This window comes from Variovorax jilinensis (assembly GCF_030316885.1).
GTDB lineage: Bacteria > Pseudomonadota > Gammaproteobacteria > Burkholderiales > Burkholderiaceae_C > Variovorax > Variovorax jilinensis.
The window spans coordinates 836663-891691 of sequence record NZ_JASZYQ010000002.1; the positions used below are offsets into that span (position 1 = coordinate 836663).

General features: G+C 69.5%; 57 protein-coding genes (2 of these 57 only partly in view). 28 read left to right on the forward strand and 29 right to left on the reverse strand.

Annotated elements, in window-relative coordinates; genetic code table 11:
- Positions 1–450: the start of an RNA polymerase sigma factor gene (locus QTH87_RS11080; protein WP_286608957.1), read on the reverse strand. It extends 843 nt beyond the left edge of the window; only the first 450 of its 1293 coding nucleotides appear in the window; it begins with the start codon at positions 448–450; the stop codon falls past the left edge of the window.
- Positions 447–800 (reverse strand): YciI family protein, encoded by a 354-nt coding sequence (locus QTH87_RS11085; protein WP_286608958.1) that lies wholly within the window; start codon positions 798–800, stop codon positions 447–449. The genes QTH87_RS11080 and QTH87_RS11085 overlap by 4 nt, the downstream gene beginning before the upstream one ends.
- A gap of 127 nt (positions 801–927) precedes the next feature.
- Here QTH87_RS11085 and QTH87_RS11090 point away from each other — a divergent pair, with 127 nt between their 5' ends.
- A complete protein-coding gene (locus QTH87_RS11090; RefSeq protein ID WP_286608959.1) occupies positions 928–1893 on the forward strand; it encodes a threo-3-hydroxy-L-aspartate ammonia-lyase in 966 nt (321 codons plus the stop codon).
- Here the strand turns inward: QTH87_RS11090 and QTH87_RS11095 are convergent.
- The 5 genes from QTH87_RS11095 to mutL all read right to left on the reverse strand — a co-directional run bounded on the left by QTH87_RS11095 (position 1866) and on the right by mutL (position 7808).
- Positions 1866–2540 carry an ABC transporter ATP-binding protein gene (locus tag QTH87_RS11095; RefSeq protein WP_286608960.1) on the reverse strand — a complete coding sequence of 225 codons (675 nt, stop codon included), beginning with the start codon at positions 2538–2540 and terminating at the stop codon, positions 1866–1868. The two genes, QTH87_RS11090 and QTH87_RS11095, sit on opposite strands and share 28 nt — an antisense overlap.
- A complete protein-coding gene (gene miaA / locus QTH87_RS11100) occupies positions 2537–3502 on the reverse strand; it encodes a tRNA (adenosine(37)-N6)-dimethylallyltransferase MiaA (RefSeq protein ID WP_444812768.1) in 966 nt (321 codons plus the stop codon). The genes QTH87_RS11095 and miaA overlap by 4 nt, the downstream gene beginning before the upstream one ends.
- Positions 3477–4727: a multidrug effflux MFS transporter gene (locus QTH87_RS11105; RefSeq protein ID WP_286608962.1), complete on the reverse strand. Its 1251-nt coding sequence runs from the start codon at positions 4725–4727 to the stop codon at positions 3477–3479. Before QTH87_RS11105 ends, miaA begins: the two co-directional genes overlap by 26 nt.
- Before the next feature lie 40 nt (positions 4728–4767).
- On the reverse strand, positions 4768–5673 hold the full coding sequence (locus QTH87_RS11110; protein WP_286608963.1) for an alpha/beta hydrolase: 906 nt from the start codon (positions 5671–5673) through the stop codon (positions 4768–4770).
- A 194-nt stretch (positions 5674–5867) separates the two neighbouring features.
- Positions 5868–7808 carry a DNA mismatch repair endonuclease MutL gene (gene mutL / locus QTH87_RS11115; RefSeq protein ID WP_286608964.1) on the reverse strand — a complete coding sequence of 647 codons (1941 nt, stop codon included), beginning with the start codon at positions 7806–7808 and terminating at the stop codon, positions 5868–5870.
- A 48-nt stretch (positions 7809–7856) separates the two neighbouring features.
- Between mutL and QTH87_RS11120 the strand changes: the two genes are divergently transcribed.
- The gene (locus tag QTH87_RS11120) at positions 7857–8504 is read left to right on the forward strand and encodes a DedA family protein (RefSeq protein ID WP_286608965.1); all 648 of its coding nucleotides are present in this window, start codon (positions 7857–7859) and stop codon (positions 8502–8504) included.
- A 13-nt stretch (positions 8505–8517) separates the two neighbouring features.
- Here the strand turns inward: QTH87_RS11120 and QTH87_RS11125 are convergent, their stop codons facing one another.
- The 3 genes from QTH87_RS11125 to QTH87_RS11135 form a co-directional block, all read right to left on the reverse strand.
- Positions 8518–9882: an alpha/beta fold hydrolase gene (locus QTH87_RS11125; protein ID WP_286608966.1), complete on the reverse strand. Its 1365-nt coding sequence runs from the start codon at positions 9880–9882 to the stop codon at positions 8518–8520.
- A 93-nt stretch (positions 9883–9975) separates the two neighbouring features.
- Positions 9976–10260: a YMGG-like glycine zipper-containing protein gene (locus tag QTH87_RS11130; protein ID WP_286608967.1), complete on the reverse strand. Its 285-nt coding sequence runs from the start codon at positions 10258–10260 to the stop codon at positions 9976–9978.
- A 135-nt stretch (positions 10261–10395) separates the two neighbouring features.
- Entirely contained in the window at positions 10396–11310 is a 915-nt protein-coding gene (locus tag QTH87_RS11135) for a LysR family transcriptional regulator (protein ID WP_286608968.1), read from the reverse strand.
- 81 nt (positions 11311–11391) lie between these two features.
- On the opposite strand from QTH87_RS11135, the gene QTH87_RS11140 reads away from it, so the two are divergent.
- Genes QTH87_RS11140 through QTH87_RS11150 form a run of 3 tightly spaced genes read left to right on the forward strand, consistent with a single transcriptional unit; the run spans position 11392 to position 14164 of the window.
- Positions 11392–12780, forward strand: coding sequence for an acyclic terpene utilization AtuA family protein (locus tag QTH87_RS11140; RefSeq protein ID WP_286608969.1), 1389 nt, complete (start codon positions 11392–11394; stop codon positions 12778–12780).
- On the forward strand, positions 12777–13142 hold the full coding sequence (locus QTH87_RS11145) for an AtuA-related protein (protein ID WP_286608970.1): 366 nt from the start codon (positions 12777–12779) through the stop codon (positions 13140–13142). Before QTH87_RS11140 ends, QTH87_RS11145 begins: the two co-directional genes overlap by 4 nt.
- 56 nt (positions 13143–13198) lie before the next feature.
- Entirely contained in the window at positions 13199–14164 is a 966-nt protein-coding gene (locus QTH87_RS11150; protein ID WP_286608971.1) for a Bug family tripartite tricarboxylate transporter substrate binding protein, read from the forward strand.
- Between the two features lie 74 nt (positions 14165–14238).
- Here QTH87_RS11150 and QTH87_RS11155 read toward each other — a convergent pair whose 3' ends face one another.
- Together QTH87_RS11155 and tsaE are read right to left on the reverse strand one after the other, a co-directional pair.
- A complete protein-coding gene (locus QTH87_RS11155) occupies positions 14239–15729 on the reverse strand; it encodes an N-acetylmuramoyl-L-alanine amidase (protein ID WP_286608972.1) in 1491 nt (496 codons plus the stop codon).
- Between the two features lie 55 nt (positions 15730–15784).
- Positions 15785–16282: a tRNA (adenosine(37)-N6)-threonylcarbamoyltransferase complex ATPase subunit type 1 TsaE gene (tsaE, locus tag QTH87_RS11160; RefSeq protein ID WP_286608973.1), complete on the reverse strand. Its 498-nt coding sequence runs from the start codon at positions 16280–16282 to the stop codon at positions 15785–15787.
- On the opposite strand from tsaE, the gene queG reads away from it, so the two are divergent.
- Positions 16268–17347 (forward strand): tRNA epoxyqueuosine(34) reductase QueG, encoded by a 1080-nt coding sequence (gene queG / locus QTH87_RS11165; RefSeq protein WP_286608974.1) that lies wholly within the window; start codon positions 16268–16270, stop codon positions 17345–17347. The two genes, tsaE and queG, sit on opposite strands and share 15 nt — an antisense overlap.
- Here the strand turns inward: queG and QTH87_RS11170 are convergent.
- Together QTH87_RS11170 and QTH87_RS11175 are read right to left on the reverse strand one after the other, a co-directional pair.
- Positions 17334–17774: a hypothetical protein gene (locus QTH87_RS11170; protein WP_286608975.1), complete on the reverse strand. Its 441-nt coding sequence runs from the start codon at positions 17772–17774 to the stop codon at positions 17334–17336. The genes queG and QTH87_RS11170 overlap by 14 nt on opposite strands.
- 9 nt (positions 17775–17783) lie before the next feature.
- Complete coding sequence (locus QTH87_RS11175) at positions 17784–18716, reverse strand: AEC family transporter (RefSeq protein ID WP_286608976.1); 933 nt, start codon at positions 18714–18716, stop codon at positions 17784–17786.
- Between the two features lie 77 nt (positions 18717–18793).
- Here QTH87_RS11175 and QTH87_RS11180 point away from each other — a divergent pair, with 77 nt between their 5' ends.
- From QTH87_RS11180 to QTH87_RS11205, 6 genes are all read left to right on the forward strand, one after another.
- The gene (locus tag QTH87_RS11180; protein WP_286608977.1) at positions 18794–19768 is read left to right on the forward strand and encodes a tripartite tricarboxylate transporter substrate binding protein BugE; all 975 of its coding nucleotides are present in this window, start codon (positions 18794–18796) and stop codon (positions 19766–19768) included.
- Between the two features lie 67 nt (positions 19769–19835).
- Entirely contained in the window at positions 19836–20750 is a 915-nt protein-coding gene (gene xerD / locus QTH87_RS11185) for a site-specific tyrosine recombinase XerD (protein WP_286608978.1), read from the forward strand.
- 26 nt (positions 20751–20776) lie between these two features.
- A complete protein-coding gene (locus QTH87_RS11190) occupies positions 20777–21751 on the forward strand; it encodes a Bug family tripartite tricarboxylate transporter substrate binding protein (RefSeq protein ID WP_286608979.1) in 975 nt (324 codons plus the stop codon).
- Positions 21752–21793: 42 nt separating this feature from the next.
- Complete coding sequence (locus QTH87_RS11195; RefSeq protein WP_286608981.1) at positions 21794–22354, forward strand: TetR/AcrR family transcriptional regulator; 561 nt, start codon at positions 21794–21796, stop codon at positions 22352–22354.
- Between the two features lie 88 nt (positions 22355–22442).
- Positions 22443–23576: a thiolase family protein gene (locus tag QTH87_RS11200; RefSeq protein ID WP_286608982.1), complete on the forward strand. Its 1134-nt coding sequence runs from the start codon at positions 22443–22445 to the stop codon at positions 23574–23576.
- A 44-nt stretch (positions 23577–23620) separates the two neighbouring features.
- Positions 23621–24088, forward strand: coding sequence for a MaoC family dehydratase (locus tag QTH87_RS11205; RefSeq protein WP_286608983.1), 468 nt, complete (start codon positions 23621–23623; stop codon positions 24086–24088).
- Between the two features lie 8 nt (positions 24089–24096).
- On the opposite strand, the gene QTH87_RS11210 is transcribed toward QTH87_RS11205, so the two are convergent.
- On the reverse strand, positions 24097–24906 hold the full coding sequence (locus tag QTH87_RS11210) for a ferritin-like domain-containing protein (RefSeq protein ID WP_286608984.1): 810 nt from the start codon (positions 24904–24906) through the stop codon (positions 24097–24099).
- 40 nt (positions 24907–24946) lie between these two features.
- Between QTH87_RS11210 and QTH87_RS11215 the strand changes: the two genes are divergently transcribed.
- From QTH87_RS11215 to QTH87_RS11235, 5 genes are all read left to right on the forward strand, one after another.
- Positions 24947–25471, forward strand: coding sequence for a gamma carbonic anhydrase family protein (locus tag QTH87_RS11215; RefSeq protein WP_286608985.1), 525 nt, complete (start codon positions 24947–24949; stop codon positions 25469–25471).
- 34 nt (positions 25472–25505) lie between these two features.
- Positions 25506–26504: an Hsp33 family molecular chaperone HslO gene (gene hslO / locus QTH87_RS11220; RefSeq protein ID WP_286608986.1), complete on the forward strand. Its 999-nt coding sequence runs from the start codon at positions 25506–25508 to the stop codon at positions 26502–26504.
- A gap of 143 nt (positions 26505–26647) precedes the next feature.
- Entirely contained in the window at positions 26648–30721 is a 4074-nt protein-coding gene (locus tag QTH87_RS11225; RefSeq protein WP_286608987.1) for a GAF domain-containing protein, read from the forward strand.
- Position 30722: 1 nt separating this feature from the next.
- On the forward strand, positions 30723–31064 hold the full coding sequence (locus QTH87_RS11230) for an Hpt domain-containing protein (RefSeq protein WP_286608988.1): 342 nt from the start codon (positions 30723–30725) through the stop codon (positions 31062–31064).
- Entirely contained in the window at positions 31057–32115 is a 1059-nt protein-coding gene (locus QTH87_RS11235) for an adenylate/guanylate cyclase domain-containing protein (RefSeq protein ID WP_286608989.1), read from the forward strand. The genes QTH87_RS11230 and QTH87_RS11235 overlap by 8 nt, the downstream gene beginning before the upstream one ends.
- Here the strand turns inward: QTH87_RS11235 and QTH87_RS11240 are convergent.
- The 6 genes from QTH87_RS11240 to pyrG all read right to left on the reverse strand — a co-directional run bounded on the left by QTH87_RS11240 (position 32087) and on the right by pyrG (position 37832).
- On the reverse strand, positions 32087–33058 hold the full coding sequence (locus QTH87_RS11240) for a hypothetical protein (protein WP_286608990.1): 972 nt from the start codon (positions 33056–33058) through the stop codon (positions 32087–32089). The genes QTH87_RS11235 and QTH87_RS11240 overlap by 29 nt on opposite strands.
- Positions 33055–33543: a hypothetical protein gene (locus QTH87_RS11245; RefSeq protein ID WP_286608991.1), complete on the reverse strand. Its 489-nt coding sequence runs from the start codon at positions 33541–33543 to the stop codon at positions 33055–33057. The genes QTH87_RS11240 and QTH87_RS11245 overlap by 4 nt, the downstream gene beginning before the upstream one ends.
- Positions 33544–33574: 31 nt before the next feature.
- A complete protein-coding gene (gene ftsB, locus QTH87_RS11250) occupies positions 33575–33850 on the reverse strand; it encodes a cell division protein FtsB (RefSeq protein ID WP_286608992.1) in 276 nt (91 codons plus the stop codon).
- A gap of 21 nt (positions 33851–33871) precedes the next feature.
- The gene (gene eno, locus QTH87_RS11255) at positions 33872–35155 is read right to left on the reverse strand and encodes a phosphopyruvate hydratase (protein ID WP_286608993.1); all 1284 of its coding nucleotides are present in this window, start codon (positions 35153–35155) and stop codon (positions 33872–33874) included.
- Positions 35156–35224: 69 nt separating this feature from the next.
- Entirely contained in the window at positions 35225–36082 is an 858-nt protein-coding gene (gene kdsA / locus QTH87_RS11260) for a 3-deoxy-8-phosphooctulonate synthase (protein ID WP_286608994.1), read from the reverse strand.
- A 79-nt stretch (positions 36083–36161) separates the two neighbouring features.
- Positions 36162–37832, reverse strand: a complete 1671-nt coding sequence (gene pyrG, locus QTH87_RS11265; protein WP_286608995.1) for a CTP synthase — start codon at positions 37830–37832, stop codon at positions 36162–36164.
- Between the two features lie 100 nt (positions 37833–37932).
- On the opposite strand from pyrG, the gene coaBC reads away from it, so the two are divergent.
- The 3 genes from coaBC (at position 37933) to QTH87_RS11280 (ending at position 40324) form a co-directional block, all read left to right on the forward strand.
- On the forward strand, positions 37933–39189 hold the full coding sequence (coaBC, locus tag QTH87_RS11270; RefSeq protein WP_286608996.1) for a bifunctional phosphopantothenoylcysteine decarboxylase/phosphopantothenate--cysteine ligase CoaBC: 1257 nt from the start codon (positions 37933–37935) through the stop codon (positions 39187–39189).
- Positions 39186–39632 (forward strand): dUTP diphosphatase, encoded by a 447-nt coding sequence (gene dut, locus QTH87_RS11275; RefSeq protein WP_286608997.1) that lies wholly within the window; start codon positions 39186–39188, stop codon positions 39630–39632. Before coaBC ends, dut begins: the two co-directional genes overlap by 4 nt.
- A gap of 200 nt (positions 39633–39832) precedes the next feature.
- Complete coding sequence (locus QTH87_RS11280; protein ID WP_286608998.1) at positions 39833–40324, forward strand: glycine zipper 2TM domain-containing protein; 492 nt, start codon at positions 39833–39835, stop codon at positions 40322–40324.
- Between the two features lie 73 nt (positions 40325–40397).
- Here QTH87_RS11280 and QTH87_RS11285 read toward each other — a convergent pair whose 3' ends face one another.
- Positions 40398–40922, reverse strand: coding sequence for an FKBP-type peptidyl-prolyl cis-trans isomerase (locus QTH87_RS11285; RefSeq protein ID WP_286608999.1), 525 nt, complete (start codon positions 40920–40922; stop codon positions 40398–40400).
- A gap of 14 nt (positions 40923–40936) precedes the next feature.
- On the opposite strand from QTH87_RS11285, the gene QTH87_RS11290 reads away from it, so the two are divergent.
- The 3 genes from QTH87_RS11290 (at position 40937) to QTH87_RS11300 (ending at position 42901) form a co-directional block, all read left to right on the forward strand.
- Positions 40937–42076 carry a JmjC domain-containing protein gene (locus QTH87_RS11290; protein WP_286609000.1) on the forward strand — a complete coding sequence of 380 codons (1140 nt, stop codon included), beginning with the start codon at positions 40937–40939 and terminating at the stop codon, positions 42074–42076.
- Positions 42066–42578: a hypothetical protein gene (locus QTH87_RS11295; protein WP_286609001.1), complete on the forward strand. Its 513-nt coding sequence runs from the start codon at positions 42066–42068 to the stop codon at positions 42576–42578. Before QTH87_RS11290 ends, QTH87_RS11295 begins: the two co-directional genes overlap by 11 nt.
- A gap of 89 nt (positions 42579–42667) precedes the next feature.
- The gene (locus QTH87_RS11300; protein WP_286609002.1) at positions 42668–42901 is read left to right on the forward strand and encodes a hypothetical protein; all 234 of its coding nucleotides are present in this window, start codon (positions 42668–42670) and stop codon (positions 42899–42901) included.
- A gap of 114 nt (positions 42902–43015) precedes the next feature.
- On the opposite strand, the gene QTH87_RS11305 is transcribed toward QTH87_RS11300, so the two are convergent.
- From QTH87_RS11305 to QTH87_RS11330, 6 genes are all read right to left on the reverse strand, one after another.
- Positions 43016–43792 (reverse strand): MBL fold metallo-hydrolase, encoded by a 777-nt coding sequence (locus QTH87_RS11305; protein WP_286609003.1) that lies wholly within the window; start codon positions 43790–43792, stop codon positions 43016–43018.
- A 7-nt stretch (positions 43793–43799) separates the two neighbouring features.
- On the reverse strand, positions 43800–44882 hold the full coding sequence (gene bamC / locus QTH87_RS11310; protein WP_286609004.1) for an NlpB/DapX family lipoprotein: 1083 nt from the start codon (positions 44880–44882) through the stop codon (positions 43800–43802).
- 116 nt (positions 44883–44998) lie between these two features.
- Complete coding sequence (gene dapA, locus QTH87_RS11315; RefSeq protein ID WP_444812779.1) at positions 44999–45895, reverse strand: 4-hydroxy-tetrahydrodipicolinate synthase; 897 nt, start codon at positions 45893–45895, stop codon at positions 44999–45001.
- A gap of 92 nt (positions 45896–45987) precedes the next feature.
- Positions 45988–46533 carry a class I SAM-dependent methyltransferase gene (locus QTH87_RS11320; protein ID WP_286609006.1) on the reverse strand — a complete coding sequence of 182 codons (546 nt, stop codon included), beginning with the start codon at positions 46531–46533 and terminating at the stop codon, positions 45988–45990.
- Positions 46530–46670, reverse strand: a complete 141-nt coding sequence (locus QTH87_RS11325; protein WP_286609007.1) for a hypothetical protein — start codon at positions 46668–46670, stop codon at positions 46530–46532. Before QTH87_RS11325 ends, QTH87_RS11320 begins: the two co-directional genes overlap by 4 nt.
- 9 nt (positions 46671–46679) lie before the next feature.
- Complete coding sequence (locus QTH87_RS11330) at positions 46680–47900, reverse strand: MFS transporter (protein WP_286609008.1); 1221 nt, start codon at positions 47898–47900, stop codon at positions 46680–46682.
- Between the two features lie 111 nt (positions 47901–48011).
- On the opposite strand from QTH87_RS11330, the gene QTH87_RS11335 reads away from it, so the two are divergent.
- The 4 genes from QTH87_RS11335 to QTH87_RS11350 are packed head-to-tail and all read left to right on the forward strand — an operon-like array spanning position 48012 to position 53465.
- Complete coding sequence (locus QTH87_RS11335) at positions 48012–50012, forward strand: DNA topoisomerase IV subunit B (RefSeq protein WP_286609009.1); 2001 nt, start codon at positions 48012–48014, stop codon at positions 50010–50012.
- A complete protein-coding gene (locus QTH87_RS11340; RefSeq protein WP_286609010.1) occupies positions 49993–50826 on the forward strand; it encodes a lytic transglycosylase domain-containing protein in 834 nt (277 codons plus the stop codon). The genes QTH87_RS11335 and QTH87_RS11340 overlap by 20 nt, the downstream gene beginning before the upstream one ends.
- Positions 50827–50886: 60 nt before the next feature.
- Entirely contained in the window at positions 50887–53271 is a 2385-nt protein-coding gene (gene parC / locus QTH87_RS11345; protein WP_286609011.1) for a DNA topoisomerase IV subunit A, read from the forward strand.
- 8 nt (positions 53272–53279) lie between these two features.
- A complete protein-coding gene (locus tag QTH87_RS11350; RefSeq protein WP_286609012.1) occupies positions 53280–53465 on the forward strand; it encodes a hypothetical protein in 186 nt (61 codons plus the stop codon).
- Positions 53466–53495: 30 nt separating this feature from the next.
- Here QTH87_RS11350 and QTH87_RS11355 read toward each other — a convergent pair whose 3' ends face one another.
- A complete protein-coding gene (locus tag QTH87_RS11355; protein ID WP_286609013.1) occupies positions 53496–54614 on the reverse strand; it encodes an MBL fold metallo-hydrolase in 1119 nt (372 codons plus the stop codon).
- A 140-nt stretch (positions 54615–54754) separates the two neighbouring features.
- Here QTH87_RS11355 and QTH87_RS11360 point away from each other — a divergent pair, with 140 nt between their 5' ends.
- On the forward strand, positions 54755–55029 hold the start of the coding sequence (locus tag QTH87_RS11360; RefSeq protein ID WP_286609014.1) for a patatin-like phospholipase family protein. 3223 nt of this gene lie beyond the right edge of the window; only the first 275 of its 3498 coding nucleotides appear in the window; it begins with the start codon at positions 54755–54757; its stop codon lies beyond the right edge, outside the window.

Sequence of the window (55029 nt, forward strand, 5' to 3'; positions counted from 1 at the left end):
GAAGGCGCCGGCCATGCGCGCGACGTCGAGGCCGAGCACGGTCTGCAGCATCAGCGGCGCGCGCGCCGGCGCGTCGATCGCCGGATGGGCGCAGACGAAGAAAAGACGCAGCCGTTCGTCGGGCACGGTCTCGCCGCCTTGCGGGTCGCGCTGGTAGTGCTCGGCCACCAACTGCAGCGTCAGCGTGGCATCGTCATGCACCTGGCGGTGGCGCCAGGCGTCGAGCGTGCGATGCCGCGCGACCTGCAGCAGCCAGGCCTCGGGCGCCGCGGGTACGCCGTCCGCGGGCCAATGCTCGAGCGCGCGCGCGAAGGCGTCGGCGAGCGCGTCCTCCGCAGCCGCGATGTCGCGCGTGCGGGCCGAGAGGATCGCCACCAGCCGGCCGTAGGAGCGGCGCGCGGCCACCTCGGCGGCCTGGCCCGCCGCTGCCTGCGGCGCCGCGGCGCTCATGTCGGGACGACGAACACCGGCCTTACCTCGACGCCACCGGTGCTCGCGCAGGGCGCGCGCGCAGCCCATTCGAGCGCGGCGTCGAGGTCCGTGACCTCGATCACGAAGTAGCCGCCCAACTGCTCCTTGGCGTCGGCGAAGGGGCCGTCCTGCACCAGTCGCTGGTCGCCGCGCAGGCGCAGCGTGGTGCCGGTCATCGGCGGGTGCAGCCCGTGGCCCGCCTGCACGATGCCGGCCTGGCGGATCGCGCCCACGTAGGCCATCCAGGCGGCGCGGGTGGCCTGGGCCGCCGCGTCTTCGCGCTGGTCGAATTCGGACTGCGGTTGGTAGAACATCAGCATGTATTGCATGGAACCTCCGGGAAGAGAAGCGAGCAGGAGCGCTCACGGCAATGACGCCCGGCGCGCGCGCATTTCGACAGTGTGCGGCAGGTTCAGCCGATTTATTTCGCTGGGCGGCCGCGCTAAGCTCGCGCCCATGCTCACCCTGCCCACTTACGACGACGTGATCGCCGCGGCCGCGCGGCTCCAAGGCCATGCGCACCGCACCCCGGTGCTGCGCTCGGCCACTGCCGATGCGCGCTGGGGCGCGCAGTTCTTCTTCAAGTGCGAGAACTTCCAGCGCATGGGCGCCTTCAAGTTCCGCGGCGCCTTCAATGCGCTCGCGAGATTCGACGACGCGCAGCGCCGCGCCGGCGCGATCGCCTTCTCGTCAGGCAACCACGCGCAGGCCGTGGCGCTGGCGGCGCGCCTCATCGGCATGCCGGCCCTGATCGTGATGCCCACCGATGCGCCTGCCGCCAAGCTCGCCGCAACGCGCGGCTACGGCGCCGAGGTGGTGCTGTACGACCGCTTCACCGAGGACCGCGAGGCGCTCACGCGCCGGCTCGCGCTGGAGCGTGGCATGACGCTGATCCCGCCCTACGATCATCCCGACGTGATCGCGGGGCAGGGCACGGCGGCCAAGGAACTGATCGAGGAAGCCGGGCCGCTCGATGCGCTCTATGTCTGCCTGGGCGGCGGTGGCCTCACCGGCGGCTCGGCGCTGTCGGCGCGCGCCCTGGCGCCTGCCTGCAGGATCTACGGCGTCGAGCCCGAGGCCGGCAACGACGGCCAGCAGTCGCTGCGCGCCGGCCGCATCGTTCACATCGAGACGCCGCGCACCATTGCCGACGGCGCCCAGACCCAGCACCTCGGCGACTACACCTTCGGCATCATCCGGCGCGACGTCGACGACATCCTCACGGTCGGCGATGCGCAACTGGTCGAGGGCATGCGCTTCTTCGCGGAGCGCATGAAGATGGTGGTCGAGCCGACCGGCTGCCTGGCCTTCGCCGCCGCCTGCGCGGCCGGCGATGCAGTGAAGGGCCGCCGCGTCGGCGTGATCGTGAGCGGCGGCAACGTCGACCTGGTGCGCTACGCGGCGCTGCTCGCGGGCGACTGACCTTCCACGATGCCCGTGCTGCTCAGGTGCAGCACGCGGTCGGCGCGCGCCGCGGCGGCTTCCGAATGCGTCACGAGCACCAGCGAGGCACCGTGCTCGCGCGTCTGCGCCAGCAGCACGTCCATCACGCGGGCGGCGGTACCGGGGTCGAGGTTGCCCGTGGGCTCGTCGGCCAGCAGCAGCGACGGCTGATGCACCAGCGCCCGGGCGATCGCCACGCGCTGCAACTGGCCGCCGCTCAGCTGTTGCGGCAGCCGTGCACTGAGCCCTTCGAGGCCGACCGCCTCGAGCATGCGGGCGACGCGCGCGGGCTCGCGCTGGCCCAGCAGCATCAGCGGCAGCGCGACGTTCTGCGCCACGTCCAGATGCGGCAGCACGTGAAAGGCCTGGAACACGAAGCCGACGTTCCGGCGCCGCCACAGCGCGCGCGCCTCGGCGTCGAGGCCACCGATGTCGACGCCGTCGTGCAGCACACGGCCGTGGTCCCAGCTGTCGAGTCCCGCCATGCAGTTGAGCAGCGTCGACTTGCCGACGCCCGATTCCCCCACGATGGCGACGAACTCGCCGTCCGCGACCTCGAGCGACACGTGGGCGAACACCGACGCCTCGCCGTAGTGCTTGCCGAGATCGACGATCTGCAGCGTCATTCGATCTGGCCCACCGCGCGCAGCACCTGCGCGATCGCGTCGGGCGCCTCGGCAGCGATCACGCGGCGCGCGGGCATGCTGCGCAGCCAGGTGATCTGCCGCTTGGCGAGCTGGCGCGTGGCCGCGATGCCGCGCTCGCGCAGTTCGGCGATCGGCCGGCCCTCGTCGAGCACCTCCCAGGCCTGCCGGTAGCCCACGCAGCGCATCGAGGGCAGGTCGGCCACCAGGTCGCCGCGCGCGCGGAGTGCCTGCACCTCGGCCAGGAAGCCGTCCGCGAGCATGGCGTCGAAGCGGGCCTCGATGCGTGCATGCAGCCAGCTCCGTTCACTCGGCTCGAGCGACAGCAGGGCCGCGGCGGGCAGCCCGCCGCCGGATGGCGCCGCCGCATGGAAGCTCGACAGCGGCCGGCCGCTCGCATGCCAGACCTCGAGCGCGCGCTGGATGCGCTGGCTGTCGCCGGGCGCCAGGCGTGCCGCCGTCGCTGCGTCGACCTCGGCCAGCCGCGCATGCATCGCGGGCCAGCCGATCTCGGCGGCCTCGGCCTCGAGCCGCTGGCGCAGCACCGGGTCGGCTGCAGGCATGGCATCGATGCCCTCGGCCAGCGCCTTGAAGTACAGCATGGTGCCGCCGACCAGCAGCGGCAGCCGGCCGCGCGCCGAGATCTCGGCGATCAGGCGACGCGCATCGGCGACGAACGCGGCCGCGCTGTAGCGCTCGGCCGGGTCGCGGATGTCGATCAGGTGATGCGGGACCTCGGCACGTTCGGCCGCGGTGGGCTTGGCGGTGCCGATGTCCATGCCGCGGTAGACCAGCGCCGAATCGACGCTCACGATCTCGACCGGCCTCGCGCGTGCAATGGCGAGCGCGGCCGCGGTCTTGCCCGAGGCCGTGGGGCCCGCGAGCGCCACGTAGCGCAGCGCGGCTTCGGGATGGCGCTCAGCGGCCGGCACGGGCCTCCCCATGGCGCGGCACCAGAGCCCAGGCCACGACCGCGATGCAGACGCTCCAGAACCACAGGCCGAGCGCGAGCGGCATCACGGTGCCGTCCATGCGGGTGCCGAGCCAGCCACCGATGCCGAAGGCGGCCAGCATCATGATGAAGCCGTTCAGTGCCGAGGCAGCGCCTGCGGCCTGGGGGAAGGGCCCGACAGCACCGGTCTGGCCGCAGGGCTGGTGCACGCCGTGCGCCAGCATCATGAGCGTGAACGGGCCGACGATCGCTGCCACCGACACCACGCCTGCCAGGGCCAGCAGCCCCATCGCGCTGCCGCCTGCGAGCGTCAGCACGGCCGCGCGCGCCACGCTGCCGCGCACGCCATGGCGCGCGAGCCAGCGCCGGCAGAGGAAGGTGCCCGCGATGTACGACAGCGAGCTCCAGAGCATCACGAGGCCGTACTGCGTCTTGCTGAGACCCAGCACCTGGATGAAGACGAAGGACGAGGAGGCCAGGAAGGTGAAGAGCAGGCCATAGGACGCGGTGGTCAGCGCGCTGAAGGTGAGGAACACGGGATGGCGCAGCACCAGCGCCCAGGTGGAAAGCAGCTCGCGTGGCCGCAGCGCCTCGGGATTGCGGCGCGGCAGCGTCTCGCGGAAGCGCAGCGCCACCAGCGCCAGCGTGAGCGCGCCGAACAGCGCAGGCATCGCGAGCGCCATGCGCCAGCCGAACAGGTCCGACACCAGGCCCCCCATGGGCGCGCAGAGGCAGGCGATCACACCGAGGCCGGTCAGTGCGCGCGACATCACGCGTGCGCCGTCGGCCGGCTGGTAGAGGTCGCGCACGGTGGCGCGGGCCGTCATCACGGCCGCGCCCATGGCGGCGCCCTGCAGCGTGCGCCAGACGATCAGGATCTCGATCGACGGTGCCAGCGTGCCGCCGAGGCTGGCCAGCACATAGGCGCTCATGCCCCAGAGCAGGACCGGGCGGCGGCCGAAGCGGTCCGACAGCGGCCCCAGCACCAGCTGCGAGCAGCCGAAGGCCAGCAGCAATGCGGTCAGCGTGAGCTGCGCGTGCGGCATGCCGGCGCCGAAGCCCGCGGTGAGCGCAGGCAGGGCCGGCAGGTACAGGTCGGTCGTGACCGGCTGGATGCCCAGCAGCAGCGCCAGCACGCCGACGACCAGTGCCGGCGACATCGCGCGGCTGGCGATCGGCGGCAGGGCGGGTGTGACGTGGACTGCGGGCGGCGGCATCCGTCCGAGGGTAACAGCCGGCGCTGCGCGAGCCGGTGCTTCAGATCGCAGGCGCGGGCTTCGGCGCGGTGTCTGCGCCCGAGGCGGTGGCGGCCGGCGGCTCCTTCATGCGGAACAGCTGCGACAGCGCGGCCCGGTACTGGGCCTGGCCGATGGAGTTGGCGTTGTGGTGCGAGCCGCCCTCGACCAGCACGAACATCTTCGGCCCCGGCGCGGCGTCGTAGAGCTTGCGGCCCAGGGTCGGATTGATCAGGCTGTCGGCCGCGCCATGCACCACCAGCAGCGGTGCCTGGATGTCCTTGACCTTGCGGATGGCCTCGAAGCGCTGCGTGATGAACGGGCCGAAGGGCAGCCAGCCCCACTTGAAGCTGCTCGCGACATCGGCGATCGAGGTGAAGGTGCTCTCGACGATGACGCCGCTCTCGTCGTTGACGTGGGAAGCCAGGTCGATGCCGATCGCGCCACCGAGCGAATGGCCGAAGATGTAGCGCGGCTGCTTGGGATGCCGCGCCGCCAGCCAGGCCCAGGCCGCACGCGCGTCCTCGCGCGCCGAATCCTCGGACGGGAGCCCCTTGGAGCTCTTTCCAAAGCCGCGGTAGTCGATCGCCAGCACCGAGAAGCCCAGCTCGTGCATGCGCCGCATGCGCGGTGCCGATCCGGCGACGTTGTAGCGGGCGCCGTGCAGGTAGAGCAGCACCGGCGTATCCGCCGATTCCGGCGCGTTGCCGAGCCACAGCCCGTGCAGGCGTGCGGGCTCGCCCGTGAGCGGTGACTTGAAGTCGATCCAGACGTCCTCCATGCCTTGGCTCATGGCTTCCGAATTGCCCCAGCTGCGGTCGCTGGGCTGAAAGATCCATTCGCGCTGGCGCTCGTCGAGCGTCGAGCAGCCGCCGGCGAGCAGGGCGACCAGGGCAATGGCGGTGGCGAATAGGGACCAGGACTTCATGGAAAGAGGCTGAAGGACAGGCCGAATGGCCGGAAAGTTCAACGACAGAAGCCATGCAACGTGCGTGCCGGAAGGGCCGACGTCCCGGAAAACCCTAGTTCAGGCCGGATTTGGGTCCGAAATGGCTGAAATTCACCCGTTCAGCGCCGATTTCGAGGCCGTGTAAGCCTTCGAAAGCGAACGCAAGGAGTTGTTCAGCGCCCGCGCATGAACAAGGCGTCGAGCTCCCGGACGGAGACTTGGCGCCAGGTCGGCCGCCCGTGATTGCACTGGTCGGAGCGCTCGGTGGCCTCCATCTGGCGCAGCAGGGCGTTCATTTCCTCCTGCGTAAGCTTGCGGTTGGCACGCACCGCGCCATGGCAGGCCATGGTGGAGAGCAGCTCGTTCTGCGCCCTTTGCACCACCGTGCTGGCGTCGTGGTTGGCCAGCTCGGCGAGCACGCTGCGCGCCAGCTCGACCGGATCGCCATCCGCCAGGGTTCCGGGCACCGCACGCACCGCAAGGGTGCGCGGCGAGAACGGCGTGATCTCGAGTCCCAGGCTCGGCAGCACGGCGGCGCAGGCCTCGGCTGTCGCCACTTCCTGCGGCGTGGCCGCGAAGGTGGCCGGGATCAGCAGGGGCTGGCTCGCGATGCTGGCGCCCTCGATCTGGTTCTTCAGGCGCTCGTAGACGATGCGCTCGTGGGCCGCGTGCATGTCGACGATGACGAGGCCCTGGCTGTTCTCGGCCAGGATGTAGATGCCCTGCAGCTGGGCCAGGGCGCGGCCCAGGGGCCAGGCCTCGGCTTCGGAATCGGAATCGGCCGGTACCGCTGCCGCTGCCAGAGCCGATGCCGATGCCGATGCCGATGCCGATGTGGGCGACGCTGCCGCGCCTGCCGCCGCCGGGATCGCGCCTGCCGTGCCGAAGGCTGCCGGCGGCTCGGCCGCGAAACGCGCGGACGACGTGCCGTAGGCGCCTGGATCGGCCGGCGCCTCGCGCCGCCCGGCCGGCCACATGGCCGCCGCATCGCCCAGACCCTGCGGCGCGCCGAAGTGCATCGCAGGCTGGCTCCAGGCGGCCGATGCGGGGCGCGGCTTGAAGAAGGGCTCGGCGGGCAGTGCCGTCTGCTCGCCGGCGCGCGGCGCGGCGAGCGCGTCCTCGATCGCGTGGCGCACCGCCTGGTGCACCTCGCGCCCGTCGCGAAACCGGACCTCGATCTTGGTCGGATGCACGTTGACGTCGACCCGCGCCGGATCGATCTCGAGGTAGAGCGCGTAGATCGGCTGGCGCTGGCCGTGCAGCACGTCCTCGTAGGCGCTGCGCACCGCATGCGCGAGCACCTTGTCGCGCACGAAGCGGCCGTTGACGTAGAAGAACTGCTGGTCGGGACGCGAGCGTGCGGCATCGGGGATGCCTGCGCGACCGGTCACGCGCACCGGCCCGCCCTGGCGATCCACCGCAACGCTGCGCGCGACGAAATCGTCGCCCAGCGTATCGGCGAGGCGCTGGTCGCGGCTCGCGGCGGCGCGCCACTGCTCGACCAGTCGGCCTTCATGCCAGATCGAGAAGCCGACCTCGGGGCGTGCCAGCGCATGGCGACGTACCGCCTCGATGCAGTGGGCCAGTTCGGTGGCATCGGTCTTGAGGAACTTGCGCCGCGCCGGCGTGGCGAAGAACAGCTCGCGCACCTCGACCGTGGTGCCCTGCGCGCGCGCCACCGGGCGCAGCTCGCCGGTGCGGCCATCGAGCGCGAAGGCGCCATCGGCCCCCGCGAAGCGCGACAGCACGCTGAGTTCGGCGATGGCGTTGATGGCGGCCAGCGCCTCGCCGCGAAAGCCCATGGTGCCGACCGTCTCGAGGTCGCCGAGGCTCGCGATCTTGCTGGTGGCATGCCGGCGCAGCGCCAGCGGCAGTTCCTCGCGCGGCAGGCCCAGGCCGTCGTCCTCGACCGCGATCAGGCGGACGCCGCCGGCCGAGAGCCGAAGCGTGATCTCGCGCGCACCGGCATCGAGCGCGTTGTCGAGCAGCTCGCGCACCACCGAGGCCGGCCGCTCGACCACCTCGCCGGCCGCGATCTGGCTGATCAGCTCGTCGGGGAGCTCGCGGATCGGACGGCGCGCCGGGGCGGCGATGAAGGTGGGGTTGGCGCTCACGAGGACATTCTAGAAGGGGCCCCCGGGCCGCTCGCGATAATGCGCGCCATGGAAATCATCAGCTTTCTCGTCGACTTCATCCTTCATGTCGACAAGCACCTCGAGGCTTTCGTCGTCCACTACGGGGCCTGGGTCTACGCGCTGCTGTTCCTGATCGTGTTCGTCGAGACCGGCCTCGTGGTCATGCCCTTCCTGCCGGGCGATTCGCTGCTGTTCATCGTCGGTGCACTGTGCGGCGCGGGCCTCATGAGCTTCGGCATCGCGGTGCCGCTGCTGCTGGTGGCGGCGATCCTCGGCGACCAGTGCAACTTCAGCATCGGCCGCTACTTCGGTCCCAAGGTGTTCCAGTGGGAAAGCTCGCGCTTCTTCAACCGCAAGGCCTTCGACCAGGCGCACGACTTCTACGAGCGCTACGGCGGCATCACGATCATCATCGCGCGCTTCCTGCCCTTCATTCGCACCTTCGCGCCCTTCGTGGCCGGCGTGGCCGACATGACGCGCAGCAAGTTCACGCTGTTCAACGTGGTCGGCGGCGTTCTGTGGGTGGTCGGCCTTTGCACCATCGGCTACTTCTTCGGCAACTTGCCGATCGTCAAGGACAACCTCGAGAAGGTCATCTGGGCCCTGATCCTGGTGCCGGGCCTGATCGCGATCTTCGGCGCCTGGCGCGCGCGCCGGGCCTCGGCGGCGCGCTGAAGCGGCTGCCGGTTCAGGGCCGCTGCCGCGCCGGCACCCGCGTCGCGAGCGGCTGCACCGCATAGCCCGGATCGATGCGGCAGCCGGCGCCGAAGCGCGGCTCGAAGCCCTTGCAGAGCGCCTCGACCTGGGCCGGCGTCGGCTTGCGGCCGTTGTCGATCCAGTCGAGCAGGGCCGCGAACAGTGCCGGGTATTCGGCGTCTGCGAGGTAGCTGTGTTCCGACTCCCGGCTGAAGGTCTGGACCAGCAGGGCGTTCGTGCCGGCGCGCTCGCGCACCGTCCGATAGACCGACTCGAGTTCGACGAAGGCAGTCGGGTCGTCGATGGCGTGCAGTGCCAGGGTCGGGATCTCGACCCGTCCCGTGTGATCGGCATCCGCCGCGAGCCTGGCGACCGCGGCCGGGTCGGCACGATAGCGCAGCACCTGCGCATTGAGCACGTCATCGTTGCCCGAGCCCGTGTAGCGCACGCCGATGTTGCCGAAGGGATTGCCGCCGTCGAGCCGCTCCTGCACCAGGTCGCGGAACAGGAAGGTGGCCCAGTTCATGTTGCCGACCAGCGAACGTTCCGGAATGCGGATGGTGTCCAGGATCGCCTTGAGGTTGGCGCTCTGCTGCGGCGTTCGCTGTGCGGCCGGCTGACGCACGCCGGTGCAGTCGTCGATGCGGCGAGCGAGTTCGGCGGCGGTCATCTTCGAATCCCGCGGCAGGCCCTGCCACAGCGGATACGCGTCTTCGGTGGGCAACGGATGGTTCTTGCAGAAGTACTGGTAGACCACGCGAAGGTCGAGCCGGTAGTCGTACGACTGGGTGCCGCCGCCGAGCACACCGCTGGTCAGCAGCAGGCCGTCGTAGGGGCCCTTTCCGCCCTCGACGCCACCCACGCGCGCATACAGCTCGGCACCCTTCGCTGCCACGCCTGCGCCGTAGCTCTGTCCGTGCAGGAGGGTCCGGCGCGGCGCGCCGAAGTTCTGCACGAACCATGCACGCAGCCGCTCGGTGTCCTCGGCTGCCATCGTGACGCCGTAGCCTCCGCGCCGGTAGGTCGAGCCGGCCCAGGCATAGCCGGCCTTCACGGTCACGGCCCAGCGCTGCAGGTCTTCGGTGGCCCGTGCCTGCGTCGGTGCACCGAGCTCGGGGCCGCCGTGGGCGTGCATCACGAGCACGCGGTTCCATTCGGCCGGAACCGCCACCCAGTAGAACGCGCCCGCGCTGTCCTGGCCGCTGTAGCAGCGGGCGCCCTCGGGGAGGCCCTTGGGACAGGTCGAGGTGGTTGGCGTTATCGCGCTGCGCGAGGCGGTCGGCGCCTCGCGCGGAGTCGTCGTGCAGGCACCCAGCAGAAGCAATGCCGCAGCGGCAATCAGTTGAAGTTGTCTCATGCCGCGTTTATACGTTGGCCGCTTCGCAAAGAAAAAAGCGCACCGCGTGGTGCGCTTCTTCGATCCGCCCTGGGGCGCCCGTCAATCATCTGCTCAATAGCGCGGGCCGTTGTTGGGGTAGTAGCTGTTGTTGTTGTTGTAGTAGTTGCGCTGCGCATTGCGCTCGTCGGCGCTTCGCCCGATCTGGTTGCCGACCAGGCCACCGACCGCTGCGCCGCCCACAGTTGCGGCGGTATTGCCACCGATCGCATTGCCGATGATCGCGCCGCCCACCGCGCCGCCTGCCGTGCCGAGCTGCTGGTTGGGGCCGCCCGCGCAGCCTGCGAGGGTCATGATGCCGGTGGCCGCCGCGGCCACGATCCAGAGTCTTGTCTTCATGGTGTCCACCTTTCAGTGATTGAGTGATTTCACTGTTTCAGGATTGCGTTTCGTGCGATGTAGGAGCGGGCCCCGGTGTCGCGCGCGAAACCGCGCTCGCGACGTGCACGACAACGGCGGCAGCAGGCGCGGGATTCAGTCGAGTTCGAGGGTGCCCAGGCGCTCCACGATCAGATCGTGCAACGCCTGCGCCGCCACCGAGAGGCTGCCCTCGCTGCGCCGAACGATGTGCAGCGTGCGTTGCAGCGACGGATGCGGCAGCGGCCGCGTCACGAGCGTCTGGCGCCGGAAATGGAACAGCGTGAGTGCCGGCACTGCGCTGATGCCGAGCCCGGCCTCGACCAGGCCCATCACCGTGGCCAGATGCTCGACCTCGAAGCGCGTGTTGAGCCGCAGCGGATGCAGCACGGCATCGATCGCCTGGCGCACGCTGCTGTTGCGCGTCATCTGGATGAAGGGCCACGGCGCGAGCTTCTTCAGGCTCAGGCGTGCCTCCGAGGCCAGCGGATGGTCGGCGCGGCACACCAGGTGGAAGCGGTCGCGGCACAGGCGGCGCGCGGCGAGATCGGCGGCAGCGGTGCTGCCTGCATCCGAGGCGGCCAGCGCGAAATCGACCCGGCCGCCGCGCAACAGCGCGATGCAGGCGTCAGACAGCGCGTCGTCGAGTTCGACCGTGATGCCGGGCCAGCGCTGGCTGAACTCCACGAAGATGGCCGGCAGCCAGCCCGCGGCCAGCGAGGGCAGGGCCGCGACCCTCACGCGGCCGGTGCGTCGCTCGACGTGGTCGGCGAAGTCCGCGAGCGCGTTGCCCATGTCGGCCAGCAGGCGGCGCGCCGAAGCCTCGAACAACCGGCCTTCGGGCGTGAGCTGCACGCTGCGCGTGTCGCGATCGAAGAGGCGTGCGCCGAGCGCGTCCTCGAGCGTGCGAATGAGCGCACTGAAGGCCGGTTGCGAGAGATGGCAGGTCTGCGCCGCACGCGTGAAGCTGCGCTGATCGGCAAGTGCCAGGAAGGCGCGCAGCTGACGTGACGAGAGATCCGGGTTCGTCATTTCCGGATTATCTGAAGTTTGGATGAATCGATCCGAACTTTCGATTTCACGGATCGGTCGACCAAGCCTAGAGTGCGTGCCATGACATCCACGGCCCCAATCCCTCCGCTGCTGATCGGCTGTGCCGCGGGCTTCTCGGGTGACCGCACCGATGCGGCCGGTCCGGTGGTCGATACGCTGATCGCCCGGCTCGCAGAGGGCCTTCCCGGCCAGCGCGCCTTCCTGATCTTCGAGACCCTTGCCGAGCGGACGCTCGCGGTGGCGCAGCTGCGCCGCCGCGCGGACCCCGAAGCCGGCTACGAGCCACTGCTCGACGCGATGCTGCGGCCGGTGCTCGCGCGCTGTCTCGCGCACGGCATCCGCATCGTGAGCAATTTCGGCGCTGCGAATCCCCGTGCCGCGGCCCGCCACATCGCCCGCATGGCGCGCGAACTCGGTGCCGCGCCGCCGCGCATCGCGGTGGTGGAAGGCGACGACCTTTCGGCGCCGGCGCAGCAGGCGCTGCTGCGCGAAGCGCTGGGCGCGCAGATGGAAGGCATGCGCCTCGTCAGCGCCAATGCCTACATCGGGGCCGAGCCGATCGCCGCCGCGCTCGATGCCGGTGCGCACATCGTTGTCTGCGGCCGTGTCGCCGATCCCTCGCTGACGGTCGGACCCGCGATGTCGCACTTCGGCTGGCGCGCGGACGACTGGCAGCGCCTGGGCCGAGCCACCATGGCAGGACACCTGCTGGAATGCGGTGCGCAGGTCTGCGGCGGCTACTTTGCGGACCCCGGCTTCAAGGACGTTCCGCGGCTGGCCCAGGTCGGCTTCCCGATCGCCGAGATCGACGCCGACGGCGGCTGCGTCATCGGCAAGGCCGACGGCACGGGCGGGCTGGTCAGCGCCGCGAGCGTCACCGAGCAGCTGATCTACGAGGTGCACGACCCGGCCGCCTACCTCACGCCCGACGTGGTCGCCGACATCTCCGAGGCCGAGGTCGAGCCGCTGGGCGCCGACCGCGTTGCATTGCGCGCCGTTCGCGGCCATGCGCGTCCGGGGCACTACAAGGTCAACGTCTGCCACGAAGGCGGTTGGCTGGCCGAGGGCGAGATTTCCTACGCCGGGCCGCGCGCCGAGACTCGCGCCCGGCTCGCGGCCGAGGTGCTGCGCGAGCGGCTCGAAGGGCTCGTGTTGCGGGTCGACCTGATCGGCGCGCTGAGCATCCTCGGCGACGACACCGGCCGCGCGCTCGCGGCCACGCCCGACACGGGCCTGCGCGACGTCCGGCTGCGCGTCGCCGCGACCCACGCCGACCGCGCCGAGGCCGAACGCCTTGGACGCGAGGTGATGGCGCTCTACACCTGCGGGCCGGCCGGCGGAGGCGGCGTGCGCAGCACGCTCACGCCGAGGCTCAACACGCTGTCCTGCCTGCTGCCGCGCGAAGCGGTGCCGGTGCGCTTCGAGATGATCGAGGAGGGCCTGCAATGAACGGCGACCCCGGACTGCCGCTGTATCGCGCGGCGCATGGGCGCACCGGCGACAAGGGCGACCGCTCGAACATCAGCGTCATCGCCTGGCATCCCGCGCTCTATCCGCTGCTGGTCGCTCAGATCACGCCCGAGCGCGTGGCGGCGCAGTTTCGCCATCGCGCGCCGAGCCGCGTGCAGCGCTTCCTGCTGCCCAAGCTGCAGGCCATGAACTTCGTCCTCGACGGCGTGCTCGACGGCGGCGTCAACGATGCGCTGAATCTCGATGCGCACGGCAAGTCGCTGTCCTTCCTGCTGCTCGACATGACGATCCAGGTGCCGCGCGAACTGCAGATGCACCTGGTCGGCGACGACGCGCCCTGAGTGCCCTTGCGCCCTGCGTTTTCTTTCGCGTTCCCATCCACTTCCGGAGACAGACAATGAGACGACTTCCCCTGACCTTCGCCGCGGCCGCGCTGGCCCTGGCGCCGCTGCTGGGCCATGCACAGGCCTTCCCCGACAAGGCGATCACCTTCGTCGTGCCTTTCGCCGCCGGCACCGCGACCGACCAGATCGCGCGCGCGCTGGCCGCCGGCGTCACGGCCGAAACGAAGCAAGCCGTGGTGATCGAGAACAAGGCCGGAGCGAGCGGCTTCATTGCCTCGCAGCAGGTGGCCAAGGCGCCGGCCGACGGCTACACGGTGCTGATCACCACCAACACCACGCATGCCGCCAACGAGCACCTCTACAAGAAGCTGCCCTATGACCCGGTGAAGGATTTCGCGCCGGTGGCGGCGCTCGGCAAGGGTGGACAGATCATGGTCGTGAATCCGTCGTTCCCGGCCAAGACGGTGGCCGAGTTCGTGGCGCTGGCGAAGAAGGAGCCCGGCAAGTACAGCTTCGGCAGCGGCAGCTCGTCGAGCCGCATGGCGGGCGAGCTGCTGCAGCAGATGGCCGGCATCCAGCTGCTGCACGTGCCCTACAAGAGCAACACCCTGGCCGTGACCGACCTGCTCGGGGGCCAGATCCACATGATGATCACCGACACCGCGACCGGCCTGCCGCAGGTCAAGGCCGGCAAGCTGCGCGCGCTCGGTGTTTCGGGGGCCAGGCGTTCGCCGCTCGCGCCCGACGTGCCGACCATCGCCGAGGCGGGGGTCAAGGGCTACGAGATGGGCTACTGGTTCGCGGCCTACGCACCCGCGAAGACGCCGCCCGCGGTGGTCAAGCGGCTCAACGAACTGCTCGTGAAGGCGGCACACAGCGAGGCCGCGAAGACCACTTTCTACGAGCCCACGGGCACCGAGGTGTTCACGACTTCGCCCGATGAGCTGGCGAAGTTCCAGGCCGGCGAGTCGCAGAAGTGGGGGCGCATCGTGAAGGCGGCCGGGATCGAGGCCGAATAGCGCCACCAGGCATGCGGCGACTTGCGACGTTGCGTTCGCTCGCCGGCCGCATGGCCTGACTCGCGGGACGTTGCTCAGAGCTGCCGGCTGCGCGCCAGCGGCGGGTTCTGCGCGAAGTAGCGCTGGATGCCGCGCATCAGCGCGTCGGCCAGGTCCTCCTGGTAGGCCGTGCTGCGCAGCTTGGCCTCTTCCTCGGGGTTGCTGATGAAGGCGGTCTCGACCAGCACGCTGGGGATGTCGGGTGCCTTGAGCACCGCGAAGCCGGCCTGCTCGACCTGGGCCTTGTGCAGGCGCGCGCCCATGCCACGGATCTCGCCGAGCATCGCGCCGCCGAGTTTCAGGCTGTCGTTGATCTGCGCCGTGGTGCTCATGTCGAGCAGCGCGCGCTGCACCTGCGCCTCGTGATTGCCCACGTTGACGCCGCCGACCTTGTCGGCCTGGTTCTCCTTGTTCGCGAGCCAGCGCGCGGCGCTGCTCGAGGCTCCGCCCTGGCTCAGCGCGAACACGCTCGCGCCGCGCGCCGCGGGCGTGGTGAAGGCATCGGCATGGATGCTCACGAACAGGTCGGCCTGCACGCGCCGCGCCTTCTGCACGCGGGTGCCGAGCGGCACGAAGAAGTCGGCGTCGCGCGTGAGGTAGGCCCGCATCGGATTGCCGTTGACGCTCGCGGCATTGATGCGCACGCGCAGGCGGTGCGCGATCTGCAGCACGATGTCCTTCTCGCGCGTGCCGTTCGCGCCGATCGCGCCCGGGTCCTCGCCGCCGTGGCCCGGATCGAGCGCGACGATGATGATGCGATCGGTCTGGTTGGCGGTGGCGCGCGTGGTGGGCGCTGCAGGCGGCGGGGCCGCCGCGCTCGAGACCGGCGGCATCGGGAGCGGCAGCGGCCCGACCGGCGCCGACGGGCGATTGGCCTGGGTTACGCTGACCGGCGGTGCGGCGTTGGAAGGCGCCGGTCGACCCGCATGCTGCGCCATCAGCTGGCCGAGCGGATCGCTGCTGTCGCTGCCCGCAGGCGGCGCGGGCGGCGCTGCAGCCGAGGCGGCCGGCGGTGGCGCGGCGGGCGTCGCAGCCGAGGCAGCCGCTCTCGGCGCCTCGCGCATGCGCTCGGCGATCAGCGCCTCGAGCGGGTCGGCGGCCTGCTGCGGATAGAGGTCGAGCACCAGCCGGTCGCGGTAGGCCGCCACCGGCGCCAGCGAGAACACCTGCGGCGCCACGGCCTGCTTGAGGTCGAACACGATGCGCACCACGCCGGGCGCGAACTGCCCCACGCGCAGTCCGTTGATGAAGGGATCGTCGGGCTTGATCTTGCCGACCAGCTCGCGCAGCGCCGGATTGAGCTCGATGCCGCTGATGTCGACCGCGAGCCGTGGCGGGCTGCCGACCACCAGCTGCTGCGAACTCAGGCGGCCGTCCGACTCGATGGTGACGCGGGTGTAGTCGGAGGCGGGCCACACGCGCACCGCCATGATGGTGGCGCCGTGCGCGATCTCGTTGAGTCCCAGCAGGAGGGCGACGCTGCCGCCCTTGAGCAGCACGCGGCGCTTCAGCCCCGATGCCTTCATCCGCCGACCTCCGCGCTGCGCGCTTCGGCATTCGCCTTCGGAGGGGGCGTGCGGCTCATCGGGCCGCGGCGAGCAGGTTCTGGCCCCGCTCGGTCTGGGCGCGCAGCGTGACGGTGCGGGTGTCGTCTGTCATGGCTTCGATTTTAAGAGCGAGGTCGGCCAGCGGAATTCGGCCGGCCGCGTTTTCGGGCCATTCGGCCAGCTTGAGGCCCGGGCCCGCGAAGATGTCACGGAAGCCCGCGTCTTCCCACTCGCGCGGATCGCCGAAGCGGTAGAAGTCGAAATGGAAGATCGCGAGGCCATCGGGCGCCTCGTGCGGCTCGACCACGGCGTAGGTCGGGCTCTTGATGCGGCCGCCGATGCCGAGCGCGCGCAGCAGGTGGCGCACGAAGGTGGTCTTGCCGGCGCCGAGGTCGCCCTGCAGCGCGATGAAGGCGTCGCGCAGGGCCGGCGATCGCGCGAGCGCGAGCGCCAGGGCCTCGGTATCGGCCTCGTCGCGCCAGACCAGGGTCGCGCTGTGCGTTTCTACAATCGGCAGGTGATCGGCAGTCATCAACTCGTCAGCAGGATTCGGGCCTTGGCCCGGGAACTCGGATTCTCCCAAATCGGCATCGCGGGTGTCGATCTGTCGAGCGCCGAGCCCGGTCTGATGCAATGGCTGGCAGAAGGTTTCCACGGCGAGATGCTTTACATGGCTGCCCACGGGGCGCGCCGCGCGCGGCCGGCCGAGCTGGTGCCGGGCACCGTGTCGGTGATCACGGCGCGCATGGACTACCTGCCGCGCGCCACGCCCGACGACTGGCAGGCGGTCGAGTTCGCGCGCCTCGAGCGCCCGGGCGAAGGCATCGTCTCGCTCTATGCGCGCGGCCGCGACTATCACAAGGTGCTGCGCACGCGGCTTGCGCGTCTGTCCGAGCGGATCGCGGCCGAGGTCGGTCCGTTCGGACATCGGGCCTTCACCGATTCGGCACCGGTGCTCGAAGCCGAGCTGGCCTCGCGCAGCGGACAGGGCTGGCGCGGCAAGCACACGCTGGTGCTCGACCGCGACGCCGGCTCGATGTTCTTCCTCGGCGAGATCTACGTCGACATGCCGCTGCCGCCGAGCGAGCCGGTGACGCCGCATTGCGGCAGCTGCAGCGCCTGCATCGACATCTGCCCGACGCAGGCCATCGTCGCGCCCCACCGCCTCGATGCCCGGCGCTGCATCTCCTACCTGACGATCGAGCATGCGGGTCCGATCGCACCCGAGCTGCGCCCGCTGATCGGCAATCGCATCTACGGCTGCGACGATTGCCAGCTGGCCTGCCCGTGGAACAAGTTCGCCAAGAAGAGCGCGCTGCCCGACTTCGATGCCCGCGATGGACTCACGGGCCGCCAGCTCGGCGAGCTGTTCGCCTGGACCGAGGAAGACTTCCTGCGCCGCACCGAAGGCAGCCCGATCCGCCGCATCGGCCACGAGCGCTGGTTGCGCAACGTGGCGGTGGCGCTCGGCAACGCGCTGCATGCGGGCCAGCCCGGGGCGCGCGAGGCGCTCGCCACGCGCAGCGAGGACCCGAGTCCGCTGGTGCGCGAGCACGTGGCCTGGGCCCTCGGCCGCGGCCCGGTCAGTGCCGGATGATGGCCGAGATCTGAGCGCTGCCGCTGTCGAGCGAGCGCATCGAGCTGAGCCGGATCGACGCGTAGCGCAACTGCGCATTGGTGATCAGGCGGCCGACGAAGTGGCCGTTGAAACGCAGGTCGCGGCAGCCGCTGGCGACCAGGTCGATCGATGCGTTGGCCGACGTGATGTAGTCCATGCTGGAGCCCGCGAGCGTGCAGGCAGCTTCGGGAATGTGGCCGTGCACCGAGCCGTCGACCTCGATCAGCAGCACGCCCGGGTGCACCTCGGGCGGGCCCTGCCCGCCGGTGTCGGGCTGGGTCACGTAGAAGAGGAAGGAGCCGCTCCAGCGCCCCTGGTAGCGCGTGTAGTCCGGGGCCTGGGCCCGTACCGGCAGCGCCATCGCCAGCAACGTGGCAGCGACGACGGCCAGGAGGTGGTAGCGCATCGGGCCATCCTACGTGATCAGGGCGAGCGCAAAGGGCAGGCTCAGCACGCCGAGCAGCGTCGACAGCGTCACCAGTCCGGCCACGTACGGTCCGTTGTAGCCCATGCGCGCCGCCAGCACGTAGGCGCTGGAGGCGGTCGGCACCGCGGAGAAGGTCATCAGCACGGCGGCCTGGCCCGGCTGCAGCTTGAGCACGATGCACAGTGCCCAGCCGATCAGCGGCAGCAGCAGGTGGCGGATGGTGAGCACAGAGACGGCCAGCAGCTTGCCGCGCGCGATGGTCGCGAACTGCATGCCGGCGCCCGCAGCCATCAGGCCCAGCGCCAGCGATGCGGCGCCGATGCGTGTCAGCGTGGGCTCGAACCAGCCCGGCACGCCGAGCCCGAGCAGATTGGCGATCAGGCCGGTGAGCGTGGCGATGATCAGCGGATTGCGCGCCAGCTGCCCCGCCAGGCCCTTCTGCGCATGGCGCGCCATCGGCCAGACCGCGGCGATGTTGCACAACGGCACGCAGACGCCGATCAGCACCGCGATCATGAGCAGGCCCTCGGGGCCTGCCACCCGATCGGCCAGCGCGAGGCAGATGAAGGAATTGAAGCGGAAGGCTACCTGCGCGCTCGATGCGTGGTCGCGGCGGTCGATGTGGGACGAGAGGCCGGGCAGGAAGGGCAGGGCGTAGGCCAGCGCGATGCCCGACAGCACGACGCCGAGGCCGGCCGTGAGCAGGTGCGAGGTGGCGCCGAAGTCGATCGGGCTGCGCACGATCGAATGGAACAGTAGGACCGGAAAAAGAAAGTAGTAGACCAGGCTTTCGACCTGGTCCCAGATGCGGCGGTCCAGTGCCGTGTAGCGGCACAGCAGCCAGCCGCAGGCGATCAGCGAGAAGTCGGGAAAGAGGAGCTGGGCGTAGTTCACCGCGTCGAGGATATCCCGCAAGTCCATGGGTTATCCACGAGGTGCCGCACCGGGGCCTGCCGCTAGCATCGGACCCTTTGCTTTCAAGGCCAAGGAGTCTTCACATGCATCGTCGTCAATGGGGTGCCTGCATCGGCGCCGTCGCGCTGGTCGCGGTCGCCGGATCGAGCTTTGCGCAGGGTTACCCGAACAAGGTGGTCGAGCTGCAGGTGCCGTTCGCACCCGGCGGCACCACCGACATCGTGGCGCGCGTCATCTCCGAGCCGCTCGGCAAGGCGCTGGGCCAGAGCGTGGTGGTGATCAACAAGGCGGGTGGCGGCGGCATCGTGGGTGCAGCCGAGACCGCGCGCGCGGCTCCCGACGGCTACAAGCTCGGCGTCGCAACCGTCTCGAGCACGGCGGCCAATCCGGCCATCAACCCGAAGACGCCGTACGACCCGATCAACGACTTCACGCCGATCGTGAACATCGCGGCAACGCCGAACATCATCGCGGTGCATCCGAGCTTCCCGGCCAAGAACTACGCCGAGTTCGCGGCCGAGATCAAGAAGAATCCCGGCAAGTACTCCTATGCCTCGTCCGGCACCGGTGGCATCGGCCACCTGCTGATGGAGCTCTACAAGAGCCTGACCAACACCTACGTCACCCACATCCCGTACCGCGGCGCGGGCCCGGCGCTCAACGACGTGGTGGCGGGCCAGGTGCCGATCATGTTCGACAACATCCCGTCGGCCCTGCCCTTCATCCAGACCGGCAAGCTGGTGCCGATCGTGGTGTCGGCGCCGCAGCGGCTGGCCGCGCTGCCCAACGTGCCGACCTTCAAGGAAGTGGGCCTCGAGCCGGTCAACCGCATGGCCTACTACGGCATCCTCGGTCCCAAGGGCCTGCCCAAGGAAGTGGTCGACAAGGTCAACGCCGGCGTCAAGAAGGCGGTCGAGGACCCGGCGGTGCGCAAGCGCATCGAGGAGACGGGGTCGCTGGTCGTCGCCAACTCGCCGCAGCAGTTCGCGGACCAGATCAAGGCCGAGTACGAGGTCTACAAGCAGGTGGTGGCCAAGCAGAAGCTGACGCTGGATTGACCGGCGTTCGCGCGCCATCGCAAGGCCGCTCTCCGGAGCGGCTTTCTTTTTGCTATCTTTGCGCCGGATGACAGAGGCCGCGGAATCCCCGATCGAAACCCCCGAGATCGACGATTTCGTCGATGCGCTGTGGCTCGAGGACGGGCTGTCGAAGAACACGCTGGCCGCCTATCGGCGCGATCTCTCCCTGTTCGCCCAGTGGCTGCACGCGAAGCGCGGCACGCCGCTGAATGGCGCGCTGGAGAGCGACCTGCAGGCCTACATGGGCGCGCGGCTGTCCGACAAGGGCAAGGCGACCTCGGCCAATCGCCGGCTCACGGTCTTCAAGCGCTATTTCCGCTGGGCGCTGCGCGAGCATCGCATCGCCGCCGATCCGAGCCTCCGGCTGGCGCCGGCGCGGCAGATGCCGCGTGCCATCAAGACGCTGTCGGAGCAGCAGGTCGACGACCTGCTGGCCGCGCCCGACGTCGACACGCCGCTCGGGCTGCGCGACCGGGCGATGCTCGAGCTCATGTATGCGAGCGGCTTGCGCGTGAGCGAGCTCGTGGCGCTCAAGGTGTTCGACACCAGCCTCAACGACGGTGTGGTGCGGGTGCTCGGCAAGGGCAGCAAGGAGCGCCTCGTGCCGTTCGGCGGCGAGGCGCGGCGCTGGATCGAGCGCTACCTGGAGGACGCGCGGCCGCTGATCCTCGACGGCCAGCAGACGCCCGACCTGTTCGTCACCGCGCGCGGCGCCGGGATGACGCGCGTGATGTTCTGGATCATCGTGAAGAAGACCGCGCAGGCGGCCGGCATCCACGTGCCGCTGTCGCCGCACACGCTGCGCCATGCCTTCGCCACCCACCTGCTCAATCATGGTGTCGACCTGCGCGCGGTGCAGCTGCTGCTGGGCCACGCCGACATCTCCACCACCACCATCTACACCCACGTGGCGCGCGAACGCCTCAAGCAGATGCACGCCAGGCACCATCCGCGCGGGTAGAACCATCCATCCCGGAGTTTCCATCGATGTCTTCGTCCGTTCGTCCGCGCAGCCTGCTGGCCGCGCTCGGCCTCCTTTTCCTCAATGCCGCGGCCCAGGCACAGGTCGTGCCCAAGACCATCCGCCTCGTGGTCGCCTACCCGTCGGGCGGTGTCAGCGACGTGGTGGCGCGGGCGCTGGCCGACAAGCTCGCGGCCCAGCTCGGCAGCACGCTGGTGGTGGAGAACCGGGCCGGCGCGAGCGGCACCATCGGCATGGACGCGGTCGCCAAGGCAGCGCCCGACGGCGCCACGCTGGGCTTCTCGGCCATCAGCCCGCTGGTGCTCAGTCCGCACCTGGGGCGCTTGCCATTCGATCCGCTCAAGGACGTCGCGCCGGTGGCGAGCGTCATGTATTCGCCGGTGCTGCTGATGGCGACCTCCGCCACCGGCACGCGCGACCTGCAAAGCCTGCTCGACGATGCGCGCGCCCGGCCCGGGGCGGTGCGCTGGGCCACATCGGGGCAGGCCTCGCTGGGCCATATCGTGCTCGAGCAGTTGCGCGGCGCCGCCAAGGTCGACATCACGCACATTCCGTACAAGGGCGGCGGCCAGCAGCTGAACGACGCCATCGGCGGCCAGTTCGAGGTGCTGTCGACCAATGCCGGGCCCAGCATCTCGGCCCAGATCCAGGCCGGCAAGCTGCGGCCGCTCGCGGTCGGTGCGCCGGCGCGGCTCGAGAATCTGCCCCGCGTGCCGACGCTGGCCGAGCTGGGCTTCGCGGCGGCCAACCTGTCGTCGCAGTTCGGCGTCTTCGCGCCGGCCGGCACGCCCGCGATCCTGATCGAGAAGTACAACGTCGAGATCAACAAGGCGCTCGCGAGCCCCGACCTGCGGGCCCGTCTGCTGGCCACCGACAACGTGCCGACGGGCGGCTCGATCGACAGCTTCGCGGCCGAGATACGGACCGAGTACGAGAACAACGGCCGGGTGGTCAGGTCAGCCGGCATCAAGGCCGAATGAAGGGCGCTTGATCTTTCAGATTGCCTACCTTATAGTAGGTAGATGATCGCTGCCAACACCCTGACCGCCGCCACCACGCGCGAGCAGATCCTGCAGGTCGCGCAGGGACTGATCCAGACCCGTTCCTATCTGGGCTTCAGCTTCCAGGACGTGGCCGATCAGGTGGGCATCCGCAAGGCGAGCCTCTATCACCACTTCGCCACCAAGGAAGCGCTCGGCATCGAGGTGATGCGCGCGGCCACCCAGGCCTTCAAGGGCTGGACCGGCGCGAAGACCCGAACGCCCGAGGCCGCGCTCGAGGCCTATTTCCGCATGTACCGCAATGGCCTGCATGCCGGCGCCGGCATCTGTCCGGCCGGGGCGCTGGCGCCGGGCTGGGACTGCATCGACGAACAGCTCAAGCTGGCGGTGCGCGAGCTGCGGCAGACGCAGGTGCTCTGGCTCAGCGGCGTGCTCGGCGGGCTGGCGCCGCGGCAACCGGCGGCAGCGGCCGGCTACGTGTTCGCGGTCTGCCAGGGTGCGTTGCTCTCGGCCCGCATGACCGGACGGGTGGAGGATTTCGACGAAACGATCGAACAGTTGAAGCCGTCGCTCGCACGCTGAGCGGCAGCGCATCTCGCGGCACGATACTTCGTGCCTTTTTTTGGCCGATTGGACTACCGATTGGTAGGTAGTTAACTGGAGATATTCAATGAAAGCAGTCATCGCCGGCTACGCCCGTTCCCCGTTTCATTTCGCCCGCAAGGGTGCCCTTGCCGAGGTTCGCCCCGACACGCTGGCCGCGCAGGTGGTCCGTGGCCTGCTGGCGCGGACCGACCTCGACCCCGCGCTGCTCGAGGACGTGATCCTCGGCTGCGCCTATCCCGAATCCTCGCAGGGCAACAACCTCGCGCGCATCGTCGGCCTGCTGGCCGGCCTGCCGCACGAAGTGGCCGGCATGACGGTCAACCGCTTCTGCGGCTCCTCGATGCAGGCGGTGCACATCGCGGCGGCGCAGATCGAGGCCGGCATGGGCGACGCCTTCCTGTGCGTGGGCGTGGAGTCGATGACGATGGTGCCGCAGGGCGGCTTCAACTTCTCGCCGAGCCCCGAATTGCTCGCGAATTCCGATGCCTACATCTCGATGGGAGAGACCGCCGAGAACGTCGCCGAGCGCTGGCACGTGAGCCGTGCCGACCAGGAGGCGCTGGCCGTGGATTCGCACCGCAAGGCGGCCGAAGCGCGCGAGCAGGGACGACTCGCAGGAGAGATCGTCGCCATCACGCTGCCCAGCGGCGACAGCGTCGCGGCCGACGGCTGCATCCGGCCCGCGACCACGGCCGAGGCCCTGGCCGCGCTGCGCCCGGCCTTCAGGCCCGACGGCGTGGTCACGGCGGGCACCTCGTCGCCGCTGACCGACGGCGCCGCCGCAGTGCTCGTGACCAGCGATGCCTTCGCCGCGGCCCACGGCCTCGAGCCGCTCGCGCGCATCCGCGCCTTCGCCTCGGTCGGCGTCGATCCGGCCGTGATGGGCATCGGGCCGATTCCGGCCACGCGCCGTGCGCTCGCCCGCGCCGGTCTCACGGTGGGCGACCTCGACGTGATCGAGATCAACGAGGCCTTCTCGTCGCAGGCGCTGGCCTGCATCCGCGATCTCGGCCTCGATCCGGCCAAGGTCAACCTCGACGGCGGCGGGCTCGCGATCGGCCATCCGCTCGGCGCCACCGGTGCGCGCATCACGGGCAAGGCGGCGGCGCTGCTGGCGCGCGCGAGCGGCCGCTATGCACTCGCCACGCAGTGCATCGGTGGCGGGCAGGGCATCGCCACGGTGCTCGAGCGCGCCTGAGGCGGCCCGGAGACAATCGCCGATCCTCGAGACAGGAGAGCCCCATGACCGCATCCGATGCCGCGCCGCCGAAGCTGTACCTCGACGACCTCAAGCCCGGCGACCGCTTCACGAGCGCCGACCATGCACTCGACGCGGCGCAGATCATCGAGTTCGCGAGCCGCTTCGATCCCCAGCCCTTCCACACCGACGCCGAGGCCGCGAAAGCGACCTTCTTCCAGGGCCTGGCGGCCAGCGGCTGGCACACGGCCGCGATCACGATGCGCCTGCTGGTCACGAGCGGCATTCCGCTGGCCGACGGCATCATCGGCTCGGGGGGCGAACTCCAGTGGCCCAGGCCGACGCGGCCGGGCGACGTGCTGCATGTCGAGAGCGAGGTGGTGGAGGTGGTGCCGTCGCGCTCGAAGCCCGATCGCGGCATGGTCCAGATGCGATGCGAGACGCTGAACCAGCACGGTGAGGTGCTGCAGCGCTTCACGCCCCGGCTGGTGGTGATGAAGCGGCCGGGCTGAGCGAGGGTTCAGGGGCGGCCCGGCGACAGCTCGTCCAGTTCCTCGGCCGTGAAGCCGGCCAGTGCGCGCGCTTCCAGGTTGAACGGCGCGCGCAGCTGCGGCGCCTCGTGGCGCCGGTAAAGCACCCGGTAGTGGGCCAGCGGATCGAGACCGTCGCGCTCGCACAGCCAGCGGTACCAGCGGTTGCCGATCGCGACATGGCCGACCTCGTCGCGCAGGATGATGTCGAGGATCGCGCAGGCTGCGAGCGCATCGGGCGTAGCCACGCGACGCAGCTTGGCCTGGATCAGCGGCGTGGCGTCCAGCCCGCGGGCCTCGAGCGTGCGCGGCACCAGCGCCATGCGACCGACCACGTCGTCCCGCGTCTTCTCGCACATGCGCCAGAGCCCGTCGTGGCCCGTGAAGTCGCCGTAGGCGTGGCCCATCGACTGCAGGTGCGCATGCAGCAGCGTGAAGTGCAGGGCCTCCTCGTCGGCCACGCGCAGCCAGTCGCGGTAGTAGGCCTCGGGCATGCCGTCGAAGCGCCAGGCGGCGTCGAGCGCAAGGTTGATGGCGTTGAACTCGATGTGGCAGATCGAATGGATCAGTGCGGCGCGGCCTTCCGCCGTGAAGGGCGAGCGCTTGCCGACATCGGTGGCCGAAACCTGCAGCGGCCGTTCGGGGCGGCCGGGCACGCCGGCCTCGTCACCCGGCGTACGCAGCGGCTGCATGTCGAGCGGACCGCGGGGCGGGGCCGCGAAGACCGCGCGCGTCGCCTCCACCTTGCGGGCGGGGTCTGTCAGGCGCAGGGCGGCGAGGGCGCCAAGTCGGGGATGCATCCCTACAATTCTAGTTTTTCGACCCTTGGAGACACTCGCGATGGCCCTCTATGAACTCGACGGCGTGGCGCCGCAACTGGCCGCCGGCGCCTGGGTGGCAGACAGTGCGCAAGTCATCGGCAGCGTGGTGCTGGCCGAGAACGCCAGCATCTGGTTCGGCGCCGTGCTGCGCGGCGATACCGAGGTGATGACCGTCGGCCGCAACAGCAACGTGCAGGATCTTTCGGTGCTGCATGCCGACCACGGCTGCCCGCTGACCATCGGCGAGAACGTCACGGTGGGCCACCAGGTGATGCTGCACGGCTGCACCATCGGCGACAACTCGCTGATCGGCATCCAGGCGGTGGTCTTGAATAACGCCAGGATCGGCCGCAACTCGATCGTTGGCGCCGGCAGTGTCGTGACCGAGGGCAAGGTGTTTCCCGACAACTCGCTCATCTTCGGCTCGCCGGCCAAGGTGGTGCGCACGCTCGACGACGAGGATGCCGCCAAGCTGCGGCTGAGCGCCGAGCACTACGTCGAGAACGCCCGTCGCTATGCGAAGGGCCTGAAGAAGATTGCCTGAGAGGGCGAAAGAAACCCGAGAGAGCGAGTTCCCTTTGAGCGAGTTGCACAAGTTCCTGTTCGACGGCGTGCCGGTGCGCGGCATGATCGTGCGCCTGACGGATTCCTGGCAGGAAATCCTGGCCCGGCGCGCCTCCAACACCGCCACTGGCGCCTACCCGGCGCCGGTGGCCGAGCTGCTGGGCGAAATGACGGCCGCCGCCACGCTGATGCAGGCCAACATCAAGTTCAACGGCGCGGTGATCCTGCAGATCTTTGGTGACGGCCCGGTCAAGATCGCGGTTGCCGAGACCAAGCCCGACCTGAGCCTGCGCGCGACCGCCAAGGTGGTGGGCGAGCTGCCCGCCGGCGCCACGCTGCCCGAGATGGTCAACGTCGGCAACAAGGGCCGCTGCGCGATCACGCTCGACCCCAAGGACAAGCTGCCGGGCAGCACGCCCTATCAAGGCGTGGTGCCGCTGTTCGGCGACCGTGGCGAGAAGCTCGAGAAGCTCAGCGACGTGCTGCAGCACTACATGCTGCAAAGCGAACAGCTCGACACCACGCTGGTGCTCGCGGCCGATGACAAGGTGGCGGCGGGCCTGCTGATCCAGCGGCTGCCGGTCAAGGGAGAGGGCAACCTCGAGGGCAGCTCGGGCAGCGACCGCGAGCCGGCGGGCGAGGACCAGATCGGCCGCAACGAGGACTACAACCGGATCTCGATCCTGGCCTCGAGCCTGACCCGCGACGAACTGCTCACGCTCGACGTCGACACCATCCTGCGGCGCCTGTTCTGGGAAGAGAAGCTGCTGCGCTTCGAGCCCCAGGCCGGCCTGCTCGGCCCGCACTTTGCCTGCACCTGCGGGCGCGAGAGGGTGGCGGCCATGATCCGCGGCCTCGGCCCCGAAGAGGCCGAGAGCATCCTTGCCGAACGCGGCGACATCGAGGTCGGCTGCGACTTCTGCGGCAAGCAGTACCGCTTCGACGCGGTCGATGCGGCGCAGATCTTCAGGCCGCCCGGCGACCAGATGCCCGGCAGCGCGGTGGTCCAGTAGCGCCGCTGCGGCAGTCGGCCGCCGCCGCCGCTAGACTCGATGCCGAACTCGCCCTGCGGGGCGTCCCTTTCGCTGGTCAGAATAGGCGAGCAGCCCCCATGGCAGAGTCCCGGTCCCGACGGTCGTTGAAGCAGGCATCGCGCGTGTCGCCGCCATCGCGCGATCCGTTCGCGCTGCTGGTCGACGAAGTGGTCGAACTCTCGGGCGCCCGGCGCGTGCTGCTGGTGCTGCTCGATGCCGCCACCGAGCACATGCGCGTCGCAGCGCAGGCACTGCCGGCCGGCGAAGCGGCCGCCGAGTTGCTGACGGCCATCACGCCCTGGCTGGCCGAAGCGCGGCGAACCCGGCGTGCCCGCCTGCGCCATGGACCCGAAGGTGTCGATGCGAAGTCGCAGCGCTCCTGCATCGTGGCGCCGCTGATCGCCGGGGGCCGTGTGCTCGGCTTTCTCTACGCCGACGTCGAAGGCCGGCACGGTCGCTTCGAGGCGCCCGAGCGACGCCTGCTCGCGCAGTTCGCCGATCGGGCAGCGGAGATGGCGCATGCCCGGCGCACGCCCGAAGCACTCGAGCGCGAACTGGCCCGGCGCGCGCATGAGCTCACCATCATCCAAAGCATCCAGCAGGGCATGGCGGCCGGCCTCGGCTTCCAGGCGGTGGTCAAGCTGGCGGGCGACAAGCTGCGCGAGGTCCTGCACTCGGGCAACGTCAGCATCGTGTGGTGGGACGACAAGACCGACAGGCTGCAGGCGCTCTACCGCTACGAGCACGACCGGCCGCTGCCGCTGCCGCCGGCGCGCCCGCGCGGCATCGAGGGACCGGTGGAGAACATCCTGCGCACGCGCGAGATCGGCCTCGCCAACACGCGCGAGGAGCAGACCCGTGCCGGCCTGCGACCGGCGCCCGGCACCGACTGGGCGCATTCGATCGTCGCGGTGCCGATCATCGGCAGCCGCCGCGTGCTGGGCGTCATCGGCCTGCAGGACCACGAGCGCGAATACGCCTTCGGCGCCCACGAGATCGGCCTGATCCAGACCGTCGCTGCGAGCATGGGACTGGCGCTCGAGAACGCACGCCTGTTCGACGAGACCCAGCGCCGTGCGCGCGAATCGGCCGCGCTGTCGGAAGTGGGCCGCGACCTGTCGGGCTCGCTCGACATGCCGACCGTGCTGGACCGCATCGCGCGCCATGCGCGTGATCTGCTGGAGGCCGGCACCAGCGCCATCTTCCGACCCGAGCCCGGCGGCAAGAGCTTTCGCGCGCTGGTGGCCGTCGGCGACGCTGCCGATGCGATGAGGTGCAGCCTGGTGCAAAGCGGCGTCGGCGTCATCGGGCGGCTGCTCGAAGGCGGGAAACCAGCGCTGATCAACGACGCCGAGGGCGACGAGCGCCTGATGCTGGTGCCCCTGATGGCCGGCAACGAGGTGCGCGGCGCCATGGCAGTCTGGCGTCAGGGCGGCCAGCCCTTCGAGGCGCGCGAGCTCGAGTTCCTGGTCGGGCTCTCGCACCACGCCACGGTCGCCTTGCACAACGCCCATCTCTTCGACGAGACCCGCGAGGCGCTCGCGCACCAGACCGCGGCGGCCGAGGTGCTGCAGGTGATCGGCAGCTCGGTGGCCGATCCAGGGCCGGTATTCGACAAGATACTCGAATGCTGCGACCACCTGTTCGACGTCACCTCGGTCGGATTGCTGATGGTCGACGAGCAGGGGCGGCTGGCGCTCACGCGCTGGATGCTGTCGTCCAGCGGCCGCGCGGAGGTCGGTTGGCAACGCGCCGAGGAGCTCGCGCCGCTGATGACGGCCCGCGAGCCGGTGCCGCTGGCCGGCACCCCGGTCGAAAGATCTTTTCGCACCGGCGAGCTGATGGAATATCCCGACGTGCTGGCCGATCCCGCCGCGCCGCCGACCCTGCGGCGCAATGCCCAGTTGCTGGGCAGCAGTTTCGCCAGCCTGGCGGCGCCGCTGATCTGGGAAGGACGAGGCATCGGCGTGCTGAGCATGCAGCGCAGCGAGGTCGGCCCCTTCCGGCCGCGCGAGCGTGCGCTGCTCAAGACCTTTGCGGGGCAGGCCGTCATCGCGATCCGGAACGCGCAGCTCTTCAACGAGACCCGTGAGGCGCTCGAGCAGCAGACGGCCACGGCCGAGGTGCTGCAGGTCATCAGCGGTTCGATGGAGGACGCGCAGCCCGTGTTCGACAAGATCCTCGACAGCTGCCAGCGCCTGTTCTCCGGCAACCAGCTCGGCATCTCGCTGGTCCGCGAGGACGGCCTGGTGCACCTGGCGGCCCATCGCGGCCCGGCGCGCGAGGCGCTCGAGCGCTTCTATCCGCGGCCGCAGATCGACCGCGCGCGGCTCGGACCGAAGTTCGCGCAGGCCGACGTGATCCACGTGCCCGATGCGCTGGCAGAGCCCGATCTGCCCTATTTCCTGCGCGAGATCGCCAAGCACACCGGCAACTACGCGATCATGATCGCCCCGCTGATGTGGGAACGCCGGAACATCGGTTCGATCCACGTCACGCGCGATGGCGCCGGCGGCTTCGATGCCAACGAGATCAAGTTGCTGAAGACCTTCGCCGACCAGGCCGTGATCGCGATCCAGAACGCGGCGCTGTTCAGGCAGACCCAGGAGGCGCGCGCCTCGGCCGAGTCGGCCAACGAGGCCAAGAGCGCCTTCCTCGCCACCATGAGCCACGAGATCCGCACGCCGATGAATGCGGTGATAGGCATGAGCGGCCTGCTGCTGGACACGCCGCTCGATATCGAGCAGCAGGATTACGTGGCGACCATCCGTGACTCGGGCGATGCGCTGCTGTCGATCATCAACGACATCCTCGACTACTCGAAGATCGAGGCCGGGCGCATGGACATCGAGTCGCATCCGCTCGACCTGCGCGATTGCGTGGAATCGGCGCTCGACCTGGTCGGCGCCCGCGCCACCGAGAAATCGCTCGACACCGCTTATGTGTTCGAGGGCGAGGTGCCGGCCGCGATCAGCGGCGACCTCGCGCGGCTGCGGCAGATCCTGCTGAACCTGCTGAGCAATGCCGTGAAGTTCACCGAGCGCGGCGAGGTGGTGCTGACCGTCTCCGCGCAGCCCGCTGGTGCCGGCCGGGTCGCGCTGACCTTCGCGGTGCGCGACACCGGCATCGGCCTTACGCCGCAGGGCATGGGCCGGCTGTTCCAGTCCTTCTCGCAGGCCGACTCGAGCACTACGCGCAAGTACGGCGGCACCGGCCTCGGCCTGGCGATCAGCAAGCGGCTGGCCGGGCTGATGGGCGGACGCATGTGGGCCGAGAGCGAAGGTCTCGGCCACGGCTCGACCTTCCTCTTCACGATCGAGGCGCCGCTCGCGCAGCTGCCGCCGAACCGCCGCCGCGACCTCGTCGGCGTGCAGGCCGCGATGCAGGGCCGGCGGATTCTGATCGTCGACGACAACGCGACCAACCGCCGGCTGCTGGCGCTGCAGACCGCCAAATGGGGAATGGAATCACGTGCCACCGAATCGCCGGCCGAGGCGCTGCGCTGGCTGGCCGAGGGCGAGCGCTTCGATCTCGCGATCCTCGACATGAACATGCCCGAGATGGACGGCGTCGAGCTTGCGCGCCGCATCGTCGCGGCCGGCCATGCCGCGCTGCCGCTGGTGCTATTCAGCTCGGTGGGCCGGCGCGAGACCGGCGACGACGCGGCGCTGTTCAAGGCGCACCTGTCCAAACCGATCCGGCAATCGAACTTGTTCGACACGCTGGTCGGCCTGGTCTCCCACGACGCCGCTTCGAAGCCGGCGACAGCCGCCCCCGCGCCCAGGCCGCAGATCGATCCGACGATGGGCGCGCGCCATCCGCTGCGCATCCTGCTGGCCGAGGACAACGCGGTGAACCAGAAGCTCGCGCTGCGCCTGCTGCAGCAGATGGGCTATCGCGCCGACCTCGCCTCCAACGGTGTCGAGGCCGTGGCGTCGGTGCAGCGGCAGGCTTACGACGTGGTGCTGATGGACGTCCAGATGCCCGAGCTCGACGGCCTCGATGCCACCCGGCAGATCGTGGCCGCGCTGCCCGCGCCGCAGCGCCCGCGCATCGTCGCGATGACCGCCAACGCGATGCAGGGCGATCGCGAGATGTGCATCGAGGCCGGCATGGACGACTACCTGACCAAGCCGATCCGGGTCGATCGCCTGGTGGAGGCACTGAACGACGTGCCCGCACGAAAGGACCGATGAAATGAGCGATTCGACCATTGACCGTGCGAGCTTCGAGGAACTGCGCGAGACGGCCGGGACCGACTTCGTGAAGGAGCTGGTGCAGACCTTCCTCGAAGAGGCGCCCGTGATCCTCAGGGAACTGCGCGAGGCCTTCGCCGCCGGCCAGGCCGACGACTTCCGGCGTGCCGCGCATTCGCTGAAGTCGAACGGGCTGACCTTCGGCGCGCTGCAGCTGGGCGCCATGGCGCGCGATCTCGAGCTCGGCGGTCTCGCGGCCACCACCTCGGCCGCGCCGATCGATGCGCTCGCGCAGGAATACGAGAAGGTCGCTGCCGCGCTCACCGGGCTCTGTCATGAGTGATCTGCGCCATGCCTCGGCCCGGCTCCTCGTGGTGGACGACAACAAGGTCAACCGCCTGCTGCTGACGCGCAGCCTCGAACTCCAGGGGCACGAGGTCGGCTCGGCCGAGAACGGCCGCATTGCCCTCGAGCTGCTGCGCGGGGATGCCTTCGACCTCATGCTGCTCGACATGGAGATGCCGGAGATGGACGGCTTCCAGGTGCTGGAGGAACTCGCGCGCGACCCCAAGCTGCGCGACCTGCCGGTGATCGTGACCTCGTCGCTGGAAGGCGTGGCCAACATCGCGCGCTGCATCGAGCTCGGTGCCGAGGACTACCTGCAGAAGCCGGTCAACGCGGTGCTGCTCAAGGCGCGCATCGGTGCCAGCCTCGAGAAGAAGCGGCTGCGCGACCAGCAAAAGGAGATGGTGCGCCGCTTCGCCACCTCGGAAGTCGCACAGGACCTGCAGCAGTCGGGCTTCGCGCTCGGCGGCCGGCGGGTGCAGGGCACCGTGATGTTCTGCGACATCCGCAGCTTCACCACCCTGGTGGAGTCGCAGCCGCCCGAAGAGACCATCGAGCTTTTGAACGCCTACTACGCGTTGATGTTCGAGGCCATCAACAACGAGGGCGGCGTGGTCAACCAGATGATCGGCGACGGCCTCATGGCCATCTTCGGCGCGCCGCTGCCGCTCGCCGACCACGGCGCCTCCGCGGTGCGTGCGGCGCTCGAGATGGTCGACATGGTCGAGCTGCTGAACGCCGAGCGCGCCGCCGTGGGCAAGTCGGCGATCCGCATCGGCGTGGGGGTCGCGACCGGCGAGATGGTGGCCGGCTACACCGGCACCCAGCAGCGGGCCACCTACACCTGCATCGGCGACACGGTGAATCTCGCGGCGCGGCTCGAATCGCACACCAAGGAGGCGCAGCGCACGATCCTGATCGATGCCGCCACCGAGGCCGCGCTCGCGGGTCGCATGACGGTGGAGTCGCTCGGCGATGCCGCGATCCGCGGCAAGGCGCTGCCGGTGCCGATCTGGGCGGTCACGGGGCCGCGGTCGAAAAGCGGCTGAAGTGCAGGTCGGGCGCGCTGGTGTTGTGCCGTGAAGGCAGCGAACGGCCGAATCGCAGTTCGTCGGCCTCGAGCGTGGTGACGTCGTCGAGCGCAAGCGTGCGCCTCGCGGCCGAAGGCGCGGCACGGAATCCCACTTCGGCGACATCCGCGTTGTCCGCGCTCACGAACATGGATCGCAGCACCGCGAACGGCCGATCGGGCCGCGAAGGCGGCTGCAGTGTCACATCGAGCGCGGTGCGCTTGCGGCTGACCTCGACCACCTTCACCTGCGCCGTGCCGCCATCGGCGAAGCGCAGCGCGAAGGCCAGCGGCGCGAGCGTGACTTCGATCGCGGCGATGTTCACGAGCGGCCGGCCCGCATGCTCCACCGGACCGAGCAGGAACGACGAGCCGTACACGCCGTCGCCGAAGCGCGCGAGCGGCAGCGGCTTGGCGCGCCAGTAGCCGTCGGCCGGATACACCACCAGTGCCTCCAGCGGCTTCCTTGCGCCGGGCTGCCGGGCGAACACCTGCAGCAGGTGGATGTCGTCCTCGGTCCGCGTGCCCAGCGTGACCGGCACGCGGTTCGGCCGCCAGAAGCTCGGCAGCGTGATGCCGACTATCAGCCAGCGGCGGTCGTCGTGCAGCACCACGCGGCGCGGCACGAAGGCGTGGCTCGGATCGGTGGGATGCGCGCCGCCGTCGAAGTTGCAGTTCGAGAAGTCGGGTGCCGTGGTGTCGGCGGCGACGGCCGCGAGGTAGGGCGGCTGCAGCGCCTCGACGCGAAAGCGCGCGATGCCGCGGCCGCTCAGTGCCATCGAGACGTTGTCCTCTTCGGCGCAGGCGGTCGTGCGGCTCTGGTTGTCGAGCGTCACGCTTGCCGGCGCGGCTGCGACGTCGAGGGCGCCCACCCAGGCCGCCGCGCAGGCGAGGGCAATGCGCAGCGCCCTGGCCGTGCTCATGGTGAAGCCGATGTGCGCTCCGCCCGCTGCCGCAGCAGGTCGGTGAAGAGCCGGTGTTCGCAGGAGGGTTCGGAGCAGCGCTCGCATTCGGGCAGGGCCGCCATGCGAGGCCGGACCGGCACTTCGGCGTCGAGGCCCAGCGCGCGCAGCGCATGGACGAGCCGATCGGGCCCCTTGCCGTGCAGCACTGCGAACGGCAGCCGGGCCGACGCCAGCGCGGCGCGCAGCCGGTGATCGAGATCGGCCGCCTGCCGGTGCGACGATGCCTGTGCGTCGGCGCCTTCGAAGGCGTCTGGATCGACGGCCACGAGCAGGAAGAAGGCCGACCCGTTCGATGCCGTCGCCGGCAGCGCTGCCTCGTCGGCGACGACGATGCGATGACCGGGCAGCCGCACCGCGAGCGCGTCGGCCAGTTCGGCGGTCGATGCGGGCACGGCGCCGAGCAGGACGATCGTCCGGGTGGCGGGGAGCGGGGAGGGCGTCATGCGAACGGCAGGCCCGAAGATGAGGCGAGCCTCAGCGCGTGATCTGCACGAACACTTCGTTGGGCTTGACCATGCCGAGTTCCTGGCGGGCACGTTCCTCGACCATCTCGAGGCCTTCCTTGAGGTCGTTGACCTCGGAGCTCAGGCGCTCGTTGACGATCGCGGCCTTGGCATTGGCGTCCTTCTGGGTCGCCAGCTTCTCCTGCAGCTGCGCCACCTCGCGCACGCTCCCGCGCCCGGTCCAGAGCTGCCACTGGAGCACCAGCAGCAACAGGACCAGGACGATCGGGACGATGCGTGAGCGCATGGCGCCGGATCTGCGTGAGGACTAGCGCAGGTTGTAGAAGGCGCCGCGACCCGGGTAGCTGGCGACGTCGCCGAGGTCTTCCTCGATGCGCAGCAGCTGGTTGTACTTGGCGATGCGGTCCGAGCGCGACAGCGAGCCGGTCTTGATCTGGCCTGCATTGGTGCCGACCGCGATGTCGGCGATGGTCGAGTCTTCGGTCTCGCCCGAGCGGTGGCTGATGACGGCGGTGTAGCCGGCGCGCTTGGCCATCTCGATCGCGGCGAAGGTCTCGGTCAGGGTGCCGATCTGGTTGATCTTGATCAGGATCGAGTTGGCGATGCCCTTGTCGATGCCTTCCTGGAGGATCTTGGTGTTGGTGACGAACAGGTCGTCGCCGACCAGCTGCACGCGCTTGCCGAGCCGCTCGGTCAGGTGCTTCCAGCCGTCCCAGTCGCCTTCGTGCATGCCGTCCTCGATGCTGATGATCGGGTACTTGTCGACCCAGCTCGCGAGCATGTCGGTCCAGCTCTCGGCCGTGAGGCTGAGGTTCTCGCCGGCCAGCACGTACTTGCCGTCCTTGTAGAACTCGCTGGCCGCGCAGTCCAGGCCCAGCGCGATCTGTTCGCCGGCCACGTAGCCGGCCTTGTCGATCGCCTCGAGGATCAGCTGGATCGCGGCCTCATGGCTCTCGACGCTGGGCGCAAAGCCGCCTTCGTCGCCGACCGCCGTGCTGATGCCGCGGTCGCCGAGGATCTTCTTGAGCGCGTGGAACACTTCGGCGCCGTAGCGCACCGATTCGCGGAAGGTCTTGGCACCCACCGGGATGATCATGAACTCCTGCAGGTCCAGGCTGTTGTTGGCATGCGCGCCGCCGTTAATGACGTTCATCATCGGCACCGGCAGCTGCATGCCGCCCATGCCGCCGAAGTAGCGGTACAGCGGCAGGCCGGATTCCTCGGCCGCGGCGCGGGCCACGGCCATCGACACGGCCAGCGTGGCGTTGGCGCCCAGGCGGGCCTTGTTCTCGGTGCCGTCGAGGTCGAGCAGCGTGCGGTCCAGGAAGGCCTGTTCGCTGGCGTCGAGGCCCAGCACCGATTCGGAGATCTCGGTGTTGATGTTCTCGACCGCCTTGAGCACGCCCTTGCCGAGGTATCGGCCCTTGTCGCCGTCGCGCAGTTCGATCGCTTCGCGCGAGCCGGTGGAGGCGCCCGAGGGGACGGCTGCGCGGCCCATGGTGCCCGACTCGAGCAGCACGTCGCATTCGACGGTGGGGTTGCCGCGGCTGTCGAGGATTTCACGCCCGACGATGTCTACGATTGCACTCATCTTTTCTCTTTCTCAATGACGGTAATCAAACTCGTTCGACGACGGTCATGCGCATGACCGCGGCGTTGCTCATTGGACGAACAGGTCCTCGAGGAAATCGTTCTGCTTCGTGACGCGGTCGAGGGCGACCAGCGTCTCGAGCAGCGCCTTCATGTGCTTGAGCGGCACGGCATTGGGGCCGTCGCTGAGCGCCTTGGCGGGGTCCGGATGGGTTTCCATGAAGAGACCCGCCACGCCCACCGCGACCGCGGCGCGCGACAGCACCGGCACCATCTCGCGCTGGCCGCCCGAGCTCGTGCCCTGGCCACCGGGCAACTGCACCGAATGGGTGGCGTCGAACACCACCGGGGCGCCGGTCTCGCGCATGATCGCGAGCGAGCGCATGTCCGAGACCAGGTTGTTGTAGCCGAAGCTGGCGCCGCGCTCGCAGGCCATGAAGCTGTCTTCGGGCAGACCCTTTTCCCTGGCGGCCGCGCGCGCCTTGTCGATCACGTTCTTCATGTCGTGCGGCGCGAGGAACTGGCCCTTCTTGATGTTGACCGGCTTGCCCGACTGCGCCACGGCGCGGATGAAGTCGGTCTGGCGGCACAGGAAGGCCGGCGTCTGCAGCACGTCGACCACCTTGGCGGCCTCGAGGATGTCGTCCTCGGTATGGACATCGGTGAGCACCGGCAGGCCGAGCTCGCGCTTGACCTTGGCGAGGATCTCGAGGCCCTTGCCGCGGCCCGGCCCGCGGAAGCTCGTGCCCGAGGAGCGGTTGGCCTTGTCGAAGCTGCTCTTGAAGATGAAGGGGATGCCGAGCGAGGCGGTGATCTCCTTGAGCGTGCCGGCCGTGTCCATCTGCAACTGCTCGGACTCGACCACACAGGGGCCGGCGATCAGGAAGAAGGGCTGCCGAAGCCCGATGTCGAATCCGCAGAGCTTCATGCGACCCCCATGCTTGCCACTTCGTGTGCTGCGCTGCCCCCCGAGGGGGCCTTCGCGCCTTGGAGCGGTCCGGCGGCGCTCATGCAACCACCTTCAGGGCCTTCTTGTCGGCGCCCTGGTGTTCGAGCGCCGCCTTGATGAAGGCGTTGAACAGCGGGTGGCCGCTCCATGGCGTGGATTTGAACTCGGGGTGGAACTGCACGCCGATGAACCACGGATGCACGGTCTGGGGCAGTTCGACGATCTCGGTCAGGTGCTCGCGCTGCGTGAGCGCCGAGATGACCAGGCCGGCGCGGCGCAGTTCGTCGAGGTAGTTGACGTTGGCTTCGTAGCGATGGCGATGGCGCTCGGTGACCACGTCGCCGTAGATGCTGTGGGCCAGCGTGCCGGGTGCGACGTCGGAGCTCTGCGCGCCCAGGCGCATCGTGCCGCCGAGGTCGGACTTCTCGTCGCGGGTCTTGACCGTGCCGTCGTTGTCCTTCCACTCGGTGATCAGCGCGATCACGGGGGTGGGGGTCTCGGGATCGAACTCGGTGCTGTTGGCGTTCTTGAGGCCGGCCACGTTGCGTGCGTACTCGATGGTCGCGACCTGCATGCCCAGGCAGATGCCGAGGTAGGGCACCTTGGTCTCGCGCGCAAAGCGGGCGGCGGCGATCTTGCCCTCGACGCCGCGCTGGCCGAAGCCGCCCGGCACCAGGATGGCGTCGTACTTGCCGAGGCGCGCCACGTCCTGCGGCGTGATGGTCTCGGAATCGACGTAGTCGATCTTCACGCGCGCATGGTTCTTCATGCCGGCGTGACGCAGCGCCTCGTTGAGCGACTTGTAGCTGTCCGACAGGTCGACGTACTTGCCGACCATCGCGATGTTCACCTCGCGCTGCGGATGCTCGACCTCGTAGACCAGGTCGTCCCAGCGCTTGAGCTTGGCCGGCGGCGTGTTGATGCGCAGCTTGTCGCAGATCAGGCCGTCGAGGCCCTGCTCGTGCAGCATGCGCGGCACCTTGTAGATGGTGTCGACGTCCCACATCGAGATCACGCCCCATTCGGGCACGTTCGAGAACAGCGAGATCTTGGCCCGCTCGTCGTCGGGGATCGGCCGGTCGGCGCGGCACAGCAGCGCGTCGGCCTGGATGCCGATGGCACGCAGTTCCTTGGCCGTGTGCTGGGTCGGCTTGGTCTTGAGTTCGCCGGCTGCGGCGATCCATGGCACGTAGCTCAGGTGCACGAAGGCCGAATTGTTCGGGCCCATGCGCAGGCTCATCTGGCGCACGGCCTCGAGGAAGGGCAGCGATTCGATGTCGCCGACCGTGCCGCCGATCTCGACGATCGCGACATCGACCTCGTGCGCCGTGCCGATGCCGGCGCCGCGCTTGACGTATTCCTGGATCTCGTTGGTGATGTGCGGAATCACCTGCACGGTCTTGCCGAGGTAGTCGCCACGGCGCTCCTTCTCGAGCACGGTCTTGTAGATCTGGCCGGTCGTGAAGTTGTTGGCACGACGCATGCGTGTCGTGATGAAGCGCTCGTAGTGGCCGAGGTCGAGGTCGGTCTCGGCGCCGTCGTCGGTGACGAAGACCTCGCCGTGCTGGAACGGCGACATCGTGCCGGGGTCGACGTTGATGTACGGATCCAGCTTGATGAGGGTGACTTGGAGGCCGCGCGATTCAAGGATGGCGGCGAGAGAGGCGGAGGCGATTCCCTTGCCCAGGGAGGACACCACACCGCCGGTGACGAAGACGAATTTGGTCATGCCAGTTCCGGACTCGGATCCGGGAAGTGGGAAATGAGGATTATAGAGGCGTGGGGTCGAGCTTCCCGGGGCCGGCGTCCGGTCGCCTTAAACTCCGGCGATGCAACAAGAACTTGCCGGCAAACACATCCTCCTCGGGCTCACGGGAGGCATCGCCTGCTACAAGTCGGCCGAGCTGTGCCGGCTGCTCGTGAAGGCCGGCGCCACGGTGCAGGTCGTGATGACCGAAGCCGCCGCGCAGTTCATCACGCCGGTCACGATGCAGGCGCTGTCGGGGCGGCCGGTCTACGGCTCGCAATGGGATGCGCGCGAACCCAACAACATGCCGCACATCAACCTGAGCCGCGAGGCCGATGCGATCCTGCTGGCGCCGGCCAGCGCCGACTTCATTGCCCGACTGGTGCAGGGCCGCTCCGACGAACTGCTGAGCCTGCTGTGCCTGGCGCGGCCGGCCGAGCGCGTGCCGCTGCTGATCGCGCCCGCCATGAATCGCGAGATGTGGATCCATCCGGCCACGCAGCGCAACCTGCGCCAGGTCGATGCCGACGGCGCGCGCGTGCTCGGCGTCGGCAACGGCTGGCAGGCCTGCGGCGAGACCGGCGACGGCCGCATGCTCGAGGCCGAACAGCTGCTCGAGGAAGTGATCGCCGAATTCCAGCCCAAGCTGCTGGCCGGGCAGCAGGTGGTGGTGACGGCCGGACCGACCTTCGAGGCGCTCGACCCGATTCGCGGCATCACCAATCATTCGTCGGGAAAGATGGGCTTCGCGATCGCACGCGCGGCCCGCGATGCCGGCGCCGAGGTCACGCTGGTGGCCGGTCCCGTGCATCTGCCGACGCCGCGCGGCGTGCGCCGCATCGACGTGCTGTCGGCTCGCGACATGCACCAGGCCACGCTGCAGGCCGCTGCGTCGGCGTCGGTCTTTGTCGCCACCGCCGCGGTGGCCGACTGGCGCCCCGCCGCGCACAGCGACCACAAGATCAAGAAGGACGGCAGCGGCAAGCCGCCGGTGCTCGAGTTCGTCGAGAACGACGACATCCTGCTTGCCGTGGCCCAGGGCGCGCGCGCCAGGGGCGGCGAGTTGTTCTGCGTCGGCTTCGCGGCCGAGAGCGAGAACCTCGCGGCCCACGCCAAGGCCAAGCGCGAACGCAAGGGCATTCCACTTCTGGTCGGCAACATCGGGCCGCTGACCTTCGGCCAGGACGACAACAGCCTGCTGCTGGTCGACGCCGACGGCGTGCGCGAACTGCCGCGGGCGCCGAAGCTCACGCTGGCGCGCGACCTGGTGGCGGAGATCGCTGCCCGGCTGCCGGCGTTCCGCAACAACAAGATTTCCCCTACAGGTAGCAAGAATTGAAAGTCGACGTTCGCATCCTCGATGCCCGCATGCAGGATCAGCTGCCGGCCTACGCCACGCCCGGCAGCGCCGGTCTCGACCTCCGGGCCTGCCTCGATGCCCCGATCACGCTGGAGCCCAACGGCTGGCAACTGGTCGGCACCGGCATCGCGATCCATCTGGCCGATCCTGCCTTCGCGGCGCTGATCCTTCCGCGCTCGGGGCTTGGCCACAAGCACGGCATCGTGCTCGGCAACCTGGTGGGCCTGATCGACAGCGACTACCAGGGCGAGCTCAAGATCAGCGCCTGGAACCGCAGCGACACGGCATTCGTGCTGCAACCCATGGAGCGCCTCGCGCAACTCGTGATCGTGCCCGTGGTGCAGGCGGAGTTCCGGGTAGTCCCTGAGTTCCCGCCGAGCGAGCGCGGCGAGGGCGGCTACGGTTCGACCGGGAAGCACTGAGCGTCGAATGCCCGTCGTTGCAGGGTGTCGGCCGTCGCCTGCATGCATCTGCAGCGTCCGCCCACATGCGAAGCAAGGAACCGGAGACCCTCGAAGGCATCAAACAGATGAAGCTGCGTGCAGGTCATCCTGTCGACACCTGCCGCGTTGAACTTGAGTCGGCCCGCAAGGGCCGCACCTTTCCTGAGGAGCACAACACCATGAAGATCTCGATCCGCGCCGTTTCCGTCACCAGCTCCGTGCTGGCCCTGGCCACGCTCACTGCCTGCGCGCCGGCACCCATCTACCAGACCACCAGCTACCCCTACAACCCGCCGCCGCCCCAGGTGCAGCAGGGTCCGTACGTCGAATACGGCCGCGTTGCCAACATCGAGGTGTTGCGGAGCGAGACGCAGGGCTCGTCCACCTCGGGCGGCGGCGCCATCGCCGGTGGCGTGGTCGGCGGCCTGCTGGGCAATCAGATCGGCAAGGGCGGCGGACGCACCGCGGCCACCGTCGCGGGCGTGGTCGGCGGCGCGCTGCTCGGCAACAACATCGAGGGCCGCACCAATGCCCCGCGCGTGTCCGAGACCTTCCGCGTCTCGGTCCAGACCGACAACGGCGGCTTCCGCGCCTTCGACGTGCCGAGCCCGGGCGACCTGCGCGTCGGCGACCGCGTGCGCATCGACAACGGGCAGATCTCGAGGTTCTGAGTCTTCGCGTGCGTCGCACAGCAACGAAAAAGCCGGGTTGCCCCGGCTTTTTTTGCGCGTGCTGCTGCCTGCCTCAGTGCAGCGTGCCGTTGCCCGGCGCGGTGGTCGGGACCTTGAAGAAGCCGGTGCCCGCCGTGCCGCGGCCGATCTCGTCCTCGGTCGCCTCGCGCACCGACCGGACCGTGATGTCGAGCCGGATCGCGATGCCGGCCAGCGGATGGTTGCCGTCGAGCACCAGGTGCTCGGGGTAGATCTCGCTCACGGTGTAGAGCACGTCGCGCGGCATGTCGGGGTTCACGCCGGCGGGGAGCGCCGCACCGTCGAAGCTCATGCCTTCCTCGGTCTCGGCCGGGAACAGCGAGCGCGGCTCGAGAAACAGCAGCTGGTCGTTGAAGTCGCCGAAGGCCTGTTCGGGTTCGAGCTGCATCTGGACCCGGGCTCCGGGCTCGTGGCCGCGCAGCGCGGCCTCGATGGCGTCGAACAGGTCGTCGCCGCCGACCAGGAACTCCACCGGGTCGTCGAGGACGTCGAGAACCTCGCCCAGCGTATCTTTCAGCGTCCAGGTCAGTCCGACCACGCATTGTTCAGTGATTTCCATTGGACAATTCTCCCATGGAGATTGATAGCCCCCTGCCTCTTCTCGGCGGCCTGAGCGCCCGCCAGTTCATGCGACGGCACTGGCAGAAGAAGCCGCTGCTGGTGCGCCAGGCCGTGCCGGACATGGTGCCGCCACTGGCGCGCACCGCGCTGTTCGACCTGGCCGCACGCGAGGAAGTCGAGTCGCGCCTGATCCGCCACGGCAAGTCAGGCTGGACGCTCAAGCACGGCCCCTTCGCGCGCCGCGCCCTGCCCGGACGCCAGCAGCCGGGCTGGACGCTGCTGGTGCAGGGCGTGGACCTGCATGATCAGGCGGTTCACCGACTGTTGCAACAGTTCCGTTTCGTGCCCGACGCGCGCCTCGACGACCTCATGATCAGCTACGCGAGCGACACCGGCGGCGTCGGTCCGCACTTCGACAGCTACGACGTCTTCCTGCTGCAGGCGCAGGGCCGGCGGCGCTGGTCGATCGGCCGCCAGCGCGATCTCGGCCTGCAGCCCGACGTGCCGCTCAAGATCCTGTCCCGCTTCGAGGCCGAGCAGAGCTTCGTGCTCGAACCGGGCGACATGCTCTATCTGCCGCCGCGCTATGCGCACGACGGCGTGGCGGTCGGCGACGACTGCATGACCTGTTCGATCGGCCTGCGTTCGCCCGCGGCAGCGCCGCTCGGCGCCGACCTGCTCGCGCGCATCGCCGAGGCGCACGCCGATGCGCTGCAGGACGAACCCGCGCGCGCCGCGGTGCACTACCGCGATCCCACGCAGGAGCCGCTCGCCACGCCCGCGGCGATGCCGGCCGCGCTGCAGGCCTTCGCGCGCGAAGCCGTGCAGGCCGCACTGCGCGATGGCGACGTGATCGACCGCGCCCTCGGCGAATCGATGACCGAACCCAAGCCCACGGTCTGGTTCGAGCAGGGTGAGTCGCCCGAGCACTGGCATGCGGTGGCGCTCGACCGCCGCACGCGCATGCTGTACGACGCGCGCCATCTCTACATCAACGGCGAAAGCTTCCGTGCCTCGGGCCGCGACGCGACGCTGATGCGGCGCCTGGCCGACCAGCGCGCCCTGGGCCGGCGCGATCTGGCCGGCGCGAGCGATGACGCGCTGGCGCTCATGGGCGATTGGTGCGAAGCGGGGTGGCTCCATGCCGAATGACGAAGTTCCTGCGCCGGAGCCGGCGCTGCCCGAGGGCCTCTTCGAGGGCCGCCTCGCCTTCCATGCGCACCTGCAGACCGCGCTCGATGCCGCGGCGCGTCTCAACTGGCGCGAGATCGTGCTGGCCGATCCCGATTTCCTCGACTGGCCGCTGGGCGAGCGCGCCGTCGTCGACGCGCTGCAGGCCTGGTCGGCCTCGGGCCGAAGCCTGGTGCTGCTGGCGCAGCGATTCGACGTCTTCGCGCGCGAACACGCGCGCTTCGTGAACTGGCGACGCATGTGGAGCCACATCGTCGATGCCCGCGCCTGCAATGGCCCCGGCCTGCCGCCGGTGCCGAGCGCGATCTGGACGCCCGGCTGGAGCGTCCATCGCATCGACCCCGCGCACGGGCGCGGCGTCAGCAGCAGCGCAGCCGATGCGCGGCGTGCACTGCGCGAGCGCATCGACGAGTGCCTGCGCCACGCGCGGCCGGCCTTTCCCGCGACCACGCTGGGCTTGTAAGCCAAAGCCGCGAATCGCCCCGCAATGGGGCGTGCGGCAAGAAGGCAGGTCTAGAATTTTTCCTTGGTCAACACATCAAGGAGACCTTCATGAAGACATCCGCACTGATCGCTTCGTCGCTGATTGCCGCTGCCGCGCTGACCGCCTGTGGCAAGAAGGACGAGCCGCCGGCCGTGGTCGCACCGCCGCCGGCGCAGGTCGCGCCGCCCGCCGCACCGGCCGCCACTGCACCGGCGCCCGGCGCTTCATCGGCCCTCGATGCCGCGAACGCGGCCACCGAGGCTGCGAAGAAGAACGCCGCGACGCCGCCCGCCAAGCCCTGAGCGAAGTCTTTCGTCGCCGGGCGCGCAAGCGCTCGGGTCGCGGAAAGCAGAAGGCCGCCCCAAGGCGGCCTTTTCGCATCGTGCGGGCGCTTCCGCATGCACGCTGACGCCGCCTCAGAGATCGAGCCAGGGCGAGCCCTCGGCCGCGTTGGCGGTGAGCATCTCGTGCTCGCTGGCGCCGAGCGCGTCGGCCATCGACCGGCGGACGATGTCGGCGCGGTTGTTCTGTTCGCTCAGGTGCGCGCCCAGCACGTGGCGCAGGCCCGGGTGATGAACCGCGCGCGCGATGGCCGCGGCGGCGGCGTTCGAGAGGTGGCCGTAGTTGCCGCCGACGCGCATCTTGAGGAAGGGCGGATAGGCCGAGCCGGCCAGCAGGTCGCTGTCGTGATTGAACTCGAGCATCAGCGCGTCGAGTCCGGCGAGGCTGGCCATCACGTGCGGCGTGGCATGGCCGAGGTCGGTCAGCACGCCGAGGTGGCGCGCACCGTCGGTGCAGCGCAGTTGCAGCGGTTCGCGCGCGTCGTGCGGCACCGTGAAGGGCTGGATGCAGAGGTCGCCGACCTCGATGTCGACGCCGTCGCGGGCGATCTTCAGCAGGCCTTCGAAATCGTGGCCGCCGGTGGCGAGCCAGGTGCCTTCGCTCATCCACACCGGGATGCGCTCGCGCCGCGAGAGCGCGCGTGCGCAACCGATGTGGTCGCCGTGCTCGTGCGTGATGAAGACGGCGTCGAGGTCGCTCGCCGCGAGCCCTGCGCGGGCCAGCCTCCCATCGAGGTGGCGCAGCGCAAAGCCGCAATCGATCAGCAGGCGCGTGAAGCGCCCGCCGGTCGAGACCTCGACCAGCGTCGCGTTGCCCGTGCTGCCGCTGCCCAGACTGCGGAAGCGCAGCATGCGGCGGCTACTTCAGGTCGTCGGCGATGACCTGGACGATGCGCTGCGCATTGGCGGCATCGGCCACGGCGCCCTGTTCGTTGAGCACCGACACTGTCGTGCTCTCGCCCTGGCCCTTGACCAGGATGCGCAGCTTGAGCGGCGGTTCGGGCTTGCTGGAACCGAAGGCATTGATGATCTTGCCGATCGCGCTTGGCTCCTTGTTGGCGCTCGGGGGCACGTAGCGCACGAAGTAGGTGCCGGCAGCGCGGTCGCGGTCCTCGACCGTGAAGCCGGTGCGGTCGAGCGCGAGGCCGACGCGGCGCCAGGCGCGATCGAAGTTGTCGTTGATCTGCACCACGGGCTGACCGTTGACCGTCGCGACCTTGGCCGTCTGCGGCGGCGTGCCGGTGGCGGCGAGCACCTTCGACTGTTCCTGCGAGACGCCGAGCTTGACCATCAGGCGGCGCAGGAATTCGGCTTCGAGCTCGGCGTCGCTGGAGCGCGGCTGCCAGGCGGTCTGGTCCTTGCGCGAGCTGCTGTAGACCTCTTCCATGCCGCGGTGGCTGATGAAGATCTCGGTGCCGTTGGGCGTGCGTTCGAGGCGGGTGCGGAAGCGGTCGAGTTCGCCGGTCGAGTAGACCGAGTCCAGGAACTTGCCGATCACGCCGCGGATCATGTCCTGCGGCAGCTTGGCGCGGTTCTCGGCCCAGTCGGTTTCCATGATGCCGAGGTTGCGTTGCTCGCTGGTGAGCAGGAAGCCGCTCTCCTGCCAGAAATCCTTCACCGGGTCCCAGAGCTGGTCGGCCGGCCGGTTGACCACCAGCCAGCGCTGCGTGCCGGCGCGTTCCATGCGCACGTCGCCGACCGAGCCGACCGCGGTCGGCAGGCTCGGCGCGTTGGCCAGGCCGGCCTGGTAGGCGTTGGCCGTGACCGCGCCGCCGGGCACGGCGTAGCGGTTGTCGCGCGAAAGCTGGGTGAGGTCGGGCGGGACCTCGAGGGTGGGTGCCTTGCCGGCGCTCTTGTAGTCGATCTTGTCGCTCTCGAGGGCCGAGCAGGCAGCGAGGCCGACCGCCAGGGCCAGCAGCGCGAATCGCGAAATGGTGTTCAACGTCTACGTCCTTCTTCGATTTTGGAACTCGGCCGCTGCACGCGGCGCCCGCTCTTCAGAGCGCGGTGCGGGCAAAAGGTTGCGCGCGCCCGCAACGGCCGAGGTAAAGATGAGAGTCAGTCCTTGAGAAGGCCGCTCGCACGCAGCGCGGCTTCGACCACCGGCCGGCCGCCTTCGGCCAGCTCGGTGAGCGGCAGCCGCAGCGCGCCGCCGCACAGGCCCAGGCGGGCCATGGCCCACTTGAGCGGGATCGGATTCGGCTCGACGAACAGGTTCCGGTGCAGCGGCATCAGCTCGAACTGGATCTGCATGGCACGCTTGACGTCGCCTGCGATGGCCGCCACGCAGAGCTCGTGCATCTTGCGCGGGGCAATGTTGGCCGTCACGCTGATGTTGCCCTGGCCGCCACAAAGCATCAGGGCGACCGCGGTCGGGTCGTCGCCGGAATACACGGCGAAGCGCTTTGGCAGGTCGCGGATCAGCCACTGGGCGCGTTCGATGTTGCCGGTGGCTTCCTTGATGCCGATGATGCCGGGCACCTGCGCCAGGCGCAGCACGGTGTCGTGCGCCATGTCTGCCACGGTCCGGCCGGGCACGTTGTAGAGCACCGTCGGCAGGTCGCCCACCGCTTCCGCGATGGCCTTGAAGTGCTGGTACTGGCCTTCCTGGGTCGGCTTGTTGTAGTAGGGCACCACCTGCAGCTGGCAGTCGGCCCCCACGCCGCGCGCGAACTTGGCGAGCTCGATCGCTTCCTTGGTGGAATTGGCGCCGCAACCGGCCATGACGGGCACGCGCCCGCGCGCCTGCTCGACCGAGACGCGGATGATCTCGCAATGCTCTTCGACGTCGACCGTCGGCGATTCGCCGGTGGTGCCGACCACGCCAAGGCAGTCGGTGCCTTCGTCGATGTGCCAGTCGATGAGCCGGCGCAGGGCGGGATAGTCGACAGTGCCGTCGTCATGCATCGGCGTGACGAGCGCAACAATGCTTCCTGTCAGTTGCTCCAAGGGAATCTCTTTGTGTTTGCCCGAAAGGAGCCATTCTACTGACCTGGGGCTGCCCTCCGGCAGGGGGTCGCCCCGGGGTGGGCCGGGTTTCAGGGGCTCTAGAGCGAATGACGCGGCGGTGCGCCGGGCGGCGCTGCCGGGGGCCGCAGGGCTGCAATGCGCTGCACGAAGCGCTCGGGCCCGGCCAGGAAGCCGTCCTCGTAGGCCACCACGCGCAGGCCGGCCGCCGCCGCGAGCAGTTCGCCGGGCTGCAGCAGGAAATCGGGCCGTGAGGGCTTGCCGACGCTCTCGTTGCCCGCCGCGAAGGTTTCATATAGCAAAACGCCACCCGGTGCGACCGCCGACACGATGTCCGCCAGGCGCGGCCGCCAGAGGTAATTGGTGACCACGACGGCCCCGAACTGCCGGCCTTCGAAGGGCCAGGGGCCGGCCTCGATGTCGGCCAGCAACACGGTGCCGTGCGTGCGCGCGGCCTCGGCGGCCTCGGGCGAGCGGTCGACACCGGTGACGGCATGGCCGCGACCTGCGAACCACTGCATGTGGCGCCCGCTGCCGCAGGCGACGTCGAGCACCGTGGCCCCAGGCGCCAGCAGATGCGACCAGCGCACGATCCAGGGCGAGGGCGCCGAAGCGATGGAACTCAAAAGCAGGCCCAGATCTGGTCGATCAGCGTGACCATGAAGGCCGGCCGCGTGTAGAGCGCGAAGACGCCGGCCAGCACCAGCGCCGCGCCGGCCCAGCAGCCGGCGCGTACCAGGCGATCGCGGGCGTTGCTCGACATGGCGGGTTCTCAGGCCGGCTGCAGCCGCGGCGACCGCACGATGGCGCTCTCGCGGATCGGCAGGTTGATCAGCGCCGCGAAGACGCCGAGCGCGATCGCGATGTACCAGACCAGGTTGTAGTTGCCGTTCAGGTCGTACAGGTAGCCGCCGAGCCAGACGCCCAGGAAGGAGCCGACCTGGTGGCTCAGGAAGACGAAGCCGGCCAGCATCGACAGGTGGGCGACGCCGAAGATCTGCGCCACGATGCCGCTGGTGAGCGGCACCGTCGACAGCCACAGGAAACCGATCACGCCCGCGAACACGTAGACCGACAGCGGCGAGATCGGCACCAGCAGGAAGGCCGCGATGGCTATGGCCCGGCCCAGGTAGATGGCGGCGAGCAGCTTGCGCTTGGCCAGCCGGGCGCCGAGCGAGCCTGCGATGTAGGTGCCAAAGATGTTGAACAGGCCGATCAGCGCCAGTGCGTAGCTGGCCACCTGGGGAGCCAGGCCCTGGTCGCGCAGGTAGCTCGGCATGTGGACGCCGATGAACACCACCTGGAAGCCGCAGACGAAGTAGCCCGCCATCAGCAGCGCGAAGCTCGGGTACCTGAAGGCTTCCTGGACCGCCTGCAGGATGGTCTGTTCGCGTGGCGCGTTGCCGGCCGCGAGCCGGGGCTCGCGCAGCCAGAAGGCCAGCGGCACGATCAGCAGCACGAGCGCGGCCAGCACCAGCAGTGCCGAGTGCCAGCCCATCCGCATGATCAGCTGGCCTTCCACCGGCACCATGAGGAACTGGCCGAAGGAGCCGGCCGCCGCCGCCACCCCCATGGCCCAGGAACGCCGCTCGGCCGGAATCTGGCGCCCGATGACGCCGTAGATCACGGCGTAGGTGGTGCCGGCCTGGGCGGCGCCGATCAGCACGCCGGCCGTCAGCGCGAAGGTGAGCGGTGTGGGCGACAGTGCCATGCCGGCGAGCCCCAGCGCGTAGAGGAGCGCCCCTGCGAGCAGCACGCGGAAGGCGCCGAGCTTGTCGGCCAGCATGCCCGCGAAGACGCCGATCACGCCCCAGGAAAGGTTCTGGATCGCGATCGCGAGCGAGAAAACCTGGCGCGACCAGCCCTGTTCCTGGGTGATCGGCTGCAGCCACAGGCCGAATCCGTGGCGGATCCCCATCGAGAGGGTGACGATCATGGCGCCGCACAGGAGCACCCGCTGGACGCTCAATGGCTGGCTGGAGGTGGAGGTCATGGCCGAAAATGTATCGAAAAGGCGGCCGGCCTGCTGTCACGGCGGTGCCGGCGATTGTTGATATTTTCCGCCTTCATTGATGCGCGCCGCCGAAGCCTAGAATCCCGCGCCATGGCAAGCAAGGAACCAGGCAGTTACGGCGAATCCTCGATTCGCGTCCTCAAGGGCCTCGAGCCCGTCAAGCAGCGGCCCGGGATGTACACCCGCACCGACAACCCGCTGCACATCATCCAGGAAGTGCTCGACAACGCGGCCGACGAGGCGCTCGCGGGCTACGGCAAGAAGATCAAGGTGGTGCTCCACACCGACGGTTCGGTCAGCGTCGAGGACGACGGCCGCGGCATTCCGTTCGGCCTGCATCCCGAGGAGAAGGCGCCCGTGGTGGAGCTGGTCTTCACGCGGCTGCACGCAGGCGGCAAGTTCGACAAGGGCTCGGGCGGCGCCTACAGCTTCTCGGGCGGCCTGCACGGCGTGGGGGTCTCGGTGACCAATGCGCTGTCGACCCGGCTCGAGGTCACTTCGTATCGCGAAGGCTCGGTGGCGCAACTCGCGTTCTCGGCCGGCGACGTGGTCGAGAAGCTCAAGGTGCGGCCGCAGGAGAGCGCCGCCGCATCGGCGAGCGGCGACGGTCCGCGCGATCGCCGCCAGGGCACCACGGTGCGGGCCTGGCCCGACCCGAAGTACTTCGAATCGGCCGTGCTGCCGATCAACGAGCTCACGCACCTGCTGCGCAGCAAGGCGGTGCTGATGCCCGGCGTCACCGTGACGCTGGTGGTCGAGAAGACCAAGGACACGCAGACCTGGGCCTACAAGGGCGGCCTGCGCGACTACCTCATGCAGACGCTCAACGGCGACCCCGTGATCCCGCTGTTCGAAGGCGCCGGCCATGCCGACAAGAACGCCGACAACTTCGCCGAAGGCGAGGGCGCCGAATGGTGCGTGGCCTTCACCGAGGACGGCCAGCCGGTGCGTGAGAGCTACGTCAACCTGATTCCCACCAGCGCCGGCGGCACCCACGAGAGCGGCCTGCGCGATGGCCTGTTCACGGCGGTCAAGAGCTTCATCGAGCTGCATTCGCTGCTGCCCAAGGGCGTCAAGCTGCTGCCCGAGGACGTGTTCGCGCGCGCTTCCTACGTGCTGTCGGCCAAGGTGCTCGATCCGCAGTTCCAGGGCCAGATCAAGGAGCGCCTGAATTCGCGCGACGCGGTGCGTCTGGTGTCGAGCTTCGTGCGTCCGGCGCTCGAGCTCTGGCTGAACCAGCACGTCGACTACGGCCGCAAGCTGGCCGAGCTCGCGATCAAGGCGGCCCAGACCCGGCAGCGGGCCGGCCAGAAGGTCGAGAAGCGCAAGGGCTCGGGCGTGGCCGTGCTGCCCGGCAAGCTGACCGACTGCGAGAGCCGCGACATCGCCCACAACGAGGTGTTCCTGGTCGAGGGCGACTCGGCCGGCGGCAGCGCGAAGATGGGCCGCGACAAGGAAAGCCAGGCCATCCTGCCGCTGCGCGGCAAGGTGCTCAATACCTGGGAAGTGGAGCGCGACCGGCTGTTCGCCAACACCGAGATCCACGACATCTCGGTGGCGGTCGGCGTCGATCCGCACGGCCCCGACGATTCCCCCGACATGTCGGGCCTGCGCTACGGCAAGGTCTGCATCCTGAGCGACGCCGACGTCGACGGCTCGCACATCCAGGTGCTGCTGCTGACGCTGTTCTTCCGCCACTTCCCGAAGCTGATCGAGACCGGCCACGTCTACGTGGCCAAGCCGCCGCTGTTCCGGGTCGATGCGCCCGCGCGCGGCAAGAAGCCGGCCGCGAAGTTCTATGCGCTCGACGACGGCGAGCTGGTCGCCATCCTCGACAAGCTGCGCAAGGACGGCGTGCGCGAAGGCGCCTGGAGCATCAGCCGCTTCAAGGGGCTGGGCGAGATGAACGCCGAGCAGCTGTGGGAGACCACGCTCAACCCCGACACGCGGCGCCTGCTGCAGGTGCGGCTGGGCCGCTTCGACGCCGCGGCCACGCAGGGCGAGATCACCAAGCTCATGGGCAAGGGCGAGGCGGCGGCCCGCCGCGAGCTCATGGAGCTGCGTGCCGACGATGTCGAGATCGACGTCTAGAACCCTGTTGCTCGCGGCGCTGTTGTCATGGCTGCCGGCGCTCCAGTCTGCGCGCGCGGCCGACATCTACGGCTACCTCGACGAGAAGGGCGTTGCGCATTTCGCCTCCGAGAAGATCGACGAGCGCTACCAGCTGTTCTTTCGCGGCGGCCAGAGCTTCGACACGGCCAACGGCGTCGGCCCCCTGGGTCGCGGCGCCCGGGGCATGATCGACGGCAAGGTGCCGCCGGCCTCGCAGGCCCTGCTCGCGCTGTTCGAGGCCTCGCCGAGCTACAAGCCGGCCAAGGGCGCGCTGCGCGAGGCTGCGCGGCGGCATTCGATCGACTACGAGCTGTTGCAGGCGCTGGTGGCGACCGAATCGGGCTTCGACGCGCGCGCGGTGTCGCCCAAGGGCGCCCTGGGACTGATGCAGCTGATGCCCGCCACAGCGCAGCGCTACGGCGTCGCCGGCGACCGGAAGACCTCGCTCGAGGAAAAGCTGTTCGATCCGCGCATCAACGTCGCCACCGGCTCGCGTCACCTGAGCGAGCTGATCGCGATGTATCCGGGCCGCCTCGAGCTGGCGCTGGCGGCCTACAACGCGGGCGAGGGCGCCGTGCAGCGCGCCGGCAACAGGATTCCCGACTACCGCGAGACGCAGAACTACGTCACGACCGTGCTGCAGCTCTACGCCTACCTGAAACCGAGCGCGGCCCTCGGCCGCGGCAAGTCGCCCGGCCGCATCAAGATGGAACTGGTGCCGCGGGGCGGCGCCGTCGGACGTGGCAACATGCCGTCCGGCCTCGGCCCGACGCCGAGCACGCCGACCGAATGAACTCCGCCGCGGCAGCCGCCAACGGCTGCCAGCCGAACTCCCCTTCAATCTGAATCTCCCATGGACTCCCAACCCTCGCTCGATCTGCAGAGCCCCGAAGACGACGGCGCCCTGACGCTCGCCGACTACGCCCAGACCGCCTACCTCGAATACGCGCTCAGCGTGGTCAAGGGCCGCGCGCTGCCGGACGTCAGCGACGGCCAGAAGCCGGTGCAGCGGCGCATCCTGTATTCGATGTCGCGCATGGGCCTGGGCTTCGGCGGCGCCAACGGCACCGTCGGTGCCAAGCCCGTGAAGAGCGCGCGCGTGGTCGGCGACGTGCTCGGCCGCTTTCATCCGCACAGCGACCAGGCGGCCTACGACGCGCTGGTGCGCATGGCGCAGGATTTCTCGCAGCGCTATCCGCTGGTCGACGGGCAAGGCAACTTCGGCAGCCGCGACGGCGACGGCGCGGCGGCGATGCGATACACCGAGGCGCGCCTCGCGCGCATCACGAGCCTGCTGCTCGACGAGATCGACGAAGGCACGGTCGACTTCATCCCCAACTACGACGGCTCGACCGAGGAGCCGCGCCTGCTGCCCGCGCGGCTGCCGTTCGCGCTGCTCAACGGCGCGAGCGGCATCGCGGTGGGCCTGGCGACCGAGATTCCGAGCCACAACCTGCGCGAGATCGCCGATGCCTGCGTGGCGCTGATCAAGTCCAACGGCAAGCTTTCCGAGGAAGAACTGCTGGCGCTGGTGCCGGGCCCCGACTTCCCCGGCGGCGCGCAGATCATCAGTCCCGCGGCCGACATCGCCGAGGCCTACCGCACCGGCCGCGGCTCGCTCAAGGTGCGCGCGCGCTGGAAGATCGAGGAGCTCGCGCGCGGCCAATGGCAGCTGGTGGTCAACGAGTTGCCCCCTGGCGTCAGCACGCAGAAGGTGCTGGAGGAGATCGAGGAGATCACCAACCCCAAGATCAAGGCCGGCAAGAAGGCGTTGAGCACCGACCAGACCCAGCTCAAGGCCGCGATGCTGTCGGTGCTGGACGTGGTGCGCGACGAGTCGAGCAAGGATGCGCCGGTGCGGCTGGTGTTCGAGCCCAAGACCTCGCGCATCAGCCAGGACGAGTTCATCACCACGCTGCTCGCGCAGACCTCGCTCGAGAGCTCGTCCTCGATCAACCTCACGATGGTGGGCATCGACGGCAAGCCGACCCAGAAGTCGCTGCGCCAGATGCTCAACGAGTGGATCGCGTTCCGCGAGATCACGGTCGAGAAGCGCTCGCGCCATCGCCTGGGCAAGGTGCAGGACCGCATCCACATCCTCGAGGGCCGGCAGCTGGTGCTGCTCAACATCGACGAGGTGATCGCGATCATCCGCGCGGCCGAGGACCCGAAGGCGGCGCTGATCGCCCGCTTCGCGCTCAGCGAGCGGCAGGCCGAGGACATCCTCGAGATCCGGCTGCGCCAGCTGGCCCGGCTGGAAGCGATCAAGATCGAGCAGGAGCTCAAGGGCCTGCGCGAGGACCAGAAGAAGCTCGAGGAAATCCTCGGCAGCCCGGCCGCGCTGCGGCGCCTGCTGGTCAAGGAGATCGAGGCCGACGCCAAGAGCTTCGAGGACCCGCGCCGCACGCTGATCCAGGCCGAGAAGCGCGCGGTGGCCGAGGTGCGGGTGGTCGACGAGCCGGTCACGGTGATCGTCTCGCAGAAGGGCTGGGTGCGCACGCAGAAGGGCTGGGCCAGCGAGCGCGCCGCGGGTGCGGCCGCGCCCGAATACAGCTTCAAGTCGGGCGATGCGCTCTACGGTGCCTTCGAATGCCGCTCGGTCGACACGCTGCTGGTCTTCGGCACTGCCAAGGACAAGGGCGTGCGGGTCTACAGCGTGGCCGTGGCCTCGCTGCCGGGCGGTCGCGGCGACGGTCAGCCCGTGACCACGCTGATCGACCTCGACAGCGGCACGCACGTGGCCCACTACTTCGCGGGGCCGGCCGGCGCCAGCCTGCTGCTCTCGAACACCGGCGGTTACGGCTTCATCGCGGCGGTCGAGAACATGATCTCGCGCCAGCGCGGCGGCAAGGCCTTCATCGACGTCGGCGAGGGCGAGCAGCTGTGCCGGCCCTCGCTGGTCGGCGGTGCCGGCGGCGCCGAGCCGCTGCCTGCGGCCACGCACGTGGCCTGCGCATCGACCGGCGGTCGCATCCTGACCTTCGAGATCGCGGAACTCAAGGCGCTGCCCAAGGGCGGCCGCGGCCTGACGCTGATCGATCTCGAACCCAAGGACACGCTGGCCGGTGCCGCGGCCTACACGCGCAGCGTGCGCATCGAGGGTGTCGGCCGCGGCGGCAAGGAGCGCGAGGAGACGCTCGAGATCCGCACGCTCAACAATGCGCGCGCGGCGCGGGCGCGCAAGGGCAAGGCGGCCGATCTCGGCTTCAAGCCGAGCGGCGTCGTGCGCGTGCTCTAGGAGGCGCCATGGACATCGGAATCATCGGCGTGGTGATCGCGGTGGCGAGCGGTCTTTGCAGCTTTGCGCTCGGCCGCTGGATCACCAACAAGCGGCGGCAGAAGAAGGCCGACCAGGCGCGAGCCGCGGCCGAGGCCGGCCAGAGCAGGCAGGTGCGCCGCGCGAACCAGAGGCAGCGGCAGCGCCGGAGCTAGCCACGGCCGGCTGCGTCGCGACGACAGGCGCTATTTCAGCCCCTGCCACCAGCGCACGTTGCTGCGCGGCTGACCGATCGTCAGCACCTCGCCGATGACCGGGGTGGCGAGAGAGATGTTCCTGCTCTCCGACAGGTCCGCGATGCGATCCAGCGGGTCGTGCCAGGTGTGGAAGGCGAGATCGAAGGTGCTGTTGTGCACCGAGAACAGCACCTTGCCACGCAGGTCCTCGAAGGCCCGAACGCTTTCCTCGGGCGTCATGTGGACCGCGGGCCAGTAGGCGTCGTAGGCGCCGTTCTCGATCAGCGCGAGGTCGAAGCCGCCGAAGCGTTCGCCGATCTCGCGGAAACCCTTGAAGTAGCCGGAATCGCCGCTGTAGAAGATGCGCTGGTCGCCGCTCTGGATCACCCACGAGGCCCACAGCGTGCTGTCGCGGTCGCTCAGCGAGCGGCCCGAGAAATGCTGCGCCGGTGTCGCGGTCAGTTCGACGCCGTCGAACTTCGCGCTCTGCCACCAGTCGAGCTCGGTCACGCGGTCGGCCGGCACGCCGAGCTCGACCAGCCGCGCCTTGACGCCGAGCGGCGCGAAGTAGCGCTGCACGCGCTGCGCCAGGTACTCGATGGTCGCGACGTCGAGGTGGTCGTAGTGGTCGTGCGAGAGGATCAGGCCCTCGATCGGGGGCAACTGCTCGAGCGCGATCGGCGGCGGGTGGAAGCGCTTGGGGCCCAGCCACTGGAAGGGCGACACGCGTTCGCTGAAGACCGGATCGATCAGCCAGAACTTGCCGCGCAGCTTGAGCAGATGCGACGAATGGCCCAGGCGCACGATGTGGTTGGCCTGCGCGTCGAGCGCCTCGAGTTGCGCCGGGGTCAGCGATTGCACCGGGATCGGATCGACCGGCACGGTGTCGGTCTTGTTGCCGAAGAAGAAGCGCGACCAGATCGTCCAGGTGCCGGCCGAAGGCTTGGCGTCGGGGTTCGGCGGGTTGCGGAAGCCGCAGTCCCGGAACTGCGGCGAGGCCGCATAGGACGACTCGCAGGCACCCTGGCTCGCGCAACTCGCCAGCAGGGCGCCCAGTGCCACGACGAGGGGCGGCAGCCAGCGCGGGCGGGCCTTCGGGGCGGGGGCGTGGAGGTGCGCGGCGGACATGACGGAAGTGCTTTCTGTTCTGTTGGAGGTGCTTCGCCGGGCGCCAGCTTAACCGCCGCCGGGGCGCGAGGCATAGGCCGTTCGAGCCATTGATGGATCGGGCCGGCCATGAAATATTGACGCGAACCACAAGGACCTGCATGGACGAGACCATCCAGAAGCTGGTGGCCGAGCGTCGGCGCGCACTCCACGGCACCGACGACGGCCGGCGGCCCTGGGGCCTGGCACTGTCGGGCGGCGGCATTCGCAGCGCGACCTTCTGCCTCGGCCTGATCAAGGCGCTCGCGGCGCGCCGGCAACTGCTCAAGTTCGACATCGTGTCCACCGTCTCGGGCGGTGGCTACATCGGCTCGGCGCTCGGCCGTCTGTGCCACGACGCCGGCTCGCCCGACGAGGTGCGCCAGATCGAGGAGGC

Excerpts from the sequence above, each read along its gene's own strand:
- kdsA (WP_286608994.1), bottom strand. The coding sequence starts at position 36,082 with ATGAAGCTCTGCGGATTCGACATCGGGCTTCGGCAGCCCTTCTTCCTG.
- QTH87_RS11145 (WP_286608970.1), top strand. The coding sequence starts at position 12,777 with ATGAACGGCGACCCCGGACTGCCGCTGTATCGCGCGGCGCATGGGCGC.
- QTH87_RS11090 (WP_286608959.1), top strand. The coding sequence starts at position 928 with ATGCTCACCCTGCCCACTTACGACGACGTGATCGCCGCGGCCGCGCGG.
- QTH87_RS11300 (WP_286609002.1), top strand. The coding sequence starts at position 42,668 with ATGAAGACATCCGCACTGATCGCTTCGTCGCTGATTGCCGCTGCCGCG.
- QTH87_RS11195 (WP_286608981.1), top strand. The coding sequence starts at position 21,794 with ATGATCGCTGCCAACACCCTGACCGCCGCCACCACGCGCGAGCAGATC.
- QTH87_RS11330 (WP_286609008.1), bottom strand. The coding sequence starts at position 47,900 with ATGACCTCCACCTCCAGCCAGCCATTGAGCGTCCAGCGGGTGCTCCTG.
- QTH87_RS11235 (WP_286608989.1), top strand. The coding sequence starts at position 31,057 with ATGAGTGATCTGCGCCATGCCTCGGCCCGGCTCCTCGTGGTGGACGAC.
- eno (WP_286608993.1), bottom strand. The coding sequence starts at position 35,155 with ATGAGTGCAATCGTAGACATCGTCGGGCGTGAAATCCTCGACAGCCGC.
- QTH87_RS11335 (WP_286609009.1), top strand. The coding sequence starts at position 48,012 with ATGGCAAGCAAGGAACCAGGCAGTTACGGCGAATCCTCGATTCGCGTC.
- QTH87_RS11205 (WP_286608983.1), top strand. The coding sequence starts at position 23,621 with ATGACCGCATCCGATGCCGCGCCGCCGAAGCTGTACCTCGACGACCTC.
- QTH87_RS11200 (WP_286608982.1), top strand. The coding sequence starts at position 22,443 with ATGAAAGCAGTCATCGCCGGCTACGCCCGTTCCCCGTTTCATTTCGCC.
- QTH87_RS11120 (WP_286608965.1), top strand. The coding sequence starts at position 7,857 with ATGGAAATCATCAGCTTTCTCGTCGACTTCATCCTTCATGTCGACAAG.
- QTH87_RS11350 (WP_286609012.1), top strand. The coding sequence starts at position 53,280 with ATGGACATCGGAATCATCGGCGTGGTGATCGCGGTGGCGAGCGGTCTT.
- miaA (WP_444812768.1), bottom strand. The coding sequence starts at position 3,502 with ATGGGGAGGCCCGTGCCGGCCGCTGAGCGCCATCCCGAAGCCGCGCTG.
- QTH87_RS11295 (WP_286609001.1), top strand. The coding sequence starts at position 42,066 with ATGCCGAATGACGAAGTTCCTGCGCCGGAGCCGGCGCTGCCCGAGGGC.
- xerD (WP_286608978.1), top strand. The coding sequence starts at position 19,836 with ATGACAGAGGCCGCGGAATCCCCGATCGAAACCCCCGAGATCGACGAT.
- QTH87_RS11215 (WP_286608985.1), top strand. The coding sequence starts at position 24,947 with ATGGCCCTCTATGAACTCGACGGCGTGGCGCCGCAACTGGCCGCCGGC.
- QTH87_RS11230 (WP_286608988.1), top strand. The coding sequence starts at position 30,723 with ATGAGCGATTCGACCATTGACCGTGCGAGCTTCGAGGAACTGCGCGAG.
- QTH87_RS11190 (WP_286608979.1), top strand. The coding sequence starts at position 20,777 with ATGTCTTCGTCCGTTCGTCCGCGCAGCCTGCTGGCCGCGCTCGGCCTC.
- QTH87_RS11110 (WP_286608963.1), bottom strand. The coding sequence starts at position 5,673 with ATGAAGTCCTGGTCCCTATTCGCCACCGCCATTGCCCTGGTCGCCCTG.
- QTH87_RS11150 (WP_286608971.1), top strand. The coding sequence starts at position 13,199 with ATGAGACGACTTCCCCTGACCTTCGCCGCGGCCGCGCTGGCCCTGGCG.
- QTH87_RS11340 (WP_286609010.1), top strand. The coding sequence starts at position 49,993 with ATGTCGAGATCGACGTCTAGAACCCTGTTGCTCGCGGCGCTGTTGTCA.
- QTH87_RS11155 (WP_286608972.1), bottom strand. The coding sequence starts at position 15,729 with ATGAAGGCATCGGGGCTGAAGCGCCGCGTGCTGCTCAAGGGCGGCAGC.
- QTH87_RS11290 (WP_286609000.1), top strand. The coding sequence starts at position 40,937 with ATGGAGATTGATAGCCCCCTGCCTCTTCTCGGCGGCCTGAGCGCCCGC.
- QTH87_RS11210 (WP_286608984.1), bottom strand. The coding sequence starts at position 24,906 with ATGCATCCCCGACTTGGCGCCCTCGCCGCCCTGCGCCTGACAGACCCC.
- QTH87_RS11085 (WP_286608958.1), bottom strand. The coding sequence starts at position 800 with ATGCAATACATGCTGATGTTCTACCAACCGCAGTCCGAATTCGACCAG.
- QTH87_RS11135 (WP_286608968.1), bottom strand. The coding sequence starts at position 11,310 with ATGACGAACCCGGATCTCTCGTCACGTCAGCTGCGCGCCTTCCTGGCA.
- QTH87_RS11095 (WP_286608960.1), bottom strand. The coding sequence starts at position 2,540 with ATGACGCTGCAGATCGTCGATCTCGGCAAGCACTACGGCGAGGCGTCG.
- QTH87_RS11125 (WP_286608966.1), bottom strand. The coding sequence starts at position 9,882 with ATGAGACAACTTCAACTGATTGCCGCTGCGGCATTGCTTCTGCTGGGT.
- QTH87_RS11130 (WP_286608967.1), bottom strand. The coding sequence starts at position 10,260 with ATGAAGACAAGACTCTGGATCGTGGCCGCGGCGGCCACCGGCATCATG.
- QTH87_RS11180 (WP_286608977.1), top strand. The coding sequence starts at position 18,794 with ATGCATCGTCGTCAATGGGGTGCCTGCATCGGCGCCGTCGCGCTGGTC.
- QTH87_RS11175 (WP_286608976.1), bottom strand. The coding sequence starts at position 18,716 with ATGGACTTGCGGGATATCCTCGACGCGGTGAACTACGCCCAGCTCCTC.
- QTH87_RS11355 (WP_286609013.1), bottom strand. The coding sequence starts at position 54,614 with ATGTCCGCCGCGCACCTCCACGCCCCCGCCCCGAAGGCCCGCCCGCGC.
- QTH87_RS11240 (WP_286608990.1), bottom strand. The coding sequence starts at position 33,058 with ATGAGCACGGCCAGGGCGCTGCGCATTGCCCTCGCCTGCGCGGCGGCC.
- QTH87_RS11305 (WP_286609003.1), bottom strand. The coding sequence starts at position 43,792 with ATGCTGCGCTTCCGCAGTCTGGGCAGCGGCAGCACGGGCAACGCGACG.
- QTH87_RS11325 (WP_286609007.1), bottom strand. The coding sequence starts at position 46,670 with ATGTCGAGCAACGCCCGCGATCGCCTGGTACGCGCCGGCTGCTGGGCC.
- QTH87_RS11280 (WP_286608998.1), top strand. The coding sequence starts at position 39,833 with ATGAAGATCTCGATCCGCGCCGTTTCCGTCACCAGCTCCGTGCTGGCC.
- QTH87_RS11245 (WP_286608991.1), bottom strand. The coding sequence starts at position 33,543 with ATGACGCCCTCCCCGCTCCCCGCCACCCGGACGATCGTCCTGCTCGGC.
- ftsB (WP_286608992.1), bottom strand. The coding sequence starts at position 33,850 with ATGCGCTCACGCATCGTCCCGATCGTCCTGGTCCTGTTGCTGCTGGTG.
- coaBC (WP_286608996.1), top strand. The coding sequence starts at position 37,933 with ATGCAACAAGAACTTGCCGGCAAACACATCCTCCTCGGGCTCACGGGA.
- QTH87_RS11140 (WP_286608969.1), top strand. The coding sequence starts at position 11,392 with ATGACATCCACGGCCCCAATCCCTCCGCTGCTGATCGGCTGTGCCGCG.
- pyrG (WP_286608995.1), bottom strand. The coding sequence starts at position 37,832 with ATGACCAAATTCGTCTTCGTCACCGGCGGTGTGGTGTCCTCCCTGGGC.
- QTH87_RS11170 (WP_286608975.1), bottom strand. The coding sequence starts at position 17,774 with ATGCGCTACCACCTCCTGGCCGTCGTCGCTGCCACGTTGCTGGCGATG.
- parC (WP_286609011.1), top strand. The coding sequence starts at position 50,887 with ATGGACTCCCAACCCTCGCTCGATCTGCAGAGCCCCGAAGACGACGGC.
- QTH87_RS11285 (WP_286608999.1), bottom strand. The coding sequence starts at position 40,922 with ATGGAAATCACTGAACAATGCGTGGTCGGACTGACCTGGACGCTGAAA.
- QTH87_RS11105 (WP_286608962.1), bottom strand. The coding sequence starts at position 4,727 with ATGCCGCCGCCCGCAGTCCACGTCACACCCGCCCTGCCGCCGATCGCC.
- tsaE (WP_286608973.1), bottom strand. The coding sequence starts at position 16,282 with ATGACTGCCGATCACCTGCCGATTGTAGAAACGCACAGCGCGACCCTG.